The organism is uncultured Friedmanniella sp. (assembly GCF_964244285.1).
Lineage (GTDB): Bacteria > Actinomycetota > Actinomycetes > Propionibacteriales > Propionibacteriaceae > Microlunatus.
Genome location: NZ_CAXTHT010000008.1, coordinates 54,139 through 103,149 on the forward strand (window position 1 = coordinate 54,139; position 49,011 = coordinate 103,149).

The 49,011-nt window shown below is 72.7% G+C and carries 47 protein-coding genes (1 of these 47 only partly in view); 19 read left to right on the forward strand and 28 right to left on the reverse strand.

Translation table 11 applies throughout. The features are described 5' to 3' along the window. Positions 1-267 carry the beginning of a glycine--tRNA ligase gene (locus ACFE7W_RS17040; protein WP_375426017.1) on the reverse strand. Its footprint begins 1,137 nt before the window's first position, so 267 of the gene's 1,404 nt are visible here — the first part of the coding sequence; the start codon lies at positions 265-267; the stop codon falls past the left edge of the window. Positions 268-492: 225 nt separating this feature from the next. On the opposite strand from ACFE7W_RS17040, the gene ACFE7W_RS17045 reads away from it, so the two are divergent. Genes ACFE7W_RS17045 through ACFE7W_RS17055 form a run of 3 tightly spaced genes read left to right on the forward strand, consistent with a single transcriptional unit; the run spans position 493 to position 5,062 of the window. Beyond that, on the forward strand, positions 493-3,612 hold the full coding sequence (locus ACFE7W_RS17045; protein WP_375426018.1) for a hypothetical protein: 3,120 nt from the start codon (positions 493-495) through the stop codon (positions 3,610-3,612). Beyond that, complete coding sequence (locus ACFE7W_RS17050; RefSeq protein ID WP_375426019.1) at positions 3,609-4,433, forward strand: ABC transporter ATP-binding protein; 825 nt, start codon at positions 3,609-3,611, stop codon at positions 4,431-4,433. Before ACFE7W_RS17045 ends, ACFE7W_RS17050 begins: the two co-directional genes overlap by 4 nt. Then, positions 4,430-5,062, forward strand: coding sequence for an ATP-binding cassette domain-containing protein (locus ACFE7W_RS17055; protein ID WP_375426020.1), 633 nt, complete (start codon positions 4,430-4,432; stop codon positions 5,060-5,062). Before ACFE7W_RS17050 ends, ACFE7W_RS17055 begins: the two co-directional genes overlap by 4 nt. Before the next feature lie 17 nt (positions 5,063-5,079). On the opposite strand, the gene ACFE7W_RS17060 is transcribed toward ACFE7W_RS17055, so the two are convergent. Further along, on the reverse strand, positions 5,080-5,400 hold the full coding sequence (locus tag ACFE7W_RS17060) for an antibiotic biosynthesis monooxygenase family protein (protein ID WP_375426021.1): 321 nt from the start codon (positions 5,398-5,400) through the stop codon (positions 5,080-5,082). Positions 5,401-5,519: 119 nt separating this feature from the next. On the opposite strand from ACFE7W_RS17060, the gene ACFE7W_RS17065 reads away from it, so the two are divergent. From ACFE7W_RS17065 to ACFE7W_RS17085, 5 genes are all read left to right on the forward strand, one after another. Then, the gene (locus ACFE7W_RS17065) at positions 5,520-6,074 is read left to right on the forward strand and encodes a hypothetical protein (protein WP_375426022.1); all 555 of its coding nucleotides are present in this window, start codon (positions 5,520-5,522) and stop codon (positions 6,072-6,074) included. A 226-nt stretch (positions 6,075-6,300) separates the two neighbouring features. After that, positions 6,301-8,547 carry a glycoside hydrolase domain-containing protein gene (locus ACFE7W_RS17070; RefSeq protein ID WP_375426023.1) on the forward strand — a complete coding sequence of 749 codons (2,247 nt, stop codon included), beginning with the start codon at positions 6,301-6,303 and terminating at the stop codon, positions 8,545-8,547. A 116-nt stretch (positions 8,548-8,663) separates the two neighbouring features. After that, positions 8,664-9,983, forward strand: a complete 1,320-nt coding sequence (locus ACFE7W_RS17075) for a glycosyltransferase (RefSeq protein WP_375426024.1) — start codon at positions 8,664-8,666, stop codon at positions 9,981-9,983. 127 nt (positions 9,984-10,110) lie between these two features. After that, positions 10,111-11,190 (forward strand): polysaccharide pyruvyl transferase family protein, encoded by a 1,080-nt coding sequence (locus ACFE7W_RS17080; protein WP_375426025.1) that lies wholly within the window; start codon positions 10,111-10,113, stop codon positions 11,188-11,190. Continuing rightward, positions 11,187-11,465 (forward strand): DUF6703 family protein, encoded by a 279-nt coding sequence (locus tag ACFE7W_RS17085; protein ID WP_375426026.1) that lies wholly within the window; start codon positions 11,187-11,189, stop codon positions 11,463-11,465. Before ACFE7W_RS17080 ends, ACFE7W_RS17085 begins: the two co-directional genes overlap by 4 nt. A gap of 3 nt (positions 11,466-11,468) precedes the next feature. Here the strand turns inward: ACFE7W_RS17085 and ACFE7W_RS17090 are convergent, their stop codons facing one another. From ACFE7W_RS17090 to ACFE7W_RS17110, 5 genes are all read right to left on the reverse strand, one after another. Further along, positions 11,469-11,867, reverse strand: coding sequence for a PPOX class F420-dependent oxidoreductase (locus ACFE7W_RS17090; RefSeq protein ID WP_375426027.1), 399 nt, complete (start codon positions 11,865-11,867; stop codon positions 11,469-11,471). A 23-nt stretch (positions 11,868-11,890) separates the two neighbouring features. Next, entirely contained in the window at positions 11,891-12,874 is a 984-nt protein-coding gene (locus ACFE7W_RS17095) for an NAD-dependent epimerase/dehydratase family protein (RefSeq protein ID WP_375426028.1), read from the reverse strand. A 10-nt stretch (positions 12,875-12,884) separates the two neighbouring features. Beyond that, entirely contained in the window at positions 12,885-15,485 is a 2,601-nt protein-coding gene (locus ACFE7W_RS17100; RefSeq protein WP_375426029.1) for an alpha/beta fold hydrolase, read from the reverse strand. Next, positions 15,482-16,504, reverse strand: a complete 1,023-nt coding sequence (locus tag ACFE7W_RS17105) for a 3-oxoacyl-ACP synthase III (protein ID WP_375426030.1) — start codon at positions 16,502-16,504, stop codon at positions 15,482-15,484. Before ACFE7W_RS17105 ends, ACFE7W_RS17100 begins: the two co-directional genes overlap by 4 nt. A 118-nt stretch (positions 16,505-16,622) precedes the next feature. Further along, on the reverse strand, positions 16,623-17,444 hold the full coding sequence (locus tag ACFE7W_RS17110) for an isoprenyl transferase (RefSeq protein ID WP_375426061.1): 822 nt from the start codon (positions 17,442-17,444) through the stop codon (positions 16,623-16,625). Between the two features lie 27 nt (positions 17,445-17,471). On the opposite strand from ACFE7W_RS17110, the gene recO reads away from it, so the two are divergent. Next, positions 17,472-18,212 (forward strand): DNA repair protein RecO, encoded by a 741-nt coding sequence (gene recO / locus ACFE7W_RS17115; RefSeq protein ID WP_375426031.1) that lies wholly within the window; start codon positions 17,472-17,474, stop codon positions 18,210-18,212. 58 nt (positions 18,213-18,270) lie between these two features. On the opposite strand, the gene ACFE7W_RS17120 is transcribed toward recO, so the two are convergent. Next, positions 18,271-18,771, reverse strand: a complete 501-nt coding sequence (locus ACFE7W_RS17120; RefSeq protein WP_375426032.1) for a hypothetical protein — start codon at positions 18,769-18,771, stop codon at positions 18,271-18,273. Positions 18,772-19,352: 581 nt separating this feature from the next. Beyond that, positions 19,353-21,041 carry a 2-isopropylmalate synthase gene (leuA, locus tag ACFE7W_RS17125; protein WP_375426062.1) on the reverse strand — a complete coding sequence of 563 codons (1,689 nt, stop codon included), beginning with the start codon at positions 21,039-21,041 and terminating at the stop codon, positions 19,353-19,355. A gap of 388 nt (positions 21,042-21,429) precedes the next feature. Here leuA and ACFE7W_RS17130 point away from each other — a divergent pair, with 388 nt between their 5' ends. After that, positions 21,430-22,473, forward strand: coding sequence for a GNAT family N-acetyltransferase (locus ACFE7W_RS17130; protein ID WP_375426033.1), 1,044 nt, complete (start codon positions 21,430-21,432; stop codon positions 22,471-22,473). Between the two features lie 23 nt (positions 22,474-22,496). On the opposite strand, the gene ACFE7W_RS17135 is transcribed toward ACFE7W_RS17130, so the two are convergent. From ACFE7W_RS17135 to ACFE7W_RS17170, 8 genes are all read right to left on the reverse strand, one after another. After that, positions 22,497-22,790 carry an antibiotic biosynthesis monooxygenase gene (locus ACFE7W_RS17135; RefSeq protein ID WP_375426034.1) on the reverse strand — a complete coding sequence of 98 codons (294 nt, stop codon included), beginning with the start codon at positions 22,788-22,790 and terminating at the stop codon, positions 22,497-22,499. A 73-nt stretch (positions 22,791-22,863) separates the two neighbouring features. Beyond that, the gene (gene era, locus ACFE7W_RS17140) at positions 22,864-23,841 is read right to left on the reverse strand and encodes a GTPase Era (protein WP_375426035.1); all 978 of its coding nucleotides are present in this window, start codon (positions 23,839-23,841) and stop codon (positions 22,864-22,866) included. After that, a complete protein-coding gene (locus tag ACFE7W_RS17145; RefSeq protein WP_375426036.1) occupies positions 23,828-24,199 on the reverse strand; it encodes a cytidine deaminase in 372 nt (123 codons plus the stop codon). The genes era and ACFE7W_RS17145 overlap by 14 nt, the downstream gene beginning before the upstream one ends. Beyond that, the gene (locus ACFE7W_RS17150; RefSeq protein WP_375426037.1) at positions 24,196-25,533 is read right to left on the reverse strand and encodes a hemolysin family protein; all 1,338 of its coding nucleotides are present in this window, start codon (positions 25,531-25,533) and stop codon (positions 24,196-24,198) included. The genes ACFE7W_RS17145 and ACFE7W_RS17150 overlap by 4 nt, the downstream gene beginning before the upstream one ends. Positions 25,534-25,563: 30 nt before the next feature. Next, positions 25,564-26,037 carry an rRNA maturation RNase YbeY gene (ybeY, locus tag ACFE7W_RS17155; protein WP_375426038.1) on the reverse strand — a complete coding sequence of 158 codons (474 nt, stop codon included), beginning with the start codon at positions 26,035-26,037 and terminating at the stop codon, positions 25,564-25,566. A gap of 7 nt (positions 26,038-26,044) precedes the next feature. Further along, complete coding sequence (locus tag ACFE7W_RS17160) at positions 26,045-26,986, reverse strand: PhoH family protein (RefSeq protein ID WP_375426063.1); 942 nt, start codon at positions 26,984-26,986, stop codon at positions 26,045-26,047. A 276-nt stretch (positions 26,987-27,262) separates the two neighbouring features. Further along, the gene (locus tag ACFE7W_RS17165) at positions 27,263-27,733 is read right to left on the reverse strand and encodes a DUF5709 domain-containing protein (protein WP_375426039.1); all 471 of its coding nucleotides are present in this window, start codon (positions 27,731-27,733) and stop codon (positions 27,263-27,265) included. Further along, positions 27,730-28,611 carry a hydrolase gene (locus tag ACFE7W_RS17170; RefSeq protein WP_375426040.1) on the reverse strand — a complete coding sequence of 294 codons (882 nt, stop codon included), beginning with the start codon at positions 28,609-28,611 and terminating at the stop codon, positions 27,730-27,732. The genes ACFE7W_RS17165 and ACFE7W_RS17170 overlap by 4 nt, the downstream gene beginning before the upstream one ends. A gap of 95 nt (positions 28,612-28,706) precedes the next feature. On the opposite strand from ACFE7W_RS17170, the gene ACFE7W_RS17175 reads away from it, so the two are divergent. Further along, entirely contained in the window at positions 28,707-29,579 is an 873-nt protein-coding gene (locus tag ACFE7W_RS17175) for an aminoglycoside phosphotransferase family protein (protein ID WP_375426041.1), read from the forward strand. 13 nt (positions 29,580-29,592) lie between these two features. Here ACFE7W_RS17175 and ACFE7W_RS17180 read toward each other — a convergent pair whose 3' ends face one another. From ACFE7W_RS17180 to hrcA, 3 genes are read right to left on the reverse strand one after another with little or no spacing between them, the layout of a single operon-like run. Then, positions 29,593-30,324 (reverse strand): 16S rRNA (uracil(1498)-N(3))-methyltransferase, encoded by a 732-nt coding sequence (locus tag ACFE7W_RS17180; protein ID WP_375426042.1) that lies wholly within the window; start codon positions 30,322-30,324, stop codon positions 29,593-29,595. Beyond that, a complete protein-coding gene (gene dnaJ / locus ACFE7W_RS17185; protein WP_375426043.1) occupies positions 30,321-31,496 on the reverse strand; it encodes a molecular chaperone DnaJ in 1,176 nt (391 codons plus the stop codon). The genes ACFE7W_RS17180 and dnaJ overlap by 4 nt, the downstream gene beginning before the upstream one ends. A 49-nt stretch (positions 31,497-31,545) precedes the next feature. Further along, positions 31,546-32,559 (reverse strand): heat-inducible transcriptional repressor HrcA, encoded by a 1,014-nt coding sequence (gene hrcA / locus ACFE7W_RS17190; RefSeq protein ID WP_375426044.1) that lies wholly within the window; start codon positions 32,557-32,559, stop codon positions 31,546-31,548. A gap of 64 nt (positions 32,560-32,623) precedes the next feature. Here hrcA and ACFE7W_RS17195 point away from each other — a divergent pair, with 64 nt between their 5' ends. Beyond that, positions 32,624-33,475 carry an MBL fold metallo-hydrolase gene (locus tag ACFE7W_RS17195; protein ID WP_375426045.1) on the forward strand — a complete coding sequence of 284 codons (852 nt, stop codon included), beginning with the start codon at positions 32,624-32,626 and terminating at the stop codon, positions 33,473-33,475. Between the two features lie 74 nt (positions 33,476-33,549). Next, positions 33,550-34,572 (forward strand): LacI family DNA-binding transcriptional regulator, encoded by a 1,023-nt coding sequence (locus ACFE7W_RS17200; protein WP_375426046.1) that lies wholly within the window; start codon positions 33,550-33,552, stop codon positions 34,570-34,572. A 22-nt stretch (positions 34,573-34,594) separates the two neighbouring features. Here the strand turns inward: ACFE7W_RS17200 and ACFE7W_RS17205 are convergent, their stop codons facing one another. Beyond that, entirely contained in the window at positions 34,595-35,212 is a 618-nt protein-coding gene (locus ACFE7W_RS17205) for an LON peptidase substrate-binding domain-containing protein (RefSeq protein WP_375426064.1), read from the reverse strand. A 96-nt stretch (positions 35,213-35,308) separates the two neighbouring features. Here ACFE7W_RS17205 and ACFE7W_RS17210 point away from each other — a divergent pair, with 96 nt between their 5' ends. Then, on the forward strand, positions 35,309-36,190 hold the full coding sequence (locus ACFE7W_RS17210) for a DUF3097 domain-containing protein (RefSeq protein WP_375426047.1): 882 nt from the start codon (positions 35,309-35,311) through the stop codon (positions 36,188-36,190). Positions 36,191-36,234: 44 nt separating this feature from the next. Here the strand turns inward: ACFE7W_RS17210 and ACFE7W_RS17215 are convergent, their stop codons facing one another. The 4 genes from ACFE7W_RS17215 to ACFE7W_RS17230 form a co-directional block, all read right to left on the reverse strand. Continuing rightward, the gene (locus ACFE7W_RS17215; RefSeq protein ID WP_375426048.1) at positions 36,235-37,872 is read right to left on the reverse strand and encodes an ABC-F family ATP-binding cassette domain-containing protein; all 1,638 of its coding nucleotides are present in this window, start codon (positions 37,870-37,872) and stop codon (positions 36,235-36,237) included. 39 nt (positions 37,873-37,911) lie between these two features. After that, a complete protein-coding gene (locus ACFE7W_RS17220; protein ID WP_375426049.1) occupies positions 37,912-38,388 on the reverse strand; it encodes a pyridoxamine 5'-phosphate oxidase family protein in 477 nt (158 codons plus the stop codon). 87 nt (positions 38,389-38,475) lie between these two features. Further along, positions 38,476-39,693 (reverse strand): radical SAM family heme chaperone HemW, encoded by a 1,218-nt coding sequence (hemW, locus tag ACFE7W_RS17225; RefSeq protein WP_375426050.1) that lies wholly within the window; start codon positions 39,691-39,693, stop codon positions 38,476-38,478. Between the two features lie 21 nt (positions 39,694-39,714). Continuing rightward, positions 39,715-40,419 carry a hypothetical protein gene (locus ACFE7W_RS17230; RefSeq protein WP_375426051.1) on the reverse strand — a complete coding sequence of 235 codons (705 nt, stop codon included), beginning with the start codon at positions 40,417-40,419 and terminating at the stop codon, positions 39,715-39,717. 146 nt (positions 40,420-40,565) lie between these two features. Between ACFE7W_RS17230 and ACFE7W_RS17235 the strand changes: the two genes are divergently transcribed. Both ACFE7W_RS17235 and ACFE7W_RS17240 read left to right on the forward strand, forming a co-directional pair. After that, positions 40,566-41,237, forward strand: a complete 672-nt coding sequence (locus ACFE7W_RS17235; protein WP_375426052.1) for a response regulator transcription factor — start codon at positions 40,566-40,568, stop codon at positions 41,235-41,237. A gap of 10 nt (positions 41,238-41,247) precedes the next feature. Continuing rightward, entirely contained in the window at positions 41,248-42,651 is a 1,404-nt protein-coding gene (locus ACFE7W_RS17240; RefSeq protein ID WP_375426053.1) for an ATP-binding protein, read from the forward strand. 6 nt (positions 42,652-42,657) lie between these two features. On the opposite strand, the gene ACFE7W_RS17245 is transcribed toward ACFE7W_RS17240, so the two are convergent. From ACFE7W_RS17245 to ACFE7W_RS17255, 3 genes are all read right to left on the reverse strand, one after another. After that, complete coding sequence (locus ACFE7W_RS17245; RefSeq protein ID WP_375426054.1) at positions 42,658-44,142, reverse strand: APC family permease; 1,485 nt, start codon at positions 44,140-44,142, stop codon at positions 42,658-42,660. Next, the gene (locus tag ACFE7W_RS17250; RefSeq protein WP_375426055.1) at positions 44,139-44,951 is read right to left on the reverse strand and encodes a carbon-nitrogen hydrolase family protein; all 813 of its coding nucleotides are present in this window, start codon (positions 44,949-44,951) and stop codon (positions 44,139-44,141) included. Before ACFE7W_RS17250 ends, ACFE7W_RS17245 begins: the two co-directional genes overlap by 4 nt. A gap of 110 nt (positions 44,952-45,061) precedes the next feature. Then, positions 45,062-45,961, reverse strand: a complete 900-nt coding sequence (locus ACFE7W_RS17255) for an NADP-dependent oxidoreductase (RefSeq protein WP_375426056.1) — start codon at positions 45,959-45,961, stop codon at positions 45,062-45,064. Between the two features lie 103 nt (positions 45,962-46,064). Here ACFE7W_RS17255 and ACFE7W_RS17260 point away from each other — a divergent pair, with 103 nt between their 5' ends. The 3 genes from ACFE7W_RS17260 to ACFE7W_RS17270 form a co-directional block, all read left to right on the forward strand. Beyond that, entirely contained in the window at positions 46,065-47,354 is a 1,290-nt protein-coding gene (locus ACFE7W_RS17260) for an ABC transporter substrate-binding protein (protein WP_375426057.1), read from the forward strand. Positions 47,355-47,366: 12 nt separating this feature from the next. Then, positions 47,367-48,335, forward strand: a complete 969-nt coding sequence (locus ACFE7W_RS17265; RefSeq protein WP_375426058.1) for a carbohydrate ABC transporter permease — start codon at positions 47,367-47,369, stop codon at positions 48,333-48,335. Continuing rightward, on the forward strand, positions 48,332-49,011 hold a 680-nt coding region (locus ACFE7W_RS17270; RefSeq protein ID WP_375426059.1), incomplete at its 3' end, for a carbohydrate ABC transporter permease. The genes ACFE7W_RS17265 and ACFE7W_RS17270, both read left to right, overlap by 4 nt.

The window sequence follows — 49,011 nt, forward strand, 5'->3', positions numbered from 1 at the left end:
GAAGACGCCGACGTGGCCCGAGGCCACCCAGACCTGGCGGGGCAGGATCACCGAGGAGTCGAGGCCCACCACGTCGTCGCGGCCGTTGACCACGGACTTCCACCATTGCCGCTTGATGTTCTCCTTGAGCTCGACGCCGAGGGGCCCGTAGTCCCAGGCGGAGCGGGTGCCGCCGTAGATCTCGCCGGCCGGGAAGACGAACCCCCGTCGCTTGCAGAGGTTGATGACACTCTCGAGACGGTTCTGGTCGAGGCGGCTGGTCGGCACGGGACTACTCCAAGCGCATTGCGTGCGCCATCCCCGGCTGGGATGGCGCTAGGTGGTTCGAGGGGTGCCGCCTGGACGTGCCAGGCAGACGCCCCAGCCTACCGACTGCGCGGTGGTCGGTCCGGGCTGAGCCGACGAGCAGTGGCCAGTTCCGGCGCACTGGGCGGAAGAACCGACACTGGCTACCACCCGTGAGGCTGCACCCGACGTGGTTACGCTGCGGACGTGCAGGTTGGCCCGACGTCGCGTCCGCTGTGGGTCGGAGCGCTCCGCAGCCGCCTCGCGGTCAACGCTCTGCTGCTGCTGCTGGCCACGGTCGCGGTGCTGACGGCTTCCCTCGGGCCCCTGCTGGTTCGCTCGATCCAGCAGTCGAGCGTGGCCGACACCATCGCCTCGATGAGCCCGGCCGGAACGGCGGTGACCGTGGGCGCTGCCGTCGAGCTCGGGCAGGACCCGGCGCTGTTCGAGCCGGTCGTCACCGGCATCCTGGCCCCGACCGCCGAAGGCCACCCCACCGTCTGGAACCCCCCGGCCACCTGGGGCGAGAGCACGAGCAACCTGGCCTGGGCCACACCCGAGCAGCAGGGAACGGGAGAGAAGGCGTCCAGGGCCCGGCTCGTCGACGCGGGCTGTCCCGGCCTGGTGATCACCGCCGGGTCGTGCCCGGAGGGCAAGCGGGAGGTGCTGGTCAGCACCGACGACGCGGCAGCCGGCCGGATCCGGCCGGGCACGGTGCTGAACTACCGGATCAGCCAGCTGGCCAAGAACGTGGAGGGTCGGGTGACCGTGGCCGGGCTCTACGACCCCGAGCGGACGGCAGCGCCGCTGACGCGGCCGGGTGGGGAGGACGGAGCGGCGGCGCAGGTGACGGGAGACCCGATGATGGTGACCGACGCGCTCCTGCAGACCATGCCCCTCTCGGTCCTGGTGTCGAGTCGCCTGACCGTGCGCCAGCCGGTCGACCTGGCCGGTCTCGATGAGCTCCGGTCGTCGCTGGCCGAGATTCAGCACGCCATCGCCACCCAGTCCGTGCTGCTGTCGCTGGTGACCACGCTGGGCGACGTGCTCGACCGCGCCGGGGCGAAGTCGCAGGCCGCCCAGGTCCTCGTCGGGGTGACCGAGGCACAGGCGCTGGGCCTGGGGCTCTTCTCCCTGGCGGTGGTGCTGCAACGGATCGCCCGGTCGCGTGGTCCCGAATGGGCGACGGGGCGGCTGCTCGGCGTCCGCCGGCGTCGACGGTTCACCGCCGTCTTCGCCGAGCCGGGCGTGGTGCTGCTGCTCGCCGCTCCGCTGGGCCTGGCGGCTGCCGTCGGGGTGGCCCGGCTGACGGTCGCGGCGTCCCTGCGCCCCGACACGGTCGTCGAGGTGGCCCGGTGGCCGGTCGGGGTGGCCGCCGTCGCGGCCGTGGTGGCCTCGCTGCTCGCCCTGGGTGCCGTGAGCGCGCCCAGCGTGGTGCAGCCGCTGGCCGAGGTGGTCCAGGCGCGCTCCGAGGCGCGCCGGGTGACCCGGCTGGGCGCGGTGGCCCAGGCCGTGGTCGTGCTGCTCGCCGCCACCACGCTCTACCAGCTGCTCTCCGGTGGGGTGCTGACCGCCGGCGGCTCCCAGCTAGGGCTGCTCGCTCCTGGCCTGTTCGCCCTGGCCCTGGCCGTCCTGGCCGTCCGGTTGGCGGTGCTGGTCGTGCGGCGGGTGACCCGCCGAGCGTCCCGGAGCCTGGTCGCGATCGTGGTGGCGCGGCAGGCCGCGCGGGTGCCTACCTCGCTCAACCCGGCGATCGTGATCGCGGTCGGGGTGGCCCTGACGGTGTTCGCCACGCAGGTGCTGGCGCTCTCGGTCCGCAACCAGGAGCTCCGGGCTGACGCCGCCAACGGGGCCACCACGGTCCTCGAGGTCACTGCCCCGCCGGGGGTCGACCTCCGCACCGCGGTCCGGACGGCCGACCCCGGCGGCCGGTACGCGATGGCCGCGATGCTGCGGGCCCGCACCGGCTACGACGGGACCGACCGCATCATGGCCGTGGACTCCGAACGGCTCGCAGCGGTGGCCGCGTGGAACCCGGCCTGGTCCGGGGTGGCCGGCCTCGCAGCCGCCCTGCACCCTCCGACCACGCCGACCATTGTGCTGCGCGGTCGACGGGTTCAGGTCGACGTCGCCTCGGTCGGGGTCTCGCCCCAGGACTCGTTCGGCGGTCCGGAGGCGGCGCTCGACCCCGCGATGGTCATGGTGGTCGACGACGGGCGGGCCTGGAAGACCGTGCGGCTCGGGACGCTCGGGGAGATCTCCGACACCAGGTCGTTGACGGCCTCGATCGCCTGCTCGGCCGGCTGCCGGCTGGTCGGGATCGGGCTGCTGTCCGAGGGCCTGGCTCCCTTCAACGCCCACCTGACCGTCACCGGGGTCAGCACCGACGAGCAACCGGCCGCTGAGTCCCACGCGTGGCTGCGCGACAGTGCCCGCTGGCACGCCCGCGTCGGCGACCTCCACACCCCGACGCCGGACGCCCTGACCGTCCCCACCGGCACCGACCAGGGCCTTCTGCTCACGGTCACCGACAACCAGGGCAGCTCGGAGCCGCTCGCGGCCTCCTCCGACGTCACCGACCCGCTGCCGGCGGTGGTGGGGCCGCAGACCGAGCTCACGGACTATCCCGCCTTCGCGGACACGGCGTTCGGGCACGGCGTCGACGGCGACGGCCAGCTGCTGCACGTGGTGGGCACCGCCTCGGTGCTGCCGCGGCTGCTGGGTGACGGCGTGCTGGTCGACCTGGGCAACGCCGTCGGGCTCTCCGACCCGGCGAAGGACCAGGCCGTCGACCAGGTCTGGCTGGCCCCCGACGCGCCCGCCGGGGTCGAGCAGGCGCTGGTCGCCGCCGGGCTGCGCATCGACGCTCACGACCGGCTCGCCGACGCCACCGCGACCCAGCTGCGGGAGCCGACGACCCGTGGCGCCTCGGTCGCGGTCTCCCTCGCGTACGCCGGGCTGCTAGTCAGCCTGCTGGCCCTGGTCGCCGCCCGCGTCGCCGACGGACGCCGCCGCCGGGCCGACTGGAGCTCGCTGCGGGACGCCGGTCTCGCCCCGGGCACGGTCCGACGGCTGGCCTTCGTCGAGATCGCCGGTCCCCCGCTGCTCGCGACCGTCCTCGGCCTGGCGAGCGGCGTCGTGGCCCTGGTCCTGTCGGCACCGCGGCTGCCGCTGGTCGACCTGGGCTCGCCCGGTCCGCCGCTGGACCTCGGGGTCAGCCCTGGCTCCCTGGCGGTGGTCGGCGTGGTCACCGCGGTCGCGGTCCTGGCGGTCGCGACGGTCGGCACCCTGCTCGAGACGCGACCCCCCGCGGGGTGGGGCCGGTGACGTCGGCCGTCGGCGCCGAGGTCCGGCTGGTGGGTCTGGTGCACGTCTACCGGGTGCTCGGCACCGACGTGGCGGCGCTGCGCGGGGTCGACCTGGACGTCGACCCCGGCGAACGGGTGGCCCTGCTCGGGCCCTCGGGCTCGGGCAAGTCGACGCTGCTGTCCCTGCTGGCGGGCCTGCGGCGCCCCTCGGCCGGCTCCGTGCTCGTGGACGGGGAGAACATCGCGGCGTTCGGGGAGCGTCAGCTGAGTCGTTACCGGGCCCGGACGCTCGGGCTGATGCTGCAGGGGGTCGCCTCCACCCTGCTGCCGTACGCGACGCCGTCGGAGTGCGTCCGGTTCGCCACCGGGGCGAGCGCGTCCGAGGACCCGGTGCTGGTCGCGGCCGGGCTGGCGTCCGAACGCCGGCCCGTGGCCCAGCTGGACCGCGCCCAGCGACAGCTGACCGCGCTCGCCGTGGCGATGGCCCGGCGGCCCGCGCTGCTGTTGCTGGACGAACCGACCAGCGGGCTCGGCGAGGACGAACGCGACGCCCTGTTCGACGCCCTGCTCACCGCGACCGGCCGCTCGGGCACGACGGTGGTCGTGGTGACCCACGACGAGGAGGTCGCGGGCCGGATGCAGCGGATGGTGCGGATGCGCGACGGCCGGATCGGGGCCGAGGGGCTGCGCCACGAGCAGTACGCCGTCATCGGCGCCGACGGCTCGATCCAGCTGCCCGAGGCCCTGGCCGCCGGCTGGCCCGCCGGGGCGCAGGTCCGCGTGGAGCAGGTCGGCGAGACCATCCAGATCCGGCACCGGCAGACCGGAGGCGACCGGTGACCCACGCGCTGGGGCTGGTGGCGCACGGGGTCACCGTGCAGCGCGGGTCGCGGACGGTGGTCAGCGGCCTGGACCTCGAGGTGCCGCCCCGACAGCGGGTCGCGATCTCGGCCGGTACCGGTCAGGACGTCTCGGCCGTGCTCGGGGCACTGGCCGGGCGGCGTCCACGAGCGGCGGGCACCCTGACGCTGGACGGTCAGCCGTTGACGTCGGCCGCCGGCGCCGGGAAGGTCGGATTCGTCAGCGGCGAGCGCACCCTGATCGGCACCCTGACCGCCGTCGAGAACCTGGTCGTCGTGCTGCTCGGGATCACCCGCCAGCCCGCGGCCGCGCTGTGGACGCGCGCCGAGCAGCAGCTGGCGACCGTCGGCCTGCCGCCGTCGAGCTGGCACAACCTGGCCGAGCAGCTCTCCGGCGGGCAGCAGCAGCGCGTCGCCCTGGCCCGTGCCCTGATCGCCCGCCCGCGCCTGCTCGTGCTGGACCACCCGACCAGCGAGCTCGATCCCGACAGCGCCCAGCGGTTCACCGACGTGCTGGAGCACAGCGCGCAGCGGGGCACCGTGTGCCTGGTGGCCAGCAGCGACGAGATCCTGCTGGCGTCGTGCGACCGCCGGGTGCGGCTCGGCTGACCGCTCGACCGGCCCGGCTAGCCGGGCCCGGGGGCGCCGCGGGCCCAGTTCTCGCCCACGAGGTCCGCATCCTCGTACGCCGACGGTTCGTCGACCGCGAGCGACAGCAGCGGTACGACGACGGACTTCGACTCGATCCCGCTCAACGCCCGCCGGTACGAGCCGACGTCGGCCCACCGGGTGGTGATCGTCCACAGGTCCCGCTCGTCGAGGTTGCGGCCGAAGTCCAAGGACAACAGGCCCTCCCGCCGCCGCAGCACCGCGATCGCCGCCTCGGCCTGCGCGACGAAGTCGAGCTCCGTCTCGGTCGGCACCCGGAAGCGGCTGAGCACGATCACCGGGCCAGCGTAGGCGTCCGGAGGCGCCGTCTTAGCTCGGGAATCGCTCCGGGAGGCACGGACGGCCCGGGCGTCCGGCATCCTGGTGGTCCTCGGGCGAGTGGGAGGTGGGCAGGGGCGTGGGCGGAGGGGTCGAGTTCCGCAGCGAACGGCCGAGCTGGGGACGTCGCGGGCGGCTGCTCCTGTGGTGGTTCCTGCTCACGGTCGTGCTCCAGCTGCTGGTGGCGCTGCTCCCGGAACAGGTCGGCTCCGTCGGGCTGGTCGTCGGCCTGCTGAGCTCGCTGGGGCTGATCGTGCTCGTCGGCCTCACGTTCGTGCCCCCTCAGGCCCTGGTGCTGACGCTGGGTCCGGACGGCCTCCGCAGCACCTACGGCACCGACGTGCAGGCGTGGTCGGACGTGGCCGCGGTGTGGATCGGTGGTGACAGCGCCCTGGTCGGCCTCGAGCGGCTGGGCCTGTCGTCCCGGTCGCTGCGGGTCTACTCCTCCGCCGAGCTCCGGTTCGGCCGGCGCGCCGGTACCCGCCCCCGGTTCGGCCCCCCGGTGCCCGTGCCCGCCGGCGTCCCGCCCGAGGAGGTCGTGGCGGCCATCCGACGCTTCACCACAGTGCCGATCGTGGTCGGCGGCCGACGCGAGCGCCGCGAGCTCGAGCGGCAGCTGGTCGCCCAGGCCTGAGCTCAGACAGGACGGGACCGGCAACGCGAGCAGGCGCCGGCGCGGTGCCGATGGTGCCCCGGGCGGCCCGCCGCGTCGGAGCCAGAACCGTGACCCAAGTCTCAGCCACTTCTCATCGGCGCGACATCTCGGTGAAATGTCCGGCCCCTAACGTTCTCGCACAAGCCGACCTGCCGGACGCAGCGGAGCTCACGCACAGATCACCACCAGCCCGGCAGGAGGACCGATGATCGAGCACGTCGACCCGTTCATCGGCACGTCAGCGACCGACCTGCCCGTCCCGACCGGACTGGCGGCCACCTGGTGGTGGCCCAAGCCGCAGGTCGGCAACACCCACCCGGGTGCCACCTACCCCTTCGGCATGGTCTCGGCCTGTGCCTACTCCGGCTCCTACCCCACCGGCTACGGGCTGTACGAGCTCAACACCGAGGGCGTCCCGCCGCAGCGGCGCGACCGGCAGCTGGCGTCCGGCTTCACCCACTTCCAGCAGTCGGGGACCGGCGCGATCCGCAAGTACTACAACTACTTCAAGGTCACCCCGATGCTGGAGCCGCTGGACAGCCTCGGCGCTGACTGGGAGCTGCTCGACGAGCGGGCCGAGCCGGGCTACTACGCCGCGACCCTCAGCTCGGGCATCCGCGCCGAGATCACCGTCGGCCCCAAGAGCGCGGTGCACCGCTACACCTTCCCCGCCCACCGCGATGCCCGGCTGGTGATCGACTTCTCCGCCGGCGGGCTCGGGATCCCGTACGGGGCGACCGTCCCGCTGCGGGCGCACCTGGAGGCGCTGGGCCCCGGCGTCGCGCAGGCCGAGATCGTCGTCGAAGGGGCACCGCTGGCCGTCCACCTGGAGTGCGACGCCGGCGACTGGCGCCAGCTGCTCTGGTACGACCGGCGGCTGATGCCGGGCGGCACCCGGCTGGACTTCGACCGGATCCGGCCGACCACCTTGCGCCCGTTCGGGCTGATGTGGCGCGGCCGGGCCGAGCCCGGTCAGGTGGTCGAGCTGCGCTTCGGCTTCTCCCTCCGAGGGGTGGAGCAGGCCAAGGCGAACCTGCTGGCCGACTGTGGAGGCACCAGCACCGCCGCTGCCGGGGCCGGCGTCACCGCCACCTCCTTCGACGCCCGGCACGCCGAGACCTCGGCAGCCTGGCGTCGGCACCTGGGCAAGATCCGCGTCGAGACCCCGTCCACCGAACGCCGTCAGGTCTTCGCGACGGCGCTCTACCACTCGCTGATCAAGCCCTGCTTCGCCCCGGACGAGAGCCCCTTCTGGCCGACGGACGGACCCTTCGTCTTCGACCTCTGCACCATGTGGGACATCTACCGCACCCAGCTGCCGCTGATCACCGCCCTCTTCCCGGACCGGGCCGTCGAGCTGGCGAACGCGCTGCTCTACGTCTGCGAGGAGGAGGGGAACCTGCCGATCGGCTACCGGATGGCCAAGGGTGCCGACCGCTTCTCCCGTCAGGGCAGCGCGCTGGCCCAGACGTTCCTCGCCGACCTCTGCCAGCTCGGGGTGACCGGGGTCGACTGGGACTGGGCGCTTGTGCACATGGACCTCGACCTCCGCCGCGCGTACGGCGAGGAGTACCTGCTGCGCGGGGTGGCCCACCCCGTCACCCACACCCTCGACCTGGCCTTCGGCTACCACTGCACGGCCCTGGTCGCCCGCTACGTCGGCGACCTCCAGCTGGCCGCGCAGTGCGAGGAGCTGGCCACCCAGTGGCGGAACGCGTACGACCCCGGGACCGGCCTGCTGGTCGACTCCTCGTTCTACGAGGGCGGCAAGTGGAACTACTCCTTCCGCGTCCTGCACGACATGGCGGCCAGGATCGAGCTGGCCGGCGGTGACGAGGCGTTCCTCGCCCTGCTCGACGCCTTCTTCGGCTACGGCGCTGACCCGGTCACCCAGGTCGGCGTGCGGCCCGGGGTGGCCGAGCTGCTCGCCGGCTACGCCCTGAACCGCTTCGAGGGGCTGAACAACGAGCCCGACATGGAGGTCCCCTGGGCCTACCACTACGTCGGGCGACCGGACCGGACCGCCGAGGTCGTGCACGCGGCCGTCCAGGGGCAGTTCGGGCTGGGCCGGGGCGGACTGCCCGGCAACGACGACTCCGGGGGCTTGAGCTCCTGGTACGTCTGGGCGTCGCTGGGCCTGTTCCCCATCGCCGGCCAGTCGATGTACCTGGTCAACGCCCCGGCGTTCTCCCAGGCCCGGGTCGACCTCGGCGGTGAGGAGCTGGCCATCGAGACCACCGGCTTCGTCGAGCCGACGCCGGGCGGGCCGGTGCAGTACGTGCAGTCAGCCAGCCTCGACGGCCGGCCGCTGCACCAGAGCTGGGTCAGCGCCCGTGAGCTACACCGCGGCGGCCGCCTGCAGATCGACCTCGGACCCGAGCCCTCCGCCTGGGGAACCACCAGCCGGCCCCCGTCGGTGAGCCCCAGTTCACCGACTGCGGTGGCCTCGTGACGAACGGCCGCCGACGTTCCCCGAGCCTGTCGAAGGACGCCCTTCGACAGGCTCGGCGAGCCGATGCCCCGACTCCCGCCCGACCGCCGTCCACCCCTGACCCGAAAGGCCGGACCATGAATCGACGAGGACGTCAGGTCCCCCAGCCCCGCCGCAGGCTCGTGATCGTGGTCCGGGCCGATCCGGTGATCTGCGGGCACTCCGGCGAGGCCCGCAACCTCGCCGAGGTCGCCCTCGACCGGGGCTTCACCGAGGTCCGGATCGTCACCTGGCCGATCGACCGGCTGGTCGAGACCGGGCTGCCGCTCAAGCCCCTGGACGGCGTGAGCCCCTACAGCGTGGGCATCGAGGTCGAGCGCCCCGAGCCCGTGGGGGACTACAAGGTGCCCGACGGCCGCTACCTCTCCGGACTGGTCGGCCGGCTGGTCGAGCTGTTCACCGACGGCGTGCCGACGGTCTGCCTGTCGCTGTACCTCAGCCCGCACACCCTCGCCGTCAGCGAGGCGGTCCGCGTGGCGCAGGCGACGGGCCTGCCCGTCGACGTCACCACCATCGCCGAGGCCGTCGGGTCCGACGTCACCAACGTCGTCCGCTCGTGCGTCGAGCAGGGCCGCTTCGGGGCGGCCGCCCAGGTCCTTACCGCGTACCTGGGCTCCGACGTACCGGTCGCCGTCTCGGAGTACACCCGGCAGCTGATCATCTCCTCCGCCGAGGACATCGACGCCCGCCACGGCACCCGGTTCGCCGAGCGGTGCCGGGAACGGGTGGGCATCTCCTACCCCGCCATCAACACCGCCGACTACCTCGTCCTGGACCTCGACCGCTTCGCCGCCACGCTGGAGAACCGCGGCCTGCACCGCAACGGCTACGTGCTGTTCCTGTCCCGGCTGGCGCACGCCAAGGGGGTCGACGAGCTGATCGCCGGCTTCGCCGCCAGCGAGCGGGCTGCCGGCCTGACCCTGGTCATCGCCGGCAACGGACCGGAGGCGGGGCACCTGCGTCGGGTGGCCGCCGCTTCCCCGGCGGCGTCCCGGATCGTCTTCCTCGACGACGTCGATGACGACGAGAAGCCGTACCTGATGGCCGGCAGCGCCGCGTTCGTGCTGCCGAGCAAGCCCCGGCCCGAGTTCGTCGAGACCTTCGGCATCGCCCTGGTGGAGAAGATGCTGGCCGGCGGCGGCCCGCTGATCACCACCGACACGGGTGGCATCGGCGAGGCGGTCGGTGACACCGCGCTGATCGTGCCCGTGGAGGACCCGACAGCGATCGCCGCCGCCCTCGACGAAGCGCTGAGCCTGCCCGAGCACGAGCGGGAGGCGATGGAGCTGCGGGCGCGCGAGCACGCCCTGCAGTTCGACCGCGCTCGCGTCTTCGATGCGCTGTTGGCCCGGATCCCGCCGCGCCCCGCGGCGGTCGGGGTGCTCAGCACCCTCTGACACCGCATCCGGGCCGGTGCCGTTGCAGTAGCCTCGAGCCCTGCGGCTGCCCCGGCCGCAGGGCCGGACGGACCCCCCGCCCGCCGACCGCGTGGTCGGCGCCGACCGACGACGAATGAGGATCCGCGTGCGCGCGTTAGTGCTCTGGGCCGACGACAACTCCAGCAACCTCGGCGTCCGCGCCCTCGCGGCCGGCACCGCGGCCCTGGTGCAGCGGGCCTATCCGGGCACCGAGATGACCTTCCTGGCGTACGGGTCCGGGGTGGCGCCGGTGCGCGTCGGCGACCCGAAGGTGCTGGCCAAGGAGATGGTGACCAACCGCGGCGGACTGCGGGACTGGCTGCGGGGGTTCGACCTGGTGCTCGACACCCGCGCGGGCGACAGCTTCGCCGACATCTACGGCCTCAACCGGCTGTTCGCCCAGAGCCTGCTAGCCGAGGAGGTGCACCGCACCAAGGTGCCGCTGGTGATGACCCCGCAGACCATCGGACCGTTCTCGGGTCGACGCGCGAAGCTGATCGCGCGGCGCAACCTGCACACCGCGACGCTGGTCATGGCCCGCGACCAGACCAGCGCGGAGCACTCCCGGGCCCTGGGCCGGCCGGTCGACCACCTGACCACCGACGTGGTCTTCGCCCTGCCCGCGCCCGAGCGGGTGGTGACGCGGGACGTCGTGTTCAACGTCAGCGGCCTGCTCTGGGAGCCGTCGCCGCACGTCGACCACCTGGCCTACCGCAAGACGGTCACCGACCTGTACGCCCGGCTCGTGGCCGCCGGCCGCACGGTGACGCTGCTGGCCCACGTGCTCGACTCCCCCGTCGCGGACAACGACGTCCCGGCGATCCGGTCGTTCGCGTCCAGCCTGGACACCGAGCCGGAGATCCTGGTGCCGACCTCGCTCACCGACGTCCGCGAGATGGTCGCCAGCGCCGCCGTGGTGATCGGCTCCCGGATGCACGCCTGCCTGAACGCGCTGTCGGTGGGCACCCCGGCCATCGCGCTGGCCTACAGCCGCAAGTTCGCCCCGCTGCTCGCCGACATCGGCTGGAGCCGCAGCATCGACCTGCGCACCGCCCCCGACCCGGTCGACGAGGTCGAGGCGGCCCTGGCCGGCGGCACGCTCGACGAGGAGTGCGCCGCGACTCTCGCCCAGGCACGCGGGACGATCGCCGGGGCCGAAGGTCGGCTGCGCGAGCTCACGCTGTGAGCCGGGCCGAGGTCGAGCGGGCCAGCCGACCGTTGCTGGTCCGGCTGCACCGGCTGCCCCGGCCGACGGTCCCCCTGCTGACCGTCGTCCTGATCGCGGTCGGCGTGCTGGGTCCGGTGGCCGTCGGGGTGACCGCGCTGGTCGTGGTGGCGGCGTTCGTGGGCTGGATCGCGTACCTGTCCTGGCCGGTGGTCGGGCCGGGCGGGCGGACCCTGCGCCTGTTCATGGTCGTGCTGGTGCTCCTGCTGGCCCTGGCCCGGCTGCGAGCAGCCTGAGCCTCAGCCGCCCATCCGCCCGACCCGGTCGGGCCGGATCCGGACGATCAGCCGCACCTGGTCCCGGCCCCCGTACCAGGGGTAGGGCCCGCCCAGGTAGCGCTGGGCCAGCCGCTCGATGTGCTCCGCCCCTCCCTCGGCGGTGATCTCGACGACCTCGCCCCGGACGTGGAAGTAGCGCGACGGGTTCGCCGGGTCGGACACCGCCACCGCCACCCGGGGGTCGCGTTCCATGTTGCGGACCTTCTGGAAGCCCTGCACGGTGTTGATCACGATGTGCTCGCCGTCGGTGTCGACCCAGGTCTGGGTCAGCTGCGGCGAGCCGTCGGGCATGGTCGTGGCGATGAAGCACGGGCTCGGCTGAGTGAGCAGCTCGAGCAGGCCGGCGGGCAGGTCCGTCATGGTGTGAAGCCTTTCGGGATGGGTCAGGAGTCGTGCCGGGAGTACCAACTGGCCAGCTCGGCGAGGCCCTCGTCCAGGCTGATGGCGGGCGTCCAGGCCAGCGCCGCCCGCGTCCGGCGCTGGTCGAACCAGTGGGCGGTGGAGAGCTGCTCCACGACGAAGCGGGTCAGCGGCGGGTCCTGGTCGTCGCCCGGCCGGAGCGACCAGAGTGCCTCCGTCGCTGCACCGGCGGCCCGGGCCAGTGAGGCTGGGAGGTGCCGCACGGGCGGCGCCAGTCCCGCCGCGCCCACCCAGCCGGCGATGATCTCCGCGATCGGCCGCGGCTCGCCGTTGGTGACCACGAGAGCCTCGCCGTGGACGCCGTCGGGCGAGCAGCGGTCGACCGCGGCGACCAGGGCGTCGACCGCGTTGTCGATGTAGAGGGTGTCCACGAGGACCGCGCCGGTACCGATCAGCGGCAACCGCCCGGTCCGGGCCCGGGCTACGAAGCGGCCGACGAGCTGGGTGTCGCCGGGACCCCAGACCAGATGCGGCCGTAGCGACAGGACGGCCAGCGTGGATGAGTCGGCGGCCAGCGCGATCTGCTCCGCCTCCGCCTTGCTCCGGGCGTACGGGCTGCGTGCGTGCACCGGATCGGCCGGACCGGCGCCGACCCCCACCAGCGAGGTGCCGGCGTGGGCCACCGAGGGTGACGACACGTTGACCAGCCGCGGCACGCCGGCCTGCTCGCAGGCGGCCACCACCGTCCGGGTGCCGACGACGTTGGCCTGGTGGTACGCGGCTGGCGGACCGGTCACGTTGACCTTCGCCGCCAGGTGCACGACGGCGTCCTGGCCCTCGGTGGCGGCGGCGACGGCGGCGGCGTCGGCGACGTCGCCGAGGACCTCGCGCAGGCCGAGCCCGGACGGTCGACGCTGCAGGACGGTGACCTCATCCCCGCGTCCGGCCAGCGCCGAGGCCGTCCGCCCGCCCAGCAGCCCGCTCGCCCCGGTGACCAGGACCTTCATCGGTCGCCTCTCACCGGCGCACCTTGGCGAGGCGGCCCGCACGCTCACCGGCGAGCAGCCGACCGGCCCAGCGAGCGACCTCGGCGCGGTCGACCTTCGAGGCGTGCCGGATGTCCACCGGGAGCACGTCGGCGACCAGCACCGCGGCCAGTGCGACCGGTGAGGCCGCCCGGACCTCCGCGGCAAGATCCGGGGCGGCGAGGTGGGTGCGGGGTGCCGGGTGCCCGGGCGGCACGACGACGACCACCACCTGCTGGGTGCCCGTCGGGCCGACTCCGACCACGGCGGCGGCGGTGACCCCGTCCAGCAGCTCGATGCTCTGCTCCACCCCGACCGGGGTGACCGGGCCGTCCGGCGTGGTCACCACGTGCACCAGCCGGCCCTCCACCCACAGCCGGCCCTCGTCGTCGAGGTGGCCGACGTCGCCGCTGCGGTGCCACCCGGGGTTGCGCGAGCTCTGCTGCTCGGTGGCCCACAGCCGGTCGTAACGCTCCTTGCGGTGCGCGGCGGCGATCAGCACCTCACCGGTGACCCCGGGTTGGTCGGTCAGCTCGCCCTCGGCGCGACCGAGCTCGTCCAGCGGGCTCAGGGTCAGCTGGACGCCGTCCAGCGGCAGCCCGACGCAGACGCCGTTCCCGGCACCGGCCGCCTCGACCTGGGCCCGTTCGATCTGGGCGAGGGAGATGTCGGTCGCGGGCAGCACCTCGGTCATCCCGTACGGGGTGTGCAGCTCGGCGGTGGGCAGCAGCAGCTGCACCCGCCGCAGCAGGGTCGCCGGTACCGGGGCGCCGGCCGACAGCACCGTCCGGACGCCGGCGAGCGCGGTCCGCTGCCCGTCAGTCAGGGCGTCGGCCGTGGCGACGACGTTGCGCAGCGCCGCCGGTGAGGCGAAAACGCTGGTCGCGTCGATGGCCTCGACGGCGTCGGCCAGCGCGGACGCGGTCAGGGTGTGCGGAGCGGTGACGTCCATGTCGGGGACGGCGGCGCCGATGCCGATCGCCGGCGCGTAGAGGGCGAAGGGGGCGAACGCGGCCACCAGCCGGTCGTCCGGCCCCAGCCGCAGCACCGCGGCGATGTGGTCGATCTGGGCCCGGAGCTGGGACAGCCGGTAGACCACCCCCTTGGCCGGCCCGGTCGCGCCCGAGGTGAACAGCACCGCACCCTCGGCGTCACCGCTTGGCAGCTCGGGCAGGTCGAGGTCAGCGCCGAGCCGCTCGAGTCCGGACATCTCGGCGCGCCAGCCCAAGGCCTTCGCGGCCGCAGCTCCGCCTCCCACCACGATCCGACGGCCCGGGACCCGCAGCGCCGCCATGGCGACGAGCGCCTTCGGGATGCCGACGAGGTGCTGCGGGGCAGCGCTGCGCAGGGCGTGCGCCATCCCGCGCACGCCGAGCCCGGCGTCGGCGACCACGATCGCCGCCCCGGCCTGCCAGCACGCGTAGACCGCCACGGTCAGGTCGATTCCGGGCGGGACCAGCAGGGCGACCCGGTCCCCCGGCTGGACGCCCGAGGCGGCGAGCCCCGCACCCAGGTGGCGGATCCGGGAGTTCAGCTCGGCGAAGCTGACCGTTCGGCGCTCTCCGTCATGAATTTCGACCACGGCCGTGGTCGGGTCGTCGGTGTGCTCGAGCAGCGGGAGCCACGGCGCTTCGTCGGACTCGGCCGGCCGGACCTCCGGTGGCGTCGCGTCCGGTCCCGTACGTGTCGTGATCCAGCGCCAGGCGTCGGTCGCGGCCTGCGGCGCGTCCTCGGTGACCAGGTGGGACGCGCGCGGATAGCGCTGGACGTCGGCGTGCGGCAGCCGCTGGAGCAGGTCGTCGAGGTAGCGCTCGGCGAAGACGGGGTCGCGCGGTCCCCACATCAGCAGCGCCGGGACGTCGGTCAACGTGGGCAGGCTGTCGGCGATCGCGTCCAACGCCGACCGGCTCGGGTGGTCGCCGCCGAAGGGCACGTCCGCGACGAAGTCTCCGACGGCCACCCGGTCGCCCGCGTGGGCGTAGGGCCGCTCCAGCCCGCGCCGGACGTCGGTGGGCAGGGACGGCCGGGACAGCGCGCTGGCCCCGCGGACGAACACCGGCGTCCGGACGCAGACGGTGCCGCGCAGCAGCGGCGCCTGGGCCAGCCGGATCAGGCCCGGGCCCGCGTCGTCCTCGGCCAGGTGGACGGCGGTGTTGGTGAGCACCACCCCGCGCAGCTGGTCGCGGTGGGCCAGCGCCCAGCCGGCGGAGATGATGCCGCCCCAGTCGTGGCCGACGGTGACCACCGGTCCGGTGATGGCCAGCGCGTCGGTGAGGTCGCCCAGGTCGTCGACTCGTTGGGTGAGCGTCCGGGGGGCGGCCGTCCGGTCGGAGAAGCCCATTCCCAGCTGGTCCACGGCCACCACGCGCCACCCCGGCGGGGCCGCGGCGAGGAAGCGGCGCCAGAGGAACGACCACGTGGGGTTGCCGTGCACGCAGAGCATGGTCGCCACCGTCGGCGTGCCTTCGGGGACGGTCCGCTCGAGGACGTGCCAGCGGTAGGTCACCTCGGTGCGGTCGGTCACCTCGACGGTGCGGGACCACTGCGGGTCGAGGTCCGGGAGCCCGGAAAGCGCGTCGGGCCCGAGGATCACCAGGCGATCTCGGCGTAGGAGGTGTTGAGGCCGGAGCCGATGCCCATCAGCATCACGCGCATCCCGGGCTGCAGCCGGTCGAGGTTCTGGGCCAGGGTGAAGGGGACTGCCGCGGCGCCCAGGTTGCCGTAGGTCTCGACGGTCGTGGGGCAGCGGTCCGGGCTGACCCCGAGCACGGCCGCCATGGCGGCGATGTGCTTGACCGAGGTCTGGTGGCAGAAGAAGTAGTCGACGCAGGTCCAGTCGAAGTCGTCGCGGGCGTCCTCCCAGGTCTGCGTGGCCAGCACGATGCCGGCCTCGAACAGCGCCCGGCTGTCGGTCTGCATGAGGTTCATGTCGCCGATGCACAGCTCGTGGTGCTCGCTGCCCGAGCGGCTGACCCCACCGACCACCCGGTGGCCCTCGGGGTGCTGGTCGGTGCGACCGAGGACCATCGCCGCCGCCCCCGAGCCGATGGTCAGGCTGGCGAACTGGGCCTTGACCTCCTCGGCCGTGGCGTCTGGGCGCTCGAGGCGCTGGAGGGTGGCCTCGTGCAGCGCCCGGACCGACTCCGCGTCGACGACCAGCGCGTAGTCGACCTGACCCGAGTCGATCATCAACCCCGCCACCTGCAGCCCGTTGACGAACCCCAGGCAGGCGTTCGCGATGTCGAAGCTGAAGCAGCTGGTCGGCAGGCCCAGCTGGTGGTGGACCGCCGCGGCGGAGGAGGGTTCCAGGTGCGGACGGGTCACGGCGGTGCTGATGAGGACACCGACCTGCGAGGGGGTGATGCCCGCCTCGGCCAGGGCCTTGGCCCCCGCCAGGGAAGCGGCGTCGGCGAAGCTCACGTCCTCGGGCCACCAGCGCCGCTCCTGGACACCGGCCAGCTCCAGGAGCATCCCGCGGCGCATGCCGGTGCGCTCGAACGTGGCCGTCAGCCGGTCGTCGAAGGCCGCCGAGGTGGCGACGACGGGCGCCTCCACCCCCACGACGGAGAGGATGCTGGTGTTGCTCAGCCGATACGTTGCGTTCCCGGTCATGTCCGTGCCCTTATCCCGTTGCACCGCACCCGAAGTGCTCGCGCGCGGATTGTCGCCCAATCGAATCGCGCAATCATCTCACGGGCTCCCAGGTGCCCGATCCGGCTCGGGTCCCTGGTCAGGGGCCTTCGGAGGGCGGGACGGCGTTCGGGACAGCCCCGCCGTACCGGCGGTCACGGTCGGCGTAGAGCTCGATCGCCCGCCACAGGTCACGGCGGTCGAAATCCGGCCACAGCCGGTCGAGAAAGACCATCTCGGCGTACGCGGACTGCCAGACCAGGAAGTTCGAGGTCCGCTGCTCGCCGGAGGAGCGGACGAACAGATCGACGTCGGGGATCTCCGGTTCGTCGAGGAAACGCCGGAAGCGCTCCTCGGTCAGCTTGGCCGGGTCGAGCCGGCCGGCCGCGGCCAGCTCGGCCACCCGCCGGGCCGCGTCCACGATCTCGGCCCGGCCGCCGTAGTTGACGCAGAACTGCAGCGTCAGCACGTCGTTGTCGATCGTCCGGGCCTCGGCGTCCTCCAGCTCGCTGATCACGCTGCGCCACAGCCGCGGCCGTCGGCCGGCCCAGCGGACCCGGACACCCAGGGCGTCCATCTGGTCCCGGCGGCGCCGGATGACGTCCCGGTTGAAGCCCATCAGCCAGCGGACCTCCTCCGGCGAGCGCTTCCAGTTCTCGGTGGAGAACGCGTACGCCGACAGGTACTTGACACCGACCTCGATGGCCCCCTCGATCACGTCGAAGAGCGACTCCTCGCCGCGGGCATGGCCCTCGGTCCGCGGCAGCGAGCGGGCCTTCGCCCAACGTCCGTTGCCGTCCATCACGATCGCGACGTGGCGGGGCAGCTGCCCCGCCGGGACCGTCGGCGGCCGCGCCCCCGAGGCGTGCGGCGTGGGAGTCCGCGGGACCCGGTCGCGCTCCCGCGCGGCTCGGCGCTGCATCTTGGCCATGTGCGGGACACTATCGAGGTGCCCACCTACCGCGACGAAGCCGTGGTGCTGCGCACGCACAAGCTGGGCGAGGCCGACCGGATCATCACGCTGCTGAGCCGCCGTCGCGGGAAGATCCGGGCCGTGGCCAAGGGCGTCCGGCGGACGTCGTCGAAGTTCGGCGCGCGGCTGGAGCCCTTCTCCCACGTCGACCTGCAGTTCGCCGAGGGCCGGACCCTCGACGTGGTCACCCAGGTGGAGTCCCTGGACGCGTTCGGTCCGGCGCTGACCGAGGACTACCCGACCTACACCGCCGGCCAGGTGATGCTGGAGACCGCCGACCGGCTGGTGGTCGAGGAGGGCGAGCCGTCCCTGCAGCAGTACCTGCTGCTGGTCAGGGCGCTCCGGGTGCTCAACCGCGGCACGGCCGACGGACCGCGCCCGGCCTCGATGGTGCTCGACTCCTACCTGCTGCGCGCCCTCGCCGTGGCCGGCTACGCCCCCTCGTTCACCGACTGCGCCCGCTGCGGGCTGGTCGGTCCGCACACCGCCTTCTCCCCCGCGACCGGCGGGGTGGTCTGCGAACGCTGCCGCCCGGCCGGCTCGTCCCGGCCCTCCCCCGCGACCCTCTCGCTGCTCGCCGCCCTGCTCGAGGGCCGCTGGGTCGACACCCGTGAGGTCACCCCCGGCGTGGCCCGCGAAGCCAGCGGCATCACCTCCGCCTTCGCCATCTGGCACCTCGACCGCAACCTCCGCTCCCTGGTCCACGTCGAGCGCTGACGGGGAGACAATGCTGCGCTGTGCCGTGTAGTCACGGCACAGCGCAGCGACGTCTTAGCTAGAACTCGCTCTCGGGGATGTCGAGGCAACGGACGCAGCGGATGAAAGGACCGGCAAAGCCCCGGGCGGCCAGCACACCGAAGACCTGGCGGGCCACGAGGCAGCTCCGGCCGGCGACATCGCCGAAGCCGTAGCGCAGCGTGCCCTGGCCGAGCACCAGGGCGAGGTTGTCGCGGTGCATGTCGCGGAACCGCCCCATGCCCTCATGGCCCAGCCGGCCGTCGAGCTCGACGACCAGTCCGTACTGGACATAGACCACCTCGCGGCGGTGACGGTGTCGGGACAGGTGCTGACGGTCGGCCTTCGGGAGCCCGTGCGGTCTTTCGACATCGCGGAGGTAGCGCAGCTCCAACGGGGAGTCAATCCCGGGTGCGACGTCGCCCAGCAGCTCGGACAGCAGCTGCCGCTGCCCGTGACGGCTCCGCGCCTCGAGTGCTCGTCGGAGCCGGACCGACGTGGTCCGCCGGGTCTGGACAGCCCTGGTCACCCAGGAGGCCATGGCTTCTGGATCTGCCGATTCGCAAAGGTCGAGCACCGTGTCCTCCAAGGTGATGCGTGGCGGCTCGCCCGGAGAGCGTGCATCGCGGAACCCCGGCGTCTCGCGCAGGAAGGTCCACCGCCCACGGTCTCGCGCCCGCGAGGTCGGGGGCACGAGCACCTCAACGATGTCTGGCCGCTCGTCGGTGAGACGGTGCAGGAAACCAGCAGACCGACCACCCAGCCGGCTCGCGCCGCCCCCCAGCAGGACCCCTGTCCACGCCTCCCCCGTCCACTCGAGCGGAGGAGGTCGGACCGCGTAGACCGTCCCCTCGACCCGATGCCACTGGCCGCTTCCCAGCAGCCGCTGACGCGAGTGCCGCCCGACGCCGAGCGTTTCGGCCTGGGCAGCGCTGACCACCCCGGACTGGGCCGCAGCCAAGGAGAGGAGCTCCGGTCCGGGGTCGACTCGCCTGCGCACGGCTCCACCCTGCTGGTGCCGACAGCGCCACAGCCAGGTCCGACGAACGATCTGTGGACAACTCGGCTGATGGTGCTGCGCTGTGCCGGGTACACACGGCACAGCGCAGCACTATCCAGCGGTCAGGCGGTGGCGGCCCGGTCGACGGCGGAGACGACCGCCTTGAGGGAGGCGGTGACGATGTTGGCGTCCATGCCCACCCCCCAGACCACCTCGCTGGACTCGCCGTCGCCGACCTCGCACTCCACGTACGCCGCGGCGAACGCGTCGCCGCCGGAGGAGAGGGCGTGCTCGGCGTAGTCGAGGACGCGGACATGGTGGCCCAGCGCCAGTAGGGCGTCGACGAAGGCCGAGACGGGGCCGTTGCCCTCGCCGCTCAGCTCGGTCTCCCTGCCCTGGTGCACCACCGTCGCGGTGACCGAGTCGTGGCCGCCGCTCGTGGAGGTGGCGCGGACGCCGACCAGCCGCAACGGCTCGTCGACGGCGAGGTACTCGGCGGTGAAGATCTCCCAGAGCCGCGCAGCCCCGACCTCACCACCGTCAGCGTCGGTGTGGGACTGGACAGCCCGGCTGAACTCGATCTGCAGCCGCCGCGGCAGGTCCAGGTTGTGCTCGGACTTCATGATGTAGGCGACGCCGCCCTTGCCCGACTGGGAGTTCACCCGGATCACGGCCTCGTACGAGCGCCCCACGTCGTGCGGGTCGATCGGCAGGTAGGGCGCCTCCCACATCAGTTGGCCGACGGGCACGCCCTCGGCCGCCGCCTGCCTGTCCAGCGCTTCCAGGCCCTTCTTGATGGCGTCCTGGTGGGAGCCGGAGAAGGCGGTGTAGACTAGGTCCCCCGCGTACGGGTGGCGCGGGTGGACCGGCAGGTTCGTGCAGTACTCCACGGTGCGACGGATGTCGTCGATCCGGGAGAAGTCGATCTCGGGGTCGATGCCCTGGCTGAACAGGTTCATCCCCAGGGTGACCAAGTCGACGTTGCCGGTCCGCTCGCCGTGGCCGAACAGGCAGCCCTCGACGCGGTCGGCACCGGCCATCAGGGCCAGCTCGGTGGCGGCGGTGGCGGTGCCGCGGTCGTTGTGCGGGTGCAGCGAGATGGCGACGTGCTCCCGCCGCTGGACGTGCCGGCTGAACCATTCGATCTGGTCGGCGTAGACGTTCGGCGTAGCCATCTCGACGGTCGCGGGCAGGTTCAGGATGATCTCGCGGCCGGCGGCGGGCTGCCAGACGTCCATCACCGCGTTGCAGACCTCGACGGCGAAGTCCATCTCGGTGCCGGTGAAGATCTCCGGGGAGTACTGGTAGCCGAACTCCACGTCGCCCAGGTACTGCTCCGCGTACTTCATCACCAGCTCGGTGCCCCGGGTGGCGAGCGCGATGCACTCGGGCCTGTCGACGCCGAAGACCACCCGGCGGAAGAGGGGCGCCGTCGCGTTGTAAAGGTGGATGGTGGCGGTCTGCGCCCCGACCAGGGACTCGGCCGTCCGCTCGATCAGGTCCTCGCGGGCCTGGGTCAGGACCGAGATGGTGACGTCGTCGGGGATCCCCCGCTCGATCAGCTGGCGGACGAAGTCGAAGTCGAACTGGCTGGCCGAGGGGAAGCCGACCTCGATCTCCTTGTAGCCCATCTGGACCAGCAGGTCGAACATCTTGTGCTTGCGGGCGGGCGTCATGGGATCGATCAGCGCCTGGTTCCCGTCACGCAAATCGGTCGAGAGCCACCGCGGCGCCTTCGTGATCTGACGGGACGGCCAGGTGCGGTCGGGCAGGTCGATCGGCGGGAAGGCGCGGTAGCGGCCGTAGGGCATCGGGCTGGGCTGCTGCACCGGAACGGACTGGGTCCGGGTGCCGAAGGAGCCGGCGTCGGTGCTCGGGGCCGGTGGGTAGGACGCCGTCGGGTAGGAGATCGCCGCGATGGCGTCAGCCGGGATGCGGTCGGCCGGGATGGAGTCAGCCGGGATGGAGTCAGGGGTGGTGGTCATGGGGTCCTCGCTGGGTGGTGGGGAGCAGGCCGGGCACGCTCGACTCCGCAGCGAGGATGCCAGCCCTTAGCGGGCCTCGCTGCGGCGACGAAGGAGGAGCGAGGTGCGCTCGGTGCCGACCACGCCGCCACCCTAGCCCGCAGGCAGCGGCGTCGCCAAGCAGGGCGCGCATAATTCGGTGGCCTGCGTCACACCGCTGCGGCACCCTGGGGAGATGTCCTTCCACCGCGTGCAGCCCGACGACGACGCTGCCCTGGCCGCGACCATCGAGATCCTCGAGGCCGCGCGCCGCCTCGACGACCCGGGCTCCCCCGCCCCCGTGCTCGAGCTCCAGCGCCGATGGCTGCGCTACGGCTGGGACCTGCGTCCCGACGAGTGGTACCTCTACGCACCCGAGCCCGGCGCGGCGCCTGTAGGACTGCTCTCGATCGACCTGCCCTCGCGCGACAACCTGCACCTGGTGTGGGCCGACATCACCGTGCACCCGGACCACCGGCGCCACGGCCACGGCAGCGCGATCATGGCGGAGGTGATCCGCCGCGCGGACGAGGCGGGCCGGACGACGGTCTGGGTGGGCGGTCCGTCCGACGACCCCGCCCCGACGGCGTTCGCCACCCATCATGGTTTCCGCTTCGCGAGCCCCGAGGCCCGCCGCAAGCAGCACCTCGCCGAGGTGGCCCCCGACGCCGTGGGCGTCCTGCGCCGCGAGGCTGAGGCGGCCGCGTCGGAGTACGAGCTGCAGCGGCTGCTGCCACCGCTGACCGATGAGCTGATGACCGAGGTCGCCGAGGTGGCCGAGTCGATCAACGACGCGCCGATGGGCGACCTCACCTACGAGCCGGAGGTCTTCGACCTCGACTTGATGCGCGACGTGGAGACAGCGGCGAGGGGTCGCGGCGAGCACGTCTACCGGGTGGTCGCGCGGCACCGTTCCACCGGACGGCTCGGCGGCCACACCGTCGTCGCGGTCAACCCGTTGCGACCGAGTCGAGGTGTGCAGTGCGACACCGCCGTCAGCCGGGAGCACCGGGGCCGGCGGCTGGGCTTGCTGCTCAAGATCGAGATGATGGCCTGGCTCGCGGAGACCGAGCCGCAGCTCGAGTACATCGAGACCTCCAACCAGGCCGGCAACGACTACATGATCAGCGTCAACGAAGCGCTCGGCTACCGGCTGGACCGGATCTTCCACGTCTTCGAACGGCAGCTGACGCCGGCCCGAACCGGGACCGAGCCGGCCGTGGCGCTGGCCACAGCCTGACCCACCACCCGGTGAGGGCGGGGTCAGCCGCGGTGGTCGACCAGGACGGACCCGGCCGCGGCCTCGAGCGGCGTCGCCACATAGGGGGCGAGCACCTCACTCGTCCAGGACCGTGCGACGTCGTTGGCGCGGTCCGCGCTGGCCCGGTCCTGGAACACCCCGACGCTGGAGATCTCGTCGTCCCCGAGGTCGACCAGGGTGTAGGACACGAAACCGGGCACGGCCTCGATCTGGGGCACGTACTGGGTCTCGATCAGACTCGCGACCTCGCCCACCTGGCCCGGTCGGGTCTTGATCCTGCGCAGCGTGGCGTGCATCGGCTCTCCGGTCCGTCGAGGGTGGTGCTGCCACTGTGCTGCTCTCGGCGCCGTCGGGTCAAGGAACCCCCGGTCAGAAGCCCAGCCGGTTGAGGTGCTTGGCGTCGCGCTGCCACTCCTTGAGGACCTTGACCCTCAGGTCGAGGTAGACCGGAGTGCCCAGCAGCGCCTCGATCTGGTGCCGGGCCGCCTCGCCCAGGTCACGCAGCCGGCTGCCCCGGTGGCCGATGATGATGCCCTTCTGGGAGTCGCGCTCGACGATCATGCTCGCGTAGACGTCGAGCAACGGCCGGTCGGCGGGGCGGTCGGCGCGCAGGCCCATCTCCTCGACCACCACGGTGATCGAGTGCGGCAGCTCGTCGCGGACACCCTCGAGGGCCACCTCGCGGATGAGCTCGGCAACCAGGGTCTCCTCCGGCTCGTCGGTGATGTCGCCGTCCGGGTACAGAGGCGGGCCCTCCGGCAGCAGGCTGACCAGGGCGTCGGCGAGCTCGTCCAGCTGGTCGTCGCCGACCGCGGACACCGGGACGATGTGCAGCCAGGTCACGCCGAGCTCGGTCTCGAGGGCCTGGATGCGCATCAGGTGCTCGGCCATCCGGACGGGCGAGACGAGGTCGGACTTCGTGGCGATGGCCACGAGCTGGGGTTTGCGCGGCAGGGCCGCGATCTGGCCGACCAGGTAGGTGTCCCCCGGTCCGATCTTCGCGTCCGCCGGGAGGCAGACCCCGATCACGTCGACCTCGGTCCAAGTGCCCCGGACCAGGTCGTTGAGCCGCTCCCCGAGCAGGGTCCGCGGCTTGTGCAGGCCTGGGGTGTCGATCAGCACGAGCTGGGCGTCAGGCCGGTGGACGATGCCGCGGATGGCGTGCCGCGTGGTCTGCGGCTTGGACGAGGCAATGGCGATCTTGCTGCCGACGAGGGCGTTGGTCAGCGTGGACTTGCCGGCGTTGGGCCGGCCGACGAAGCAGGCGAAGCCGGAGCGGAAGCCCTCGGGGCGCTCGTGGTCGGACAGAGCCACGCCGGGCTGGGCGGGCGGGTCAGCGGGGGTCATCGAGGGCCACCTTCTGCACGACCTGGCCGCGCGGGTCGACGTGCCAGAGAACGACGCCGGTACCCGGCAGGTCCCGGAGGACGTCGAGGTCACCACCGCTCGGTCCGTCGGCCCCCGCGAGGGCGAGAGCCTCCAGGCCCTGGGCGCCTGAGGAGATGGCCATGGCCACCGCGACGGCGACCGCGGAGAGCCGGAGGTGCGGCAGGGCGACGCTGGACGCGGCGTAGGTCCGGCCGTCGGTGTCGCGCAGGCAGGCTCCCGAGGTTGCCGCCGTCCGGGCCAGGGCCGCGCGGGCCAGGGTGATGATCTTGACGTCCTCGGGGTCGGTCGGCGCGGGACCGGTGGTGGGTCCGCTCACGAGACAGCCGTCTCTTCGGCGACCAGCCGGGTGGCGGCCTCGGTCTGGGCGTCCTCGGCGGTCTCCGGCTCGTCGAGCCGGGTGACCAGCACCGAGCCGACCCGGTTGCGACGGCCGTTGGGCCGTTCGGCCACCAGCCGCAGGCCCTCGATCTCCACGACCGACCCGGCGATGGGCACCTTGTTCAGGTGCTTGGACATCAGGCCGCCCACGGTCTCGACGTCCTCGTCCTCGAGCTCGAGGCCGTACAGGTCGCCCAGCTCGTCGACCGGCAGCCGGGACGAGACCCGGTAGCGGCCCTCGTCCAGCCGGGCGATGTCGGTGTTCTCCTCGTCGTACTCGTCGGTGATCTCACCGACGATCTCCTCCAGGATGTCCTCGATGGTGGCCATGCCCGCGGTGCCGCCGAACTCGTCGACCACGATCACCAGGTGCACCCGCTGGGCCTGCATCTCCTGCAGCAGCTGGTCGACGGGCTTGGAGTCCGGGCAGAGCACCGGGTGGCGCATCACCGGCCCCACCCGCTCGGTGGACTGGGTGTTGGGCGAGTCGTAGACGCGCTTGATCACGTCCTTGAGGTAGAGCACGCCCACCACGTCGTCCAGCCCGTCGCGGATCACCGGGATCCGGCTGAAACCCGAGCGCAGCGAGAGCGAGACCGCCTGCCGCAGCGTCTTGTGCTCCTCGATGAAGACCATGTCGGTCCGGGGCACCATCACCTCGCGGACGATGGTGTTGCCGAGGTCGAACACGGAGTGGATCATCCGCCGCTCGCCCGACTCGATCACCTCGCTGGCCTCCGCCAGGTCGACCAGCTCGCGCAGCTCGGCCTCGGTGGCGAACGGGCCGTCGATGAAGCCCTTGCCGGGGGTCACGGCGTTGCCGACCATGATCAGCAGCCGCGGGATCGGCCCGAGGACCCGGGTGAACGCGACCAGCGGCCCGGCCGCGGCGCCGGCCACCGCGTCGGCGTGCTGCCGGCCGACCGTCCGCGGGGCGACCCCCCAGAAGATGTAGGAGACCACGATCATCGAGCCCGCGGTGAACAGGACCCGCTCGCCCGTGGCGCGGAAGTGCCCGAAGACCACCAGCGCGACCAGGACGATGGCGGTGATCTCGAACACCGTCCGCAGTAGCAGCGCGGTGTTCAGGTACTGCGGCGGGTCCTCGGCGATCTTGCGGACGCGGGCCGCGCCCCGGGCGCGGTCGGCGATGAGCCGGTCCGCACGGGACTTCGAGAACGAGTAGAGGGCAGCCTCGGCCATGGCGGTGAAGCTGGCCAGCACGACCAGGACCAGCGCGGCGACCAGCTGGACCCAGTCGGACTGGTTCATGACGCGACCCGGTTCATGAGTCAGCCCGACTCATCGGGCCGGCTCCCGGTCGGGACGCTGCTCGGCCCACGTGGCCAGGACCCGGTCCTTGAGTCCGAACATCTCCGAGCGCTCGTCGTCGTCAGCGTGGTCGTAGCCGAGCAGGTGCAGGATGCCGTGCATCAGCAGGTACTCGGCCTCGGCCGCCGCGGTCCGGTGGTGCTCGCGGGCCTGGCGGTCGGTCACGGCCGGGCAGAGCACGATGTCGCCGAGCAGCCCGATCGGCGGCTCGTCCTCCTCGCCCGGCGGCCGGAGCTCGTCCATCGGAAAGCTGAGCACGTCGGTCGGGCCGGGCTCACCCATGTACTTCTCGTGGTAGGCGGCCATCGTGTCCTCGTCCACGCACAGGATCGACAGCTCGGCCTGCGGATGGATCCGGAGCTGGTCGAGCGCGAAGGTGGCGAGCCGGACGAGACCCGGACTGTCGACCTCCAGACCGGACTCGTTGTTCAGGTCGACACTCATGCGCTGGTCACCGGTGGCCGCGGGACGACGGCTCGGGCTGGTCGGCCTCGAACCGGTCGTACGCCGCGACGATGCGGCCGACGAGCTTGTGCCGGACGACGTCGTGGTTGGTCAGGTGACAGAAGGCGATGTCGTCGACGTCGTCCAGGATGCCCTGGACGACGCGCAGCCCGCTCCGGGTGCCGCCCGGCAGGTCGACCTGGGTGACGTCACCGGTGACCACGATCTTCGACCCGAAGCCGAGCCGGGTCAGGAACATCTTCATCTGCTCCTGGGAGGTGTTCTGGGCCTCGTCCAGGATGATGAACGCGTCGTTGAGCGTCCGGCCCCTCATGTAGGCCAGGGGCGCGACCTCGATGGTGCCGGCCGTCAGCAGCCGCGGGATGGAGTCGGGGTCGAGCATGTCGTGCAGTGCGTCGTAGAGCGGACGCAGGTACGGGTCGATCTTGTCGTTCAGGGTCCCGGGCAGGAAGCCCAGGTGCTCACCCGCCTCGACGGCCGGCCGGGTCAGGATGATCCGGGTGCACTCCTTGTTCTGCAGCGCCTCTACAGCCTTGGCCACGGCCAGGTAGGTCTTGCCCGTGCCGGCCGGTCCGATCCCGAAGACCACGGTGTGCTTGTCGATGGCGTCGACGTAACGCTTCTGGTTCAGCGTCTTGGGCCGGATGGTCTTGCCACGCGAGGACAGGATGTTCTGGGTGAGGACGTCCGCCGGACGCGTCTCCTCCCGGGCCGCGAGCATCGAGCAGATCCGCTCGACGGCGTCCGCGGTCAGGCCCTGGCCCGTCCGTAGCACGGTGACCAGCTCCGTCACCACCTCGGCGGCCAGCTCGACCGCCGCGGTCGAGCCGCTGAGGGTGATCTCGTTGCCGCGGACGTGGATGGCCGCGTCCAGGTCACGCTCGAGGATGCGGAGGAACTCGTCCCGCGGACCCAGGATGTTGACCATCTCGACCGAGACCGGCACGGTCACCCGGCGGATGTCCTGCACCGCGGGTTCGTCAGGGGGTGGCGTGCCCAGGGAGCGAGGAGCGGGCGTGCGCGGGCCGGTGGGGCCGGTGGATCGAGCCGAGTTGTCTGACCTGCTCAGGGTTTTCCTCGCTGACGAAAGGACTCCGCGCACGGCGAAGCCCAGGGACATGTGGGGTTCATCCTAGTGAACCCCCGGCAAGCCCCCAAGAATTCCCGGCAGAATCCGCCAGGACGCGCACCTGCTGCCGACTCGTCAGGGCTGGTCGTCGGGGACGATGTGTATCGCCGCTTCCTCGGCGCTGGCGGCGCCGGCGTCGATGCCCGCGTCCTCACCGATCAGCTCCTTGTCCTCGTCCGGGCCGATGCCCGCGTTGGGGTCGATCAGCCGGCCGGCGCGCACGTCACCGACCTCTCCGTCGTCGACGAAGTCGCTCTCGCCGTCGGCGATGAAGTCGGCCTGCTCGGTGAGGTTGTCCGGCGCGACCTCGGGCTCGGCGTACGGGTCCGGCTCGGGAACCTCCTCGGCCAGCCGCTCGTCGAGGGTCTCGTGCGGCCCCTCGCGCAGCAGCGCGGACGGCTTCTCAGGCGGGGAGTAACCCTCGTCGAGAGCGTCGGCCACGCCGCGGTCGTCGAGGTTGTTGTAGGGCTGCAGCTGGTCCTGGTCGAGCTGGTCCTCCCGGTCGGGGGTCTGCTCGTAGGACTGCGTCTGGGGCTGTTCGCTCATGGCTCCAGCCTGCCACGCGCCGCCCCGACGGCCCGGCCGGGGACCTCGCCGACCGTGCCGGTGAGGTGGTCGTAGTCACCCCGCACCCAGGCGGTGTAGCGCTCGGCCGAGCGCCGTACCCAGCTGGCGGCGTCGGCCCGGACGCAGCCGCCGACGTTGTCGTAGAGCCGGTCGAAGTCGAGCGCCAGCACCCGCCGGGCGACCACCTCGACCACCGCGGCCGAGAGCGGGACCTTGTTCGGGTAGCTGCGGAGGAAGCTGACCCAGTGCTCGTCCGGCGTTCCTGCGACGGTGTCGCCGCTGAGCAGCACGCCGCGGCCGTCCGCCCCGGTCAGGTGGGCCACCGCACTGCCCGCGAAGTGGCCCCCGATCCGCACCAGCCGGACGCCGGGCAGCACCTCCACCTCGTCCTCGTACGCGCGGACCACCGGGTCCTCGCGCTGCACCCACTCCCGGTCGGCGCCGGCCACCCAGACCGGCACGCCGCCGAACCGGTGCGACCAGGCGACCTGGGCCCCGAACATGTGCGGGTGGCTGGACGCGATCGCGGCCAGCCCCCCGAGCGCGCGGACCTCGGCCTCGAGGTCGTCGTCGACGTAGCCGACCGGGTCCCAGAGCAGGGTGCCCGCCGGCGTCCGGACGAGGAGCCCACGCTGGCCGATGCCGACCTGGGGCTCGACGGTGACGCCCGTCAGACCCGGCTCGACCTCCTCGAGGTGCCCGCGACGACCGTCGGCGCGCAGCTCGGCCAGCGTGGTCCAGCGCTGGCCCGCCGGCAGTACGTACTGCCGGTCGTCGCTGCAGATCGCGCAGCGCTCCGGCGGCTCCGGGGTGTCGGCGTGCTCGACGGCACAGGTGCGGCAGCTCCAGACGGTCATGAGGCTCCTCTTCTCGACGGTCAGGCTCATCCTCGCCGGAGCTACTGACACAAACCAGTGGGCAGGACGATGGGCGCCCGGGCAGGATCGGGCCCGTGCCGCCACCCGAGATCGACGCCGCCCTGGTCCGCCGGCTCATCGCTTCGCAGTTCCCGCAGTGGGCGTCGCTGGAGGTGTCCGCCGCCAGTGTCGGGGGTTGGGACAACCGCACCTACCGGCTCGGCGACGAGCTGAGCGTGCGGCTGCCGTCGGGCGACTGGTACGCCCTCGAGGTGGCCAAGGAGCAGGAGTGGCTGCCCCGGCTGGCGCCGCTGCTGCCGCTGCCGATCCCGACCCCGGTGGCCAGGGGCGTACCGGGTGAGGGCTATCCGTACGAGTGGTCGGTCAACCGGTGGATCACGGGCGAGCCGGCGACGACCGCGAACGTGGCCGACCTCGGCGCGTTCGCCGCCGACCTCGCCGGTTTCCTGGTCGCCCTGCGCGGGGTCGACGCCGTCGGTGGGCCGGCTCCGGGGCCGCACAACTGGTTCCGCGGCGGACCGCTCACCGTCTACGCCGACGAGACCGAGCGCGCGCTCGAGACGCTGGCCGGCCAGGTCGACGTCGCCGCCTGCCGTCAGGTCTGGGAGCACGCGCTGGCGTCCGCCTGGCCGGCGGATCCTGTGTGGTTCCACGGGGACGTCGCGACCGGCAACCTCCTGGTCCGTGAGGGGCGGCTGGCCGCGGTGATCGACTTCGGTACCAGCGGCGTCGGCGACCCCGCCTGCGACGTCGTCGTGGCCTGGACGCTGCTGGACGGCCGCGCGCGGCCGGCCTTCCGGCAGGCGCTCGGCCTCGACGCCGCCACCTGGTCCCGCGGCCGGGGCTGGGCGCTGTGGAAGGCGTTGATCACGCTGGCCGACGACACGACCGGGGAGTCCCGGGCCGTCATCGAAGCGGTGCTGGCCGACCACGCGGACGCGACCTGACCCGGGGTCAGGGCTACCGGAGCAGCAGACCGGCGACGGCCACGACGCCGGCGGTCGAGGTACGCAGCACGCCGTCACTCACGGTCACCGGGTGGGCGCCGGCGGCGTCGAAGCGCTCCAGCTCCTCGGCCGAGATCCCGCCCTCAGGGCCGACGACGAGGGCGACCGTGCCGGCCTCGGGCAGCGCGACCTCACGTAGCGGGGTGGTCGCGTCCTCGTGCAGCACCAGCGCGAGGTCGAGCCCGGCGAGGGCGGCGGCGAGCTCCGCCGTGCTGAGCACCGGCCGTACGTCGGGCAGCCGCAGCCGCCGCGACTGCTTGGTCGCCTCCCGGGCCGTGGAGCGCCAGCGGGCCAGGGCCTTGTCGCCGCGCTCGGCCGACCAGCGGACGATCGAGCGGGACGCCTGCCAGGGCCAGATCTCGGCCACGCCCACCTCGGTGAGCATCTCGACGGCCAGCTCGGACCGGTCCCCCTTGGCCAGCGCCTGCACCGCGACCACCCGGACCGCGGGCTCCGGGGCGGCCAGCGTCTCGACGACCTCCAGCTGCAGGCCCGTCTTGTCCGCGGACAGCACGGTGGCCCGGACGCCCCGGCCCCGGCCGTCGCTGACCAGCACCGACTCCCCCGGCCCGATCCGTCGGACCACGGCCGCGTGCCGGCCCTCGTCCCCGCCCAGCGTCAGCGGCGCGCCTCTTGAGGGCAGCGGGTCGGCCAGGTCCTCGGCCAGGAAGAGAGGCGCGGTCACTGACCGGCGAAGGCGTCCCGGAGCCGCCCGAACACGCCCTTGCCGTGGCGCTGGACGGTGCCCTCGGAGTCGGTCTCCTCCCGCAGCGCGGCCAGCTGGCGCAGCAGCTCGCGCTGCTCGTCGTCGAGCCGTGTCGGGGTCTGCACCAGCAGGGTGACGCCCAGCTGGCCGCGGCCACCGGCGCGCAGCCGGGGCACGCCGTGACCGTCCAGGGCCACCCGCGTCCCGGACTGGGTGCCGGCCGGAACCCGGACCTGGACGGCGCGGTCGGCCGGGTCGGAGTCCTCCAGGTCGGCCTCGAGGGTGGGGACCGCGACCTCGGTGCCGAGCGCGGCGGCGGTCATCGGGATCCGGACGACCGTCTCGAGGTCGTCGCCCTCACGCCGGAACGCCTCGTGGGGCTGGACGGTGACGTCGACGTAGAGGTCGCCGGCCGGGCCGCCGCCGGGCCCGACCTCACCGTAGGAGGAGAGGTGGATCCGGTTGCCGGTGCTGACCCCGGCCGGGACCTTGACGGTGATGCTGCGGTTCGAGCGGACCCGGCCGTCGCCGGCGCACTCCACGCACGGGTCGGGGATGACCGTGCCGTAGCCGCGACAGGTCGGGCAGGGCTGCGTGGTCCGGATGTCGCCGATGAAGGAGCGCTGCACGTGGGTGACGTCACCCTGGCCGTGGCAGGTGCGGCAGGTGACCGGCTGGGAGCCCTCGTTCGCGCCGGACCCGCTGCAGCGCGGGCACAGCACGGCCGTCTCGACCTGCAGCGCCTTGCTGGTGCCGAACGCGGCCTCGGCCAGCTCGAGGGAGAGCCGGACCAGCGCGTCCTGACCGCGGTCCACCCGGGACCGGGGTCCACGCGTCCGCTGCTGGCCGAACATCGCGTCGACGAGGTTGCCGAAGTCGAAGCCCGCCTGGCCGCCACCGAATCCCTGGGCGCCGTTGAAGCCGCCCATCCCGCCGCCGAGCGGGTCACCACCGCGGTCGTACAGGTCGCGCTTCTTGGGGTCCTGCAGCACCTCGTAGGCCTCGGCGACCTTCTTGAAACGGTCGGCCGCATCGGGCTCGGCCGCCACGTCGGGGTGCAGCTTCATCGCCAGCTGGCGGTAGGCCTTCTTGATCTGCTCGGGCGTCGCGTCGCGCGATACCCCGAGGGTCTCGTAGTAGTCAGAGCTCATCGGTTCATCCTTCGGAGGGGCTCACGGGGGCCGCTCATAGGTCTGGGCGTCATCCTTCGGAAAGGAATCGACCGACGTAGCGGGCGACTGCACGCACCGACGCCATGGTCGAGGGGTAGTCCATCCGGGTGGGGCCGACCACGCCGAGGGTGGCAAAGGTGTCCACCTGGCTGCCGTAGCCACTGGCGACCACCGAGGTCGACTGTAGTTCCTTGTACGGGTTCTCCTGGCCGATGCGCACGGTCACCGCGTCGGCCGTGGTGGCCTCACCCAGCAGCTTGAGCAGCACGACCTGCTCCTCCAGGGCCGCCAGCACCGGCTTCACCCCCGCCTCGAACTCGGAGCCGAACCGCGACAGGTGGGGCATCCCGCCCACCACCATCCGGGCCGACGCCTCGCTGCTCAGCATCTCCAACAACGTCGCCACGGCCACCTGGCCGATCGCCCCGAGGGCCGGCGGCAGCTGAGCGAGCAGGTCGGTCAGCCGGGTCGCGGCCGTCGAGGACGGGTGGCCGACCGCTGCCGCGATCAGGTGGGCGCGCAGCTGGGCCAACGTCTCGTCGTCGATGTCGGGCAGCTCGAGGGCCCGCTGCTCGATCCGACCGGTCGAGGTGATCAGGATCAGCAGCAACCGGGACGGCGAGAGCGACACCACCTCGACGTGGCGGACCGTGGAGTGGTTGAGGTTCGGGTACTGCACGATCGCCACCTGCTGGGTGACCTGGGCCAGCAGCCGGACCGTCCGCCGCAGCACGTCGTCGAGGTCCACCGCCCCGGCCAGGAAGGTCTGGATCGCCTTCTGCTCGGCCGCCGACAGCGGCTTGACCGAGCCGAGCCGGTCCACGAAGAGCCGGTAGCCCTTGTCGGTGGGGATTCGGCCCGCGCTGGTGTGCGGCTGGGTGATGTACCCCTCCTCCTCCAGCGCAGCCATGTCGTTGCGGACCGTGGCCGGGGAGACGCCGAGGTCGTGCCGCTCGACCAACGCCTTGGAACCGACCGGCTCCTGGCTGGACACGTAGTCGCTCACGATCGCGCGCAGCACCTCGAGCTTGCGCTCGTCCACGGTTCTCCCTCCAGGCGACGTCGAAGGTTTGGCACTCCTGCAGTCGGAGTGCCAGTCTAGCCGGATGGACGACCCTGCGACGCTGGCCCTCTCGCCGTGGCGGGAGGTCGCCGACGGCGTCTACGTGGCCGTCGCCGAGCCAGCGAGGGTCAACCTCGGCCTGGTCGTCGGCAGCACCGGAGCCCTGCTGGTCGACACCGGCTCGACCCCTGACCAGGGCCGGCAGCTGCGGGAGTCGGTCGCCTCGGTCACCGACCGCCCCCTGCGCGCGGTGATCCTCACGCACTGGCACCACGACCACGCCTTCGGGCTGGGCGCCTTTCCCGACGTGCCCACGCTGGCCCACGAGTCGGTGGCCGACCGGCTGGTAGGTCCCGAAGCCCTGGTGGACGCCGCGGAGCTCGGCCTCGGACCCGACGAGCTCCGGCTCCCGTCCCGCGGTCTCGCGGTGGCCGCGTCGATCGACCTCGGCGACCGGCGCGTCGAGGTGGCGCACCTCGGAGCCGGTCACACCGAGGGCGACCTGCTCGTCGTCGTGCCCGACGCCGACCTGCTCTTCGTCGGCGACCTGCTGGAGTCGGCGGGGCCGCCCTGGTACGGCCCGGACAGCCGGCCGCACGAGTGGGCCGCCACCCTGGACGGCGTGATAGGGCTGATGACCGCGGGCACCCGCGCGGTGCCCGGACACGGCCAGCCGGTGGACCGTGAGTTCGCGTTCGAGGCGCGCGGCCGGGTCGCAGCGGTCTCCGGTGAGCTGATCCGGCTGGTCGACGCCGGCGTGGCCGAGGCCGACGCCCTCGCGGCCGGAGACTGGCCCTACCCGTCCGAGCAGATCGCCGCGGGCATCGCCCCTGGCTACGCCGCCCTCGCCGGCCGCGGCGTCAAGGGCGTCCGACCGATCCTCCCCCTCGCCTGATGTCGGATCAGGGTTCCGAGTTGTCAGAAGCACAGAGGCCCATAGCCCTCGGAGGTTCTGACAAGTCGGTCAAGGTGACGGTGAAGACGCTGGCCGCGGCGCTGGGGGTCTCGCCCGCGACCGTCTCGAACGCCTACAACCGGCCCGACCAGCTGTCCGCCGCGCTGCGGGAACGGATCCTCGCGAAGGCCGCCGAGCTGGGCTACGCCGGGCCCGACGCCGCCGGCCGGGCGCTGCGGGTGGGCCGCTCGGAGGCGGTCGGGGTGCTGCTGACCGAGCGGCTCTCCTACGCCTTCTCCGACCCGTTCGCGGTGGAGTTCCTCAGCGGGCTGAGCGAGGTGGTCGAGCAGCACGGCGTCAGCGTCCTGCTGATGCCGCTGAGCCTGAGCGAGGACGAGCCCGACGTCCGCTCGGTCCAGCGGGCGAGCATCGACGCCCTGACGATCCTGTCGCTGCCGGCCGACCACCCGGCCGGTGCGGTGGCCAAGGCCCGCGGCATCCGGCTGGTCAGCACCGACCTGGTCAGCGACCCCGACGGCAGCTGGGTGGCGATCGACGACGAGCGGGCCGGCGTCCTGGTCGGGGAGCACCTCACCGGCCTCGGGCACCACGACGTCGCGGTCGTCGTCGACACCAACGCGCCGGCCGGCGGCGAGGTGGTGGAGCTGGACGCCGACGTGGTGACGTTCGTGGACTACGCGAGCCGCCTCCGGGGGTTGCGGCAGAGCCTCACCGGCCGGGTCGAGGTCATCTCGGCCGGCCACAACGCCCTCGCCTCCGGCGCGGCGGCCGCCCGCTGGCTGATGCACCGTCCCGAGCCACCGACCGCCATCGTCGGGCTGAGCGACGTGCTGGCCCTGGGTGCGCTCACCGCCCTCACCGACCTCGGCTACGCCGTCCCGACCGATGTGTCCGTGTGCGGCTTCGACGACATCGCCGCGGCCGGTCAGAACGATCTGACCACGGTCGCCCAGCCCATCGGTGAGCGCGGTCGTGCGGTCGGTCGGCTGCTGGTCGACCCGGAGGCGGCCCCCCGCCAGGTGCTGCTGCCCATCGAGCTCGTCGTCCGGGCCTCGACCGGCCCGGCTCCGCACTGAGAGCTGCGGTCCCGAGCCCGGCTCAGGTCGCCTCCTCGTCCGGCCAGGCGGTCTGCCAGGCCACCGCCGCCTCACCGACCAGCTCGGTCAGCCGCGTCAGCAGCTCCTCGGCGGTGGTGCTGCGCAGCAGGGCGACCTGGTCGTACGCCGTGAGCGGCGCGATGGCGGCCAGCTGCCAGAGAGCGGCGACGGGGTCCTCCGACAGCTCGACGTCGGCCGGCCAGATCAGCTCGGAGAACTCGCTCGCCTGGGCGATCGAGCGGCGGACCAGCTGCTCGGTCTCCTCCCGCAGCGGCTGGAGCCACGACTCCCACACGAGCTCCGGCACGGGCTCGACCTCGGCCCGTGGGTACGGGTCGTCCGCCAGCCACTCGGTCACCCGGACCCGCTCGCTACCTTGGGCGACCAGGCCGACGATGCCCTCCGAGGCGCCCAGCTGGACCACCGCGGCCGCCGTCGCGATGTCGAACCGTTGTTCGCCGCCCCCGACCTCGAAGCCGCGCTCGATCAGCACCACGCCGAACCGGCCGTCCTCGGCCTTGACCAGCTGGGACAGCATGATCAGGTAGCGCTCCTCGAACACCCGCAGCGAGACGGGCATGTGGGGGAACAGCACGGAGCCCAACGGGAACATCGGCATGACCGGCACGTCTCCAGCCTCACACGTCGTCGCAAAGCCCGCGGTCCGGGCGGTTCGCTGCGGCCCGTCCGCCGTCCGCGCCCCTACGCTGCCGGGGTGACGCGCCAGGAACGAAGCCCGCAGCACCGCTACGCGACCGACGTCCTGAGCGCCGGCTGGCGCGAGGCCGGCAAGGTCGTCAGCACCGAGCTGGTGGTGAGCGGGGGCCAGGTGCTGGAGGACGCCACCACCGGCTTCGTGGGCGCGGTCACCCGGCTCGAGAACGGCATCGTGGTGCTCGAGGACCGGCGCGGCAAGCTCCGTAGCTTTCCCCTCGGGGGCGGGTTCCTGCACGAGGGACGCCCGGTCACCCTGGTCCCGGCCAAACGCGCGTCTGCGGGCGGGCCGCAGCGGAAGACGGCCTCGGGCTCGGTGGCCAGGCCCGCGGAACGCGCGAAGGTGGCCCTGCCCAGCCGGATCTACGTCGAGGGTCGGCACGACGCCGAGCTGGTCGAGCGGATCTGGGGCGAGGACCTGAGGCACGTCGGCGTGGTCGTGGAGTACCTGGGCGGCATCGACGACCTGCCGGCCATCGTCGAGGAGTTCGGGCCCGAGCGGGGCCGGCGGCTCGGCGTGCTGGTCGACCACCTGGTGCCCGGCAGCAAGGAGACCCGGATCGCCGAGCAGGTCGCGCGCCGCCGCGACGGCGAGTTCGTGCTGGTGCTCGGCCACCCGTACGTCGACATCTGGGCCGCGGTGAAGCCCGACCGGGTCGGGCTCAAGGCGTGGCCGCAGATTCCCCGCGACGTGGAGTGGAAGGCCGGCATCTGCGACGTGCTGCGGCTGCCGCACCGAGACCAGGCCGACATCGCCGCCGCCTGGAAGATGATCTTGGGCCGGGTTCGATCATGGTCCGACCTCGAACGTCCCTTGCTCACCACGGTCGAGCAGCTGATCGACTTCGTGACCCAAGATCATCTTGATGATCATGAGGACTGAGGCACGGCTTTCGCGGAACAGCGCGCCGGGAGCTTGTCGAAGGGTCAGCTGGTGGTGACGCGGCCGCCCTCGACCGACCAGCGCTGGTCCAGGGCGACGTTCCCCAGCAGCCGCCGGTCGTGGGAGACCAGCAGCAGCGCGCCGTCGTAGGCCGCCAGGGCGGACTCGAGCTGCTCGATCGCAGGCAGGTCCAGGTGGTTGGTGGGCTCGTCGAGCACCAGCAGGTTCACCCCGCGGGCCTGCAGCAGCGCCATCGCCGCCCGGGTCCGCTCCCCCGGCGACAGCCGGGCCACCGTGCTGGCCACCTGGTCGGCGCGCAGCCCGAACTTGGCCAGCAGGGTGCGGACCTCGGCCGGGGCCATGGCCGGAAGCGCAGCCTCGACGGCCTCGCCGAGCGGCACGTGCTCGGCCAGCCCGGTCCGCGCCTGGTCGATCTCGCCGACGGCCACCGAGGCGCCCAGGCCGGCACTGCCCCGGTCCGGGATCAGCCGACCGAGCAGCAGCTCGATCAGCGTGGTCTTGCCCGCACCGTTCGGGCCGGTGATGCCGATCCGGGCGCGGGCGTCGACCTGCAGGCTGGTCGGGCCGAAGGTGAAACCGCCACGCTGCACCACCGCCTCGTTCAGCACGGCGACCACCGAGCTGGACCGGGGCGCGGCGCCGACGCTGAACTGCAGGGCCCACTCCTTGCGCGGCTCCTCGACCTCGGGCAGCCGGGCGATCCGCGACTCCATCTGCCGCACCTTCTGGCCCTGCTTCTCCGAGGACTCGACGCTCGCCTTGCGCCGGATCTTGTCGTTGTCGGGGTTCTTGCGGATCGCGTTGCGGACGCCCTGGGAGCTCCACTCGCGCTGGGTCCGGGCGCGGCCGACCAGGTCGGCCTTGGTGGCCGCGTACTCCTCGTACGCCTCGCGCGCGTGCCGCCTGGCCACCGCGCGCTCGGCGAGGAAGGCGTCGTAGCCACCGTCGTGCACCGCGACCTGGTGCTGGGCGAGGTCGAGCTCCACGACACGGGTGACGCAGCGGGCCAGGAACTCCCGGTCGTGCGAGACCAGGACCACCCCGCCGCGCAGGCCGTGGACGAACGACTCGAGGATCTCCAGCCCGGCCAGATCCAGGTCGTTGGTCGGCTCGTCCAGCAGCACCAGGTCGAACCGGCTGAGCAGCAGCGCCGCCAGTCCGGCCCGAGCGGCCTGGCCACCGGAGAGACTGGTCATGAGCGCGCCCGGGGACGCCTCGAGGCCGAGGTCGGCCAGCACGGCCGGCAGTCGGTCGTCGAGGTCGGCGGCCCCGCTGGCCAGCCACCGGTCCAACGCCACCGCATACGCCTCCTCGGCCCCAGGAGCGGCCGAGCCGAGAGCGGCGGCGGTCTCCTCCATCACCCGGGTCGCCTCGGTCGCGCCGGTCCGCCGGGCCAGGTAGCCGGCGACGGTCTCCCCGGCTACCCGCTCGTGCTCCTGCGGCAGCCAGCCGAGGAACGCGTCGGTCGGGGCGGTGCTGACCGTGCCGGCCATCGGGACGACCTCGCCGGAGAGGAGCCGCAGCAGGGTGGTCTTGCCCGCCCCGTTCGCGCCCACCACGCCGACCACGTCACCCGGCGCGACGGTGAGGTCGAGGTCCTCGAACAGAACCCGGTGCCCGTGCCCGCCGGCCAGGCCCTTCGCCACCAGCGTCGCCGTCACCGCGCCATCGTAGGGGCCCGCGCCGGCGGAACGTACAGCTCAGCTCGACAGGGCGCTCGGTAGCCGTCGCTCGAAGTCGAGGACGTTGACCCACTCCGGGGTGATGCGGATCCTGCCCATGGGACGGCCGCGCAGACCGTCGGTCCAGGCCGTGCCCTGGTCGGGCCCGAAGTAGCGCACCGCAGCGGCGACGTACTCCGGGGCCACGTCGTCGAGGTGCTCGACGACGGCCGTCCCCCGGACGGAGAGCACGTGGTAGGGGAAGGAGTCACCGTCGATCGTGACGGCCACCCGGGAGCTCGCCTCCAGGGCCGCCAGCTTGGGGGCCTTGGCCGGGGTACCGATGACGATCGCCGATCCGTCCCAGTGGAACCAGAGGGGCACCACCCGAGGGCTGCCGTCGAACCAGGTGTAGGCGAGCCGGGCCAGGCGGGTCGACGCGAGCAGCTCCTGCGCGACTCGGTGCTCCAGCAGATCCAGGTTTCCCGCCGCCGTCTGCTCGACCGTTGCTGCCATGACGCACGCTCCTCCGTCGGAACTTCCATCGACGCTGCGCTCGTCGGCCTCTCCTGGGAAGGGTGCGCCGGCCCGCCCCGCCGGGAGTCAGTCGAGGAGGTCCCGGACCACGCCGTCGGCGAGCAGCCGGCCGGTCAGGGTCAGCACCAGACGTCCGTCGGCGGAGGTGGCCAGGCCGCGGGCCACCAGGTCGGGGACGCGCCGCCGCTCACTCGGGGTGAGCACGCCCAGCTCGAGCCCCTCGGACAGCCGCAGCTCCAGCAGCACCCGCTCGACCCGCCGGTCCTCTGCGGTCAGCGTCTCGCGGGCGTACGCGGGCGAGACCCCGCCGCCGAGACGGGCGGCGTAGGCGGCCGGGTGCTTCACGTTCCACCAGCGGACGCCACCGACGTGGCTGTGGGCGCCCGGACCGACGCCCCACCAGTCGTGGCCGCGCCAGTAGACCAGGTTGTGCCGGCACCGGTGCTCGCACCCACGCGCCCAGTTGCTCACCTCGTACGCGGCGTAGCCGGCGGCGGTCAGCCGCTCCTCGGCGAGCAGGTACTTGTCGGCGAGGTCGTCGTCGTCGGTCATCGCCACCTCGCCGCGACGGACCTGGCCGGCCAGCCGGGTGCCCTCCTCCACGATCAGGGCGTACGCGCTGACGTGGTCGGGCCCGGCGGCGATGGCCGCGTCCAACGAGGCGGCCCAGTCGGCCAGCGACTCCCCCGGCGTCCCGTAGATGAGGTCGAGGCTGGTGCTGGCGAAACCGGCCGCCCTCGCCTCGACCACCGCCTGCTGCGGCCGGCCCGGCGAGTGCACCCGGTCCAGCGTGGCCAGCACGTGCGGCACCGCGGACTGCATGCCGAACGAGACCCGGGTGAAGCCCAGCTCGCGCAGCCGCGCCAGTCCGGCGGCGTCGATGGACTCGGGGTTGGACTCCGTGGTCACCTCGGCGTCGTCAGTCAGCCCGAACCGGTCCCGCACGCCGGCGAGCATCGCGCCCAGGTCGTCGGGGGGCAGCAGGGTCGGCGTCCCGCCGCCGACGAACACCGTGCTCACTGCCGGCGCCTCCGGACCGAGGACGCGGGCCGCCAGCTCCAGCTCGGCCACGGCGGTCCGCGCGTAGCCGGCCTGGCCCGCGCCGGGATCGGGACCGAGCTCGGTGGCGGTGTAGGTGTTGAAGTCGCAGTAGCCACACCGCGTCCGGCAGAAGGGGACGTGCAGGTACACGCTCAGCGGCCGCTGGCCCATCCCCTCCAGCGCGGAGGCCGGCAGGGAGCCGTCAGCCGGTGCGGGCGCACCTTCGGGCAGAGCTGACGGCATCCCTCGAGCCTAGTAGGCCGCTCAGCTGCCGCCCGTTCCGGCGGACGGCGCGGTGGTGGGCGGCGCCGGCGGCTGGTCACCCTCGGCCGACGTCGGCGGAGCCGGCGCCTTCGGCGGCTTCGCGGTCTGGTCACCCTTCGCGGGCTTCGGCGGCTTGGGCGGCTCGGGGGCCTTGGTACCCGCCCCCGAGGCGGGAGGTGCAGGCGGCGTCGGCGCGGTGTCCCCCGGGGTGGCCGCCGGTCCTCCGGCCGGCGGGCACGCTGCCGGGCCACCGGGAGCGGCCGGAACGGCGGGGGCCGAGGGGTCCGCGGACGGCGCTGAGTCCGCCGTCGAGGGCGAGGCGGACGGGTCGGCGGCGTCGGACGGCGTGTCCGACGGGCTGGGTGTGTCGCTCGGAGCGCCAGGGGCATCGGCCGGCTGCCCGCCGCCGGCCAGCGCCGGCGCAACAGCGGTGGTTCCCGACCCGTTACCGCTGGCGGCGATCGCGGGTACGGCGATGCCCGTGGCGAGCACCGCGGCAGCGGCGATGGCGATGCCGATCCGGCGCCGCCGCGGCCGACGCATCGCCGGGATCTCCATCGTGGTCTCGCTGTCGGTCGGCGGCATCCGGTAGCGCTCGCTGTCCAGCTGCTCGGCACTCCGTCGGTCGGCGGCGGCGCGCAGCTGGTCGGCCGGGTCGGGCTGGTCCGGGAACCGGTCGCCGTAGGGGTCGTGAGGTGTGGTCATGCTGTCCTCCTGCTCGTGGGTCTTCGTTGGTGCCGAGCGTGGGCGGCCAGCCTGAAGACGACCTCAAGGCGGCGGGTTTTCGAGGAGGTTCTTGAGGGCTTCTTCAGGTCGGGCCCACACACTGGTGCCATGAGCGGAGAGGGATGGTGAGCGCCGCGCGCGTCCTGGTCGTCGAGGACGACGAGGCCATCAACACCTCACTGGTCGGTTCGCTGGCCGACGCGGGCTACGTGACCCGCGGCCTGCCGGACGGCCGTCAGCTGGAGAGCGAGCTCGACGGGTTCCGGCCCGACCTCGTCATCCTGGACTGGATGCTGCCGGGCCGCGACGGCCCCACCCTGGCCCGGCTGGTGCGCTCGCGCACCGCCGCCGCCGTGATCCTGCTCACCGCGCGGGACGAGATGCGGGACCGGCTGGAGGGCTTCGAGGCCGGGGCCGACGACTACGTGGCCAAACCGTTCGCGGTGGCCGAGATCATCGCCCGGATGCGGGCGGTGCTGCGTCGGTCGGGGGCCGCGCCGGCCGTCGTCCAGGTGGACGACCTGCTCGTCGACGCCGCGGCGGCCCGGGTCACCCGGGCCGGCGTCGAGCTGGAGCTGACGGCGACCGAGCTGCGGCTGCTGGTGTTCCTCGCCGAGAACCGGGACCGGGTCATGTCGACGGTGCAGATCCTGACGCAGGTCTGGGGATACGACGACTACGCCGACAACCTGGTCCAGGTGCACGTCAGCGCGCTGCGGCGCAAGACCGAGGCTGATGGCCCGAGGCTGCTGCACACCGTCCGAGGCGTGGGCTACGTGCTGCGCGCCCCCCGGTGAGGAGCCCCACGTGACCGCTGTCCCGGCCGTCGGTCCGGACGGGCTGCGGACACGCTCGCTGCGGACCCGGGTGACCGTCGTGGTCCTCGTCTTCGTCGCGGCGATGCTGCTGGTGCTGGGGGTGGCCACCGACGTGGCGCTCCGGGCCCGGCTCGAGGGTGAGCTGCGGCAGCGGCTGGCGGACCGGGCCGTCTACGCGTCGGTGCTGGTCGGGCAGGTCAGCAGCACCGATCTGGTCGACCGGCTGGAGGGTGACGGGGTGTCGGTGTCACTGCGGACCAGCGACGGCCAGGTCATCACCCAGGGACCGCTGCGGCCGGACGGCGATCCCAGCCCCGCTCCGCCGGCACCGGCCCCCGGGCCGAAGAAGGCCCCCACGCCGCCGGTCACCCAGAGCGGGCAGATCCTGCAGGTCAGCACCACCCTGAGCGACGGCAGCCTGATCACCCTGCTCGCCGACGCCGGCGACGTCCGCCGCACCCTGGACCAGGTCCGCACCACACTGCTCGTGGCGGGCATCGGTCTGCTGGTGCTGGCCGCGCTGACGCTGGGACCGGTGATCGGACGGGCGCTGCGACCGCTGGACCAGATGACGGCCACCGCCCGATCCATCACCGCGGGCGACCGGGGTCAGCGGCTGCGGCCCGACCGGCCCGACACCGAGCTGGGCCGCACCGCCACCGCCTTCGACGCCATGCTGGACGAGGTCGAGGGGGCGGAGACCTCGGCGCGTGCCGCGGAACACCGGCTGCGGACCTTCCTCTCCGACGCCGCCCACGAGCTACGGACCCCGCTGACGGGGGTGCAGGCGGGGGCCGAGCGGCTGCTGCGCGGCGACGGCGACCGGGCCAGGACCGAGGAGCTCAGCGTCACCGTCATCCGGGAGGCCCGCCGGGCGGGGCGGCTGGTGGACGACATGCTGACCATGGCCCGAATCGACTCGGGGCTGCAGCTGGACCGGGCCCCGCACGACCTGCGACCGCTGGCCGAACGCGTGGCCGCAACCGCCGAGCTGCGACATCCGGGCAGCAGCGTCGCCGTGAGTGGGGCCGAGAGCCTGCCGGCGCCGGTGGATCCTGACCGGCTGGTCCAGGTGCTCACCAACCTCGTCGAGAACGCGCTGACCGCCGGCGGGCCCGGGGCGACCGTCCGCCTCGAGCTCGCCGCGGCCGGGGAGCGGGCCGTGGTGGACGTCACCGACGACGGGCCGGGCATCCCCGCAGCCGACCGGGAGCGCGTCTTCGAGCGGCTGGTCCGGCTGGACCCGGCCCGGAGCAACCCGAGCGGGTCCGGGCTGGGCCTGCCGATCGCCCGCGGCATCGCGGAGGCGCACGGCGGCAGCCTCGTCCTGCTGCCCGACTCACCGGACCGGGATCGCGGTGCCTGGTTCCGGCTCGAGCTGCCCCACAGCTGAGCCCCGTCAACGCTCGGCAGCCTCCACGAGGACGCCGTCCGCCGTCGTCTCGGTGGTCTCGACCTCGAGGGTGTAGCGGCCCCCGAGGGCGAAGCCCAGGACCAGCGCGGCTACGGGAACGAGGGCGAGCACGGTGCTGACGGCGGCGCTGCCCCCCGTCACGAGAGTGAAGTTGGAGACGACCAGCCAGAGGCTGACCAGCAGCCCGACGATCGCCAGGACCGGCGCCACCCGGGTCTTCAGCGTGCGGCCGCCGGCCCGGTCGGGATGCCGGGCGAAGAAGACCAGCACGGCCACCGAGGTCAGCATCATCAGCAGCACCATGCCGACGGTGGCCACCCCGGCCATCGAGCCGAAGACCCCGACGAGCGGGTCCAGCCCGACGAGGGCGAAGACCAGCAGCAGCACCGCAGCGGTGATCGTCTGCACCACCGAGGCGAAGGACGGTGCGTGGTGCTTGGGGCTGGTGTCACCGAGCCGGCCCGGCAGCACCCCCTTGTTGCCCAGGCTGAACATGTAGCGGGCCAACACGTTGTGGAAGGACAGCACGCAGGCGAAGAGGCTGGAGATCAGCAGGGCGTTCATCACGTCCCGCAGCACCGGTCCCAGGTAGTCCTTCGCGGTGTCCAACATCATGTTGCCGTCGCCGTCGAGCGTCCGCTGGGCGACGGCCACCGCGTCCTGCGCGCCGGCCGCCCAGATCAGCGCCCAGCAGGACGCGGCGTAGAAGACCCCGATGATGATCACCGCGAGGTACGTCGCGCGCGGGATCGTGCGCTCGGGGTCCCGGGCCTCGTCGCGGAACACCGCCGTCGCCTCGAAGCCGATGAACCCGGTCAGGGCGAACAGCACGGCGACCCCGAGGCCCGAGCCGAAGGCGTGGCTGGGGGCGAAGGACTCCAGCACCGGCCCGTCCGCCCCGCCGCGGACGAAGACGGCCACGTCGAGGGCCAGCATGACCGAGATCTCCAGCACCAGGGCCACCCCGAGCACCTTGGAGCTGAGGTCGATGTGGCGGAAGCCGAGCACGGCGACCACCGCGACGGTGACGAAGGAGTAGACCCACCACGGGACCTCGGGACCGCCGAAGTAGGTGACCAGGTCGTTCGCGGCCCAGCCCATGTAGCCGTAGACCCCCACCTGGATGGCGGTGTAGGCCGCCAGGGCCACGAAGGCGGCGCCCAGTCCGGCCCGCGAACCGAGCCCGGTGGTGATGTAGGAGAAGAACGCGCCGGCCTCGCTCACGTGAGGGGTCATCGTCACGAAGCCGACCGAGAAGACGAGCAGCACCAGCGCGGCGAGGACGAAGCCCACCGGCGCCCCCACACCGTTGCCTCCGGCCACCGCCAGCGGCACGTTGCCGCCGATCACCGTCAGCGGTGCCGCCGCGGCGATGACCATGAAGACGATGGCCCCGACGCCGAGCCGGCCGGTCAGCCGTCGTCCGCGCTCGCTGGTGGGGCTGGTCGTGGTGGTGCTGGTGTCGCTCATGGTCGTCCTTCCGGCAGGGCGCGGGCCGCGTAGAGGTCGGGGCGGAGATCGTCGAGGTACGGGTTGGCCAGCCGCGCCTCGGCCACGACGGCCGGGTCGATCGTGGCCAGCACCAGGCCTTCGAGCTGGTCGGGCGGCAGCGCGCTGAGCACCGCACCGGACGGGGCGGCGATCGAGCTGCGACCGACGTAGCGGAGGTCGCCCTCGGCGCCGGTCCGGTTGACGTAGGCCACGTAGACCTGGTTCTCCCAGGCGCGGACCGGGATCAGCGTCTCGGCGATGAAGGCGAACGGCTCCATCTGGGCGGTCGGGACGATGACCACGTCGGCGCCGGCGAGCGCCGCGGCGCGCACGGTCTCGGGGAACTCGACGTCGTAGCAGATGAGCAGGCTGACCCGGACGCCGTGGTAGCTGACCGGCTGCGGCAGCGCCTCACCGGGCACGAAGAGGCCGCGGTCCAGGTCGGCGAAGAGGTGGGTCTTGCGGTAGCGGGTGACCTCGGTCCCCGCGTCGTCGAGGAAGACGGCCGCGTTGGCCACGCCGCCGCCCGGGAGCGGCTCGGGAACGCCGGCGACGATCGCGATGCCCACGTCGACGGCGATCCGGCCGACCTGGCCCACCAGGCCGACGTCGGCGAGCGCACCGACCTGCTCACCGATGTTGTAGCCGGTGAGGAACATCTCGGGGGTGACCAGCAGCTCGGCCCCGCGACCCTTCGCGTCGCGGGCCGCCGCGGCGAGGATCTCCAGGTTGGCCGCCACGTCGCCGGACCGGCCGGGATGCTGCAACCCCGCGATGACCAGCGACACCCAGCACCCCTCCCACGACCCGACCCGAGTCGATCACAGCAACTGCGGTCACTGGTGTCGCTCAGGTTAAAGGTGTCGCGCAGGCCCGCCCCCTGGCGTGCCTGCCGGGGTCAGGGGAGCAGCACCAACTTGCCGCGGACATGGCCACCCTCGCTGATCCGGAAGGCCTCGGCGGCGCGGTCCAGCGGGAAGGTCTGGACCTTGATCACCAACGCGTTCTGCTCGAGCAGCCGCGCGGCCTCTTCCATGGCGGCACGCGGATCGCCTTCGCCACCGAAGGTGGACTGCATCCCCGAGTCGCCGACGTCGTACTGGGCGATGGTGATCGCTTTCGCAGGCTCGGGGACCAGGCTGGCCAGGATGTCCGGTGCCGTCTTGCCGGCCACGTCGAAGACAGCGTCGAAGCCGCCGGGCGCGGCAGCCCGAGCCCGCTCCGCCATGCCCTCGCCGTAGGTGATCGCCGTCGCGCCGATCTCGCCGAGATAGCCCAGGTTGTCCTCGCTCGCGGTGGCGACCACGGTCGCCCCGCGGGCCACAGCGATCTGGACGGCGACCGCACCGACCCCACCCGCGCCGCCGTCAATCAGGACGGTCGAGCCGGAGCCGACCCCGACGAGGTCGAGGGCCCGGATCGCCGTCTCGCCAGCCACGCCGGCTCCGGCGGCCACCGACCAGTCGACCGAGGCGGGCTTGCGCGCGTACGCGTGCAGCACGGCGAGCTCGGCTGCGGTTCCCGAGCCCAGGCCGAAGACGTCATCGCCCACGGCGACGTCGGTCACGCCGTCGCCCAGCTCGTCGACCACGCCCGCCGCGTCGAAGCCGACGGAGCCCACGCCCTCGAGTGCCTTGCCGCCGGCCCTCATCCCGCTGCGGAGCTTCCAGTCGATGGGGTTCAGGCTCGACGCCCGGACGCGGACACGGACCTGGCCGGGACCCGGGTGCGGGTCGGGCGCGGCGCCCACCTGCAACACCTCGGGACCGCCGTAGGACTGGTACTGGAGAGCTCTCATCTCGACCGCCTCACCGGACGCCGCGTCATCGCCGACGTCCCCCGCACCGTTCATCCGCGGCGTGCCCGTGGGCGGTGTCAGTGGCGACAACTAGGGTGCCGTCATGGCTATTCCTCGTCGCCGTTTCCTCTCCCTCGCCGGCGGTCTCGCCGCCACCGCCGGCGGGCTCTCCGCCTGCGGCAGCAACACGGGCCGCCCCACGGCCAGCAGCTCGGCCTCGGCCTCGGGCAGCAGTGGCACGGCGTCGGTGGCGCTCAGCCAGTGGTACCACGAGTACGGCGAGAACGGGGTCGAGGACGCCGTCAAGCGTTACGCCGCCGCGTACGACCAGGCCAAGGTCACCGTCAAGTGGAACCCGGGCGAGTACGAGAAGCTCGTGTCCGCCGCGTTGTTGACCGCGAACGTCCCCGACGTCTTCGAGTACGGCAACGGCCCGACCCTGGACATGATCAAGGCCGGTCAGGTGCTTGATCTGACCGACACCCTCGGCGACGCGAAGAGCCAGTTCGCGCCGTCCGTGCTGGCGGCGATGACCTACGACGACAAGATCTGGGCCATCCCGCAGACGGTCGACATGCAGATGCTGTACTACCGCAAGTCGCTGCTGGAGAAGGCGGGGGTGCAGCCGCCGCAGACGTTCGCCGACCTGGTCACCGCGGCGCGCGCCGTCCAGACCAAGGACATCGGCGGCTTCTTCGCCGGCAACGACGGCGGCATCGGCGTCCTGGGCAACATGTTCATCTGGGCGGCCGGCTTCGAGCAGATCAGCGACGACAAGACCGGTATCGGCTTCGACGATCCGGCGATGTACGACGCCCTGTCCCAGTGGCGGGACTTCAGCAAGGACGGGGTGCTGCAGAGCGCCTCGAAGGACTGGTTCGACGGTTCCCCGTTCATCAACGAGGAGACGGCGATGCAGTGGACCGGGCTCTGGGTGCTCCCCGACGTGCAGAAGGCGTTCGACGACGACTTCGGGGTAGTGCCCTTCCCGGCTCTGGGCACGAAGGGGCGCCAGGCGGTGCCGTTCGGCGCCTTCAGCTCCTGCGTCAGCGCCAAGGGCAAGAACCCGGACGCCGCGAAGGCGTTCGCCAAGTGGCTGTGGGTGGACTCCGAGGACGACCAGGTCGACTTCTCCAACTCCTACGGTACCCACATCCCGGCCAAGCCGTCCCTGGCCCCGAAGGCCACCAAGCTGGCAGCAGGCGCAGGAGCGGATGCGGCCACGTTCGTGACCGACTTCGGCCACGCCCCGAACCTGCTGTGGACGCCGGCCCTCACCCAGGCCTACACCGCCGCGCTGAGCAACATCGTCCGCAAGAACGCCGACCCGAAGTCCGAGATCGCGAAGGTGGCCACCAAGGGCCAGGCCGAGATCAAGCGCGTCAAGGGCTGAGGGCCTGATCCGATGGCGGCCACCACCAGCACCACGACGGGGGCGGTCCGGGTCCGACCGCCCCGCCGCCCGGCCAGCACGATCCAGCGGGAGCGCAACCGCTGGTTCTGGGTCTTCGTCGGGCCCTTCGCCGCCGGTCTGCTGGTCTTCGTCTACCTGCCGATCCTGTGGAGCGTCTACCTGTCGTTCTTCGACGCCCGCAACACCGTGACGCCGACGAAGTTCGTCGGGCTCGGGAACTACCTCTACCTGTTGCGTGACCCTGCGTTCGTCTCCAGCATGGGGACGTTCCTGGTCTTCGCCGCCTTCATCGTCCCGGTCACGTTCGCGTGCTCCCTGGCGCTGGCCCTGCTGGTCAACCGAGCGCGCGTGGCCCAGGCATTCTTCCGCTCGGCCTTCTTCCTGCCCACCGCCTGTTCCTACGTGATCGCGGCCATGATCTGGCGCCTCTCCTTCTTCAACGGGGCACGCTTCGGCCTGGCCAACAGCCTGCTGCGGTCGGTGGGCCTGGACAACGTCAACTGGCTCGGCGGTGGTAACTACTGGTACTGGTTCGTGCTGGTCACGCTGCGGCTGTGGCTGCAGGTCGGGTTCTACATGATCTTGTTCCTGGCCGGGCTGCAGCGGATCCCGACCGACACCTACGAGGCGGCCGCGATCGACGGCGCCACCGGCTGGCGGGTGCTGCGCTGGATCACCCTGCCGCAGCTGCGCTCGACGTCGGTGGCCGTGGTGCTGCTGCTGCTGATCTCGGCGTTCCAGGCGTTCGACGAGTTCTACAACACCCTGATCTCCGTCGGCGGCTACCCGCCGTTCGCGCGACCGCCGCTGGTCTACCTGTACCTGATCGCCCTCGGCGGCGGCAGCCAGGACCTCGGTCTGGGTAGCGCCGGCACGATCATCCTGACCCTCGTGGTCGTGGTCATCGGGGTGGTCCAGCTGAGGATCTTCTCCGTCGGCGGCCGGGAGGACCGGGCGTGAGCGGCGCTCGTGGCGGCTCGAGGGGCTCGGCGGCGCTGCGGTACGTCGTGCTCTCGGGGCTGGCCCTGCTCTTCCTGCTGCCCTTCTACGTGCTGCTGCGCAACGGCTTCGCCAGCGATCGGCTGATGGCCGCGGCGCACTGGCGCTGGTGGCCCGACCGGCTGAACGCCGACAACCTGCACGAGCTGTTCGCCAACGACTCGGTGCGGATGGCCCGCAGCATGGCCAACTCAGCCGTGGTCTCGGTGGTCCAGACACTGGCCACGGTGGTCATCTCCGCGTTGGCCGGCTACGGGCTGGCCCGGATCGACCACCGGCTCAGCCGGCTGATCCTGGGCGCGACGGTGCTGACGCTGATGGTGCCGGCCGCGGTGACCTTCATCCCGAGCTTCGTCATCGTCTCCACCCTGGGCTGGATCTCGACGCTGCGCGGGCTGATCATCCCGGTGCTGTTCTCCGCGTTCGCCACGTTCTTGTTCCGGCAGTACTTCCTGGGCTTCCCGCACGAGCTGGAGGAGGCCGCCTACATCGACGGCGCCGGCTACTGGCGGACCTTCTGGCGGGTGGTGATGCCCAACACGTACGGCATCTGCGCCGCGGTCGGCACGATCACCTTCATCGGCTCCTGGAACTCCTTCCTCTGGCCGCTGCTGATCGGCCAGGACCGCGACTTCCG

Excerpts from the sequence above, each read along its gene's own strand:
- ACFE7W_RS17070 (WP_375426023.1), top strand. The coding sequence starts at position 6,301 with ATGATCGAGCACGTCGACCCGTTCATCGGCACGTCAGCGACCGACCTG.
- ACFE7W_RS17075 (WP_375426024.1), top strand. The coding sequence starts at position 8,664 with ATGAATCGACGAGGACGTCAGGTCCCCCAGCCCCGCCGCAGGCTCGTG.
- ACFE7W_RS17090 (WP_375426027.1), bottom strand. The coding sequence starts at position 11,867 with ATGACGGACCTGCCCGCCGGCCTGCTCGAGCTGCTCACTCAGCCGAGC.
- ACFE7W_RS17095 (WP_375426028.1), bottom strand. The coding sequence starts at position 12,874 with ATGAAGGTCCTGGTCACCGGGGCGAGCGGGCTGCTGGGCGGGCGGACG.
- ACFE7W_RS17105 (WP_375426030.1), bottom strand. The coding sequence starts at position 16,504 with ATGACCGGGAACGCAACGTATCGGCTGAGCAACACCAGCATCCTCTCC.
- ACFE7W_RS17110 (WP_375426061.1), bottom strand. The coding sequence starts at position 17,444 with ATGCAGCGCCGAGCCGCGCGGGAGCGCGACCGGGTCCCGCGGACTCCC.
- ACFE7W_RS17120 (WP_375426032.1), bottom strand. The coding sequence starts at position 18,771 with ATGGCCTCCTGGGTGACCAGGGCTGTCCAGACCCGGCGGACCACGTCG.
- leuA (WP_375426062.1), bottom strand. The coding sequence starts at position 21,041 with ATGCCCTACGGCCGCTACCGCGCCTTCCCGCCGATCGACCTGCCCGAC.
- ACFE7W_RS17130 (WP_375426033.1), top strand. The coding sequence starts at position 21,430 with ATGTCCTTCCACCGCGTGCAGCCCGACGACGACGCTGCCCTGGCCGCG.
- ACFE7W_RS17135 (WP_375426034.1), bottom strand. The coding sequence starts at position 22,790 with ATGCACGCCACGCTGCGCAGGATCAAGACCCGACCGGGCCAGGTGGGC.
- era (WP_375426035.1), bottom strand. The coding sequence starts at position 23,841 with ATGACCCCCGCTGACCCGCCCGCCCAGCCCGGCGTGGCTCTGTCCGAC.
- ACFE7W_RS17150 (WP_375426037.1), bottom strand. The coding sequence starts at position 25,533 with ATGAACCAGTCCGACTGGGTCCAGCTGGTCGCCGCGCTGGTCCTGGTC.
- ybeY (WP_375426038.1), bottom strand. The coding sequence starts at position 26,037 with ATGAGTGTCGACCTGAACAACGAGTCCGGTCTGGAGGTCGACAGTCCG.
- ACFE7W_RS17160 (WP_375426063.1), bottom strand. The coding sequence starts at position 26,986 with ATGGTCAACATCCTGGGTCCGCGGGACGAGTTCCTCCGCATCCTCGAG.
- ACFE7W_RS17165 (WP_375426039.1), bottom strand. The coding sequence starts at position 27,733 with ATGAGCGAACAGCCCCAGACGCAGTCCTACGAGCAGACCCCCGACCGG.
- ACFE7W_RS17170 (WP_375426040.1), bottom strand. The coding sequence starts at position 28,611 with ATGACCGTCTGGAGCTGCCGCACCTGTGCCGTCGAGCACGCCGACACC.
- dnaJ (WP_375426043.1), bottom strand. The coding sequence starts at position 31,496 with ATGAGCTCTGACTACTACGAGACCCTCGGGGTATCGCGCGACGCGACG.
- ACFE7W_RS17195 (WP_375426045.1), top strand. The coding sequence starts at position 32,624 with ATGGACGACCCTGCGACGCTGGCCCTCTCGCCGTGGCGGGAGGTCGCC.
- ACFE7W_RS17205 (WP_375426064.1), bottom strand. The coding sequence starts at position 35,212 with ATGCCGATGTTCCCGTTGGGCTCCGTGCTGTTCCCCCACATGCCCGTC.
- ACFE7W_RS17220 (WP_375426049.1), bottom strand. The coding sequence starts at position 38,388 with ATGGCAGCAACGGTCGAGCAGACGGCGGCGGGAAACCTGGATCTGCTG.
- hemW (WP_375426050.1), bottom strand. The coding sequence starts at position 39,693 with ATGCCGTCAGCTCTGCCCGAAGGTGCGCCCGCACCGGCTGACGGCTCC.
- ACFE7W_RS17230 (WP_375426051.1), bottom strand. The coding sequence starts at position 40,419 with ATGACCACACCTCACGACCCCTACGGCGACCGGTTCCCGGACCAGCCC.
- ACFE7W_RS17245 (WP_375426054.1), bottom strand. The coding sequence starts at position 44,142 with ATGAGCGACACCAGCACCACCACGACCAGCCCCACCAGCGAGCGCGGA.
- ACFE7W_RS17255 (WP_375426056.1), bottom strand. The coding sequence starts at position 45,961 with ATGAGAGCTCTCCAGTACCAGTCCTACGGCGGTCCCGAGGTGTTGCAG.
- ACFE7W_RS17260 (WP_375426057.1), top strand. The coding sequence starts at position 46,065 with ATGGCTATTCCTCGTCGCCGTTTCCTCTCCCTCGCCGGCGGTCTCGCC.
- ACFE7W_RS17265 (WP_375426058.1), top strand. The coding sequence starts at position 47,367 with ATGGCGGCCACCACCAGCACCACGACGGGGGCGGTCCGGGTCCGACCG.